The organism is Flavobacterium aerium, from assembly GCF_030766725.1.
Classification (GTDB): domain Bacteria; phylum Bacteroidota; class Bacteroidia; order Flavobacteriales; family Flavobacteriaceae; genus Flavobacterium; species Flavobacterium aerium.
In genome coordinates this window covers 1-57,671 of the sequence record NZ_JARQWR010000014.1, presented here as the reverse complement: position 1 = coordinate 57,671, position 57,671 = coordinate 1, and the positions used below count along the sequence as shown (strand labels likewise).

The window sequence follows — 57,671 nt, the reverse complement described above, 5'->3', positions numbered from 1 at the left end:
ATTATCAATTTGAAGTTCATACTGTGGATAGTTGGCACTAAAGAAGGTAAATAGACCTGTTAACTCTTTACGTTTGCCTAATTCAGCCATAAACTTATCGTTTACTTTCTCTAAATCTTTATAATTATCAGAGTTAGTTTTATCCAATAAACGTAGTGAAAAACCTCCGGCAGCTCCATATCCAGGTACAGCAGGTGGACCAAAGAATTCTATAGTTGCTCCAGGGATATTCTTGGCTTTTACCTCTAATTCCTCAATAATTTCAGTAACAGTATGCTTACGATCGGACCAGTTTTTAAGGTTAATAATACAAGTACCCGCGTTAGATCCACGACCTTCTGTTAGTACTTCATAACCCGCTAAGGCTGAAACAGATTTAATACCTTCTACACGTCCAGCAACTTGCTGTAATTCTCTAGCAATATCATTTGTTCTTTCCAATGTAGAACCTGGAGGAGTTTGAATAATTGCATAAATCATACCCTGATCTTCATTAGGGATAAAACCAGATGGAAGACTACTACTCGTTAACCATATTCCACCACAAAAAGCGATAAGGATACCGAAAGTAACGACTCTACGATTTGCAATTAATTTTAGTAACCCTACATATTTTCCTGTAATTTTTTCAAATACATTATTGAAAACATCAAGTAATCTATTGATAGGTGTTTTCTTTCTTGGTTGGCCATGATTATTTTTTAAAATCATAGCACACAATACTGGAGTAAGGGTAAGAGCAACAATACCTGAAATTACAATAGAAGTAGCCATTGTAATAGAGAATTGTCTATAGAATACACCTACAGGACCAGTCATAAAGGCAACAGGAACGAATACAGCTGTCATCAATAATGTAATTGCTATAATAGCACCACTAATCTCACGAAGTACTTTTTTTACGGCTTTATAAGGAGAGAGATGTTCCTCCTCCATCTTGGCATGGACGGCCTCGACGACGACGATGGCATCATCGACAACGACCCCAATAGCTAATACAAGAGCAAACAAAGTAATTAAGTTGATGGTAAGACCAAAATATTGCATGAAAATAAAAGCTCCAATAAGCGATACTGGAACGGCAATAATTGGAATTAATGTGGAACGTAAATCCCCAAGGAATACGAATACAACCAATGCAACCAATACAAAAGCTTCACCCAATGTATGGATTACTTTGTCTATAGAGGCATCCAAAAAGCTAGAAACGTCATAACTAATCTCATAGTCCATTCCATTCGGGAAAGAACTGGATTTAATTTCTTCCAGTTTCGCTTTTACTTCTTTAATTACATCGCTGGCATTACTTCCATAGGTTTGTTTTAATACAATAGCGGCAGAAGGATGATTGTTTAAGTTGGAATAAATATCATAAAACTCGCTTCCTAATTCTACATCAGCAACATCTTTTAGATGAAGTATTTCCCCATTTGCATTTGCACGAATAATAACATTTTTGTATTGTTTGGTATCATTATATCGTCCTTCATATGTTAATACGTACTCTAATGACTGTGAACGTTTACCAGAACTTTGTCCAATTCTACCCGGAGAACCAATAATACTTTGTTCAGATAATGCTTCCATTACTTCATCTGTAGAAACATTATACGCACGCATTCTATCAGGTTTTAGCCAAATACGCATAGAATACTGTCTACTACCCAAAATTTGTGAACTACCTACACCAGGTAATCGGTTTAGCTCATTTACAATATTTACACTGGCATAGTTGTATAGGAACTTTTCATCTGCATTCTTATTCTTACTGTAAAGATTCACATACATCAACATATTAGGAGCAGTAAAGTTTACTACAATACCTTCACGTTGTACCAATTCAGGTAGTCGGTTTGTGATTTGTTCAATACGGTTTTTTACGTTTACAACGGCCTGATTAGGATCAGTACCCAAATCAAAAACTACTTGTATAGTAGCTTCACCAGCACTGGTTGCATCAGAAGTCATGTATTTCATCCCCGGTACACCATTAATGGATTTTTCCATTGGGATAAGTACAGATTTTACTAATACGTCAGCACTTGCTCCCGGATAAGCTACACTAACAAGTACCCTTGGAGGGGCAATTGATGGGAACTGTGATACGGGTAGCGTATTTATAGCCAGTATTCCCATGAATATAATGACAAGAGATATCACTATAGCCAGGACTGGCCTTTGTATGAATTTATTAAACATTGTCTTATTTTTTTATACTGTGAAAATTATTCTGCAGGTAGTTTTAAATCGGAGATTATAGATTGAGGTTTTTTATAATCATAAGTAATCTTATCATTATCTTTTACCTTGCGAATACCTTCAAGAAGTATTTTGTCATTTTCATTTAAACCTTTGCTCACCACATAAAGATCTTCCATTTCAGTACCAATAGTAATTTCTCTGGAATGTACTTTGTTATCTTTATCTACTACAAAAACATATCGTTTCTCTAAAACTTCATACGTCGCTTTTTGAGGAATGATAATCGCATTGTTTAGGGGAACATTCATTTCGATATTACCGGTTTCACCGTGGCGTAATAATCCATTAGGATTTGGAAATGTTGCTCGGAAAGGGATGTTACCCGTTTCATTGTCAAAGTCAGCTTCAATAGTTTCTACTATACCTGGACTATCAAACAGTTTATTATTAGCCATTAAAAGATTTACTTTGATGTGAGTATTATTTTTTACCTGAGCCTTGTAATCTAAGTATTCTGCTTCAGGAACATTATAATATACCCACATTTGGCTGTTATCAGAAAGATTAGTTAGTAAATCACCTTCATCCACAAGACTCCCTGGTCTTACGTGAAAACGGTCAATTATACCATCAAATGGCGCTCTGATTTGTGTGAATCCAAGGTGGACTTTTGTTAGAGATAATTCAGCATTGGCTTTATCCCATTTGGCTTTTGCCATAGCTAATTCATTAGGAGCTACAACATTTTTATCCGCCAATCTTTTGGTGTTTTTGTATTCAATTTCAGCAAAATTAGACTCAGCTTGAGCTTTTTGCATTTCGGCTTCATATATCTTAGGCATAATTTGAAATAAAAGTTGCCCTTTTTTTACAAATTGACCTTCATCAACATATATTTTATCCAAGTAACCTCTTTCTTGGGTTCTAATTTCTATATGGCGTATGGAATTAATTTGAGACACATAATCTTTAGTGATTAAGGTGTCCATTTTTATTGGATTAGTAACTAGAAACTTAGTTTCGCTTTCTGTTTCTTTTATTTCTTTTTTACAACTGATATTGCACAACAACGCGCACAAGCTCAAGAGCATGAGTATTCTCTTCATAATAATTTTAAAATATGATTTTTGTGATAATCCTTTTGCCAGTTGGTATAAAACAATACAACTGAATCCCGCTTAACGAAATGTGAAGGGGCTATTTATGTAAATAGATAATTAGGCGGATGCCTAAATAGGATTAAATCAAATTCGGAATACCTGAAAGAGGATGAACCACCTTTGTGAGGAGAAATATAGAAAATGCTTACCAATAGGCAAGCGATTTTTGAAGTTGTTAAAGAAATCGGCAGAAACAGGAGTGGAAAATACAGAAGTAAAGTAATGACTACCTGTTAATTTTTTCTTGAAAGTGTTAGATTCACTATCATCACCCTCATCAACAATAGTTCTGCTGTAGTCTTTTTTTAGTTCTTTTTCAGAAGAATCAACCTTGAAACTTGAATTGGATTCAAATTTTAAAATACTGTCAACTTTCTTAGTATGCTCAATATTTTTTAAAAGTGAGAAGTAATCATTATCATGTGTATGCGCTTGCAAATGGGATGATCCACTTACTATAAGCGTTATTAGTGATAGGAAAAATTTGAATAATGATCTTTTCATCGAGGACAAAATTACATAAAGATGATTACAAAGACAAAATTACAGATTAAATATTGTTATAAAATTAACACAACTTTGTGGACTATAAGAAATGCTTTTTAAATTATGATAAACGAGTAGGAATTAGTTTTAGGATATGATACTGTATTTTAAAAGGTAATAATATCTATATCTCAAAGTGAGGAATTGGGTGCAGAATGGGGAAAAAATACCCACTTAAACAGATGTGTTTATTGTCTAAATGCTTGGTTTTCAATGTAAATATGTAAGTGGCATGAGGCTTGCTTATTGGGATGTGCGGATGCCTCTCACTATTTGTTGATGAATTCAATAGGATTAGAAAACAAAAGAAAGAAAGGCAATTTAAGATAGAAAAATAGTATTACAACAAACATGAAAAGCGAAAAAATCACATCAAAACAATTGTATTATTCTGATCAACAATCTTTTATGGATAAGATTGCAGGAAGATTTACAGCGTCTAATATAAATCCATTAGGAACGATAGTATTAATGGGTACATTTCTATTAATGATTGGAGCAGCTTTTTTATTTTATGAATTGCAACCTCAATTTGATCAATTCCATACGGACAGAATAAATTCTACACTAGGTCTTACTTTCCTAATTATAGCAACAACATTATTGTTGTTCAAAGGTGGTTTCTTCTTGTATAATTTATACCTGTATTTCCTATATAAGCCAATTAAATCAGTTACAGACGATTTATTACCTACTTGTACCGTAATTGTACCGGCATATAATGAAGGTAAGCAAGTTTGGGCAACATTAATGAGTTTAGCAGAAAGCGAATACCCAATGGAGAAATTACAACTATTGGCGATTGACGATGGAAGTAAAGATGATACTTGGTATTGGATGCAAAAAGCGAAAGAGAAATTAGGAGATCGTTTGTCTATTTACCAACAACCAGAAAATAAAGGAAAACGACATGCACTTTACCGTGGTTTTAAATTGGGTAGTGGTGAAATTTTCGTAACGGTTGATAGTGATTCTGTTGTAAAAACAGATACATTACGAAATTTAGTAAGTCCTTTTGTTACGAATGAAAAATGTGGTGCTGTAGCAGGAAATATTCAGGTATTGAACAATGATAAGGCTATATTACCTAAAATGTTAAACGTGAGTTTTGTATTGAGTTTTGAATTCATGCGTTCTGCGGAAAGTAGTTTAGGTTCTGTACTTTGTACACCAGGGGCTTTGGCTGCTTATAGAAGTACAGCTGTATTTGCTTGTCTTCCAGAATGGATTAATCAAACCTTTATGGGGGAACTTTCTGATATTGGGGAAGATCGCGCCATGACCAACATGATTTTGAAACAAGGACATCATGTGCTATTTCAAAGAAATGCTTATGCTTATACAAATGTTCCTGAAAAATACAGTGGATTATATAAAATGTTTATTCGATGGGATAGAAGTAATGTCCGTGAAAATATTATGATGTCACAATATGTTTTTAAAGAATTTAGAGAGGAATCTAAAATAGGAACAAGACTTTTGTTTTTGAACCAATCTTTAAAAATCGTGATGACCTATCCATTCACCATATTCATGATATTCTTGGTGCTAACACATCCATTATTATTTGTTAGTTCAACACTTTTTAGTATACTTGTTTTGTCTAGCTTCCCAGTATTATTCTATGCAAAACGATATACATTATCAGAGTCTTTTTGGGCATATTCATATAGTATTTTATATACTTTTGGATTATTCTGGATTACTCCCTATGCAATTGCTACGGCGAGTAGAAAAGGATGGCTTACCCGTGAATTAGTGGAAAATAAATAGTGGTACTTCTAAAGTAGAGGACTTAAAAAGAGTCAAAATGTTGAAAAACATTTTGACTCTTTTTTTATGTATTATAAAATAGGATTAAATAGAGGTGTACGTAGAGTGCTGAGTGGAAATGATAAAATTAATCATTATTATTTAAGTTTTTTTGTTACAAAATCTCAAACGAAACGTCTTATTATAAAACATCTAATAATATTCTATATGAAAAAAATAATATTCATTACTTTTTTAGGATTCCTATTCTTTACAGTAAATGCAGTTGCACAATCCGTTACAGGTAAGATAACAGACCAGCAACAACAGCCTTTGGAATATGTGAACATTCAAATAGGACCTGATTATGGCGTTGTAAGTAACACAGAAGGTGTTTTTACAATTACACTCCCAAGTTCAACCGAAGCTAATAGTGTTATTATATCTTGTATTGGATTTGAAAGCCTGAAAATTCCATTATCTGATTTTAAAAATGGTACGTATGTTCTTAAAGAGCAAGTAACAGTATTAGATGGTGTATATGTGACCAATAAAAAGCTATCTCCTACAGAAATTTTAACGGAGGTTATCAAAAATGCACCCAAAAATTATGCTGCTCAAACAATAAAACAAACTTTTTTTCTACGTACATCATCAGATATGAAACTGATTGATACCGATTTTAAGCTTTTAAAATCTTCATTAGAAACTAAATCTACATTAAAAGAACTGAACAAAGATTTAGAAGACATGGTGAAGAAATTTAAAAACCAACATTCAAAATATTATAAAGAATCCTATGGTTTTTTATACTCACAAAATAAAGAATCAAAATTATTGGTTGAGAAATCTATCGAGCTAAAGAATGAGGAAAAAGATATTTCAAGTGATAAAGTGAATAGTAAAGTAATGGAAGTTATCAAGAAGCATTTAGTGGCAGATGCAACTTATAAAGTAAAATCTGGATTATTTAAACTAGAAGATTCTTTAAAAATAAATAGTCTTAAAAAAGAGGAGAAAAAAGACCTTAAAACGGCTTATTTAAGAAGTAGTATTACTTCTATGAGCAGCTCATTAAACAAATTTTATAGTGATGAAGAATTGGATTTTTTAACCAAATTCAAACGATATAACTATACTTTCGAAGGGTATGCGACATTGAATGATGAGACTATTTATATTATAGATTTTAAGCCTTTAAAAAATGCAGCGAAATATTCTGGTAAAATCTACGTCAATGCTTTAGATTTTGCGGTAGTGAAACTGGAATATGGTATGATAGATGGAAAAACGGAACACAATATAAGTCTCAAATTTTTGTTAGGAGTAAAAATGGTTCAAGACCGTATAAAAGTGGCCGCTAGTTTTAGTAAAAATGGAGCTGGCCAATATGCTGCAAACTTTGTGAAAAAAGAAGAAGGAACTTATCTTTTTGCAAATCGCTCCTTAAAATTCACTAAAAATAAAGTAGATAAAAAAGAAGATACTCAAATGCTTAAAATGGAAGTTTTGGTTGAGCTTGATAGTCATACAACCAGTGAGTTGTTTATTATCGATAAACTTGCAATAAGTGGTGATGAGTTTAATAAAGTTACAGAAAAAGAAAAATACGATATCAATTACATTTCAAAATACGATCCTTCAATCTGGAAGAATTATAACATCCTAGCTCCTGTAGAGGCAATTAAGAATTATAATTAGGAAGCATTAAATCAGCTGATTAATTGCAGGTTCAATTCTCAATACTATATAAAAGAAAAGCATTCCTCAGTAGGAATGCTTTTCTTTTTAAATTCAAAAATACGAGGTGTATTATTTTACAACTGTAGCTTCCAATTCTACTTTTAAGGTTTCAAAAAGGCTCTTTACTTCTAGTAACGTAACAGCTTGCTGAATACCATGTTTGGCAATCCAATCCTGAAGAATAGAAAAGTGAGGCCAAAGCTCTACAGTGGAAGTAGTATAGATATTCAATCGAACAATACCCTTACATTCATATCCCGCTTCATTGATTACTTGTTCTAGATTTTGGATTGCCTGAATTAATTGGGATTCCATATTTTCGTTACTGGAAACGCCGTCAGCATTTATAGCCGTTTGTCCTGAAACATATAAGGTACTCTCTACATTTTTCACCTCTACAGCCTGTACATAGCTGCGCTGATCCTGCCATTGCCAAGGATTAATAACTCTTTTTTCCATTTGTTTTGGTTGTTTTGTTGTAGTCTGTGCAGTAGCAGAGACAACAGTTAATACTGTAATTACTAAAATTTTTACGATACCCTTCATGATTGCAGTTTTAAATCGATACGGCAAAGTTGTGAAGAATAGAAAAATGATTTGTGTGACAAACATCACAATTACAAAACTGATGGATAAGGACTAGGAAGAGAGTCTGCTCAGCGTTTCTCGAGATACACCCAAATAGGCCGCAAGTAAAGTTTTAGGAACTCTTTGGAATAAGGAAGGATAGCGTTTCAGTAATTGTTCGTAACGCTCCTTTGCATTGGAGGTAAGGAAAGATAATATACGTTGTTGTGAGGCGATATGGCCACCATTTGCTTTTATAAGAAAAAAATGTTCCATCTTTTGGAGACCGGCACACAACTTTTTATAATCCTCCAGAGTAATACAGTATACTTCGGTATCTTCCAAACATTGCAAAGACATCGTTGCTTTCGTTTGGGTATGATAGGCTAGAAAATCACTTTCCCACCAATCTTCCATAGCAAAAGCGACAATATGTTCCTTTCCGGATTCATCGTTGTGAACCAATTTTAAAAGACCTGAAATAACAAAATAAGAATAGGAAACATTTTTTCCTTTCTGAATAATAAATTCTCTTTTTTTATACGCTCTTGTACTGAAATGAGAAAGTATAAAATCAAACTCATCATCGGTTAATGGCACAATTTTTTCGATATGTTCCCTTAGTTTTTGCTGCATATAAAGATTGAGAATAGTATAGCATCAAAGATAAGTATTTATTAAAACGCCAATGTTATAATATCCAGTCAAAAACAAAAGTGATTTATTTCGCATTCATTATTCAATTCTTCTAATTCCCTTGAATTCGGTGAAAAATCCCTTTCATTAAAGCTTTACCATCCCTTTTTTGTTTGGGGACTTCTTGTGCTTTCAGTGTTCCATTTTCATCTTTAAAAACGTAGCTAAAAGCGAATTGAGGTTGCTTGGAATCAGTACTCAATAAGCCAAAACGCAAATCATTAAAATAGTAGAGATTGTCCTTTTGAGTAATGATAAACCATCCTTCACTAACTTTTTTCAACGTTTCAAAATCAAGATTACCAGTAAGCTCTTGGGCTAAAACAGTATTTTTTTCATAACGTTCAAATCGGATCGGTTGGCGATCAAATAGTGAGTAATCACCTAAGAGATAAGCGTCCTTAGTAGCAACATTTGCATTCCATAAAATACAATTGAAAACTGTGGGTTTTACAATAAGGTTATCGTAAGATATCTGTTGTTGTTCAAGAGCCTTTGTGAATTGTTGTACGGCATAGAGTTTTAAACCACAGGTTAATAGTAGATACAATGAACTGATATAGATGCCACGCAAAACATATTTTTTCCGTATGGTAAAAGTAGGTTTACACCACGCTAAAATTATGAAAATCAGTAGTGGGATTGTGTATAAAGGATCAATAACAAAAATTGTTTTGAAGGCAATGCGATCGGGTAGAGGCCAAAAAATCTGAGTTCCCCAAGAAGTAAACAAATCTAAAAGCACATGCGTTAACAAAGACCAAAATACCATCAGACTTGCTCGACGGAAATCAATCTTACCCCGCTCTATTTTAGTTATAATCCAACCAAGTATAGGCGAAAGTAGTATGAAAAATAATAGAGAATGACTTAATCCCCGATGAATTGAGATACCTTCTACCGGATTCAGAAACTGACCGACTACAACATCCAAGTCAGGAATAGTTCCTAGAATAGCACCATATAAAAAAGTTTTGCGTTGTAATTTATCACCAGCACACAATTCGGCTGTTGCAATTCCTAGAACAATCTGTGTAAAAGAATCCATGAGGTAATTATTGAACTACAAATTTAACAGAAACTAAGTTGCTTAAGAGAAAGAGTATGAATAATTTTATGGAAATACTACTGAACAAGTTATTCTTTAAATGAGATTCTGAAAGACTCTTTATACGTTTGATCCTTATCCTCTACTAATTTTCGAAGTACGACAACCTCAGAACACATCCATTCATTGGTATAGGTGAAATCTTGAAGGTAGGTAGAAAGTTTTTCGAGTGTTTCATGGGGGATTCTTTTCGCTAAACTGATGTGCGGAGATTTCGATGAAGACTTCATAAAACGCATTAATGGTAGAATTAATTCTGAATTTTCAACATCCAAATATAATGTGACGCTATGGCGATGATCAAAAATTTTCCATCCATTAATCTTTATAGGAAAAGGCTTTTGATAGGCTATTAGTTGAGCAATGGTTTCAGTAAAATTAGAATCATCAGTTAGTTTATCAACAAGAGTAATATGCGCAATAGAGTGTTGATTTTTCTCACCGATGTTTACGACTGTATTTAATTCCCGTTTAATCTTTGCAACATCAGATTTTATCTGTTCAGGTGGAGATATCACGACTAAATAACGGTACAAAGGACCAAAAAGTGAAGTTTGATTATAAATCTGATTTTTCATATTTGGCCCTTAGTTTTTGATTATAAAATACAATTAATCTTAGTTATTAGTTTCCAGTACGAAATTATAAAATTGTTTTTTTTATATTTCATTTTATTTCTAATTTTAGAAAAATACAGTATTAAATAGTAGTAAACTATTTATTTAGAGTCGTTTTTATAACTCCAATATATTAGGGGAAATAAATAATAGCTTTATTAATTGTGTTACTCCATTTGAAGTACATACGGCTCTATTTTAAAACCTGCTTTTAGTACTGTTTCTATAACTTCTTGCTCAGTAATCCCTTCGGACTTTATGGTAAGTACTTTGTTTTTGTTTGTGGTATCGACTTCCCAATGGTATACACCATCAGCATCATTAAGAAAAGGAGTTACTTTATTGACACAAGAACTACAATTAATATTTGTCCTAAATTGTAGGTTTTGATGGTTGTTTTTCATCTGTATATAATTTTTATTAGTTAATTAATAAGGCAAAATTGAATAAAAGGTAGGGCTCTTTTTTTGCGTTATTTTCGATTTGATTTGTAAGATTTACAGATTCCCATGATAGTGCTGTTAGCCAGTATTATCATGGGAAAACCAGGAATTCTATCCCAATCTATTATTTAATAGTTTTAATAGAAAAAGCAGCTATGATGGCAGCAATTGCACAAACAATAGCGGCTGAGAAAAATGCGGTTTGAAAACCAGTGTTCAAGGCAATAACATCAGTTGCTCCGGTCATTTTAACAGCATTGGTTTTTGCGGCAGAAATGGCTACTACAATAGCCAGACCCAAAGCCGAACCCACTTGGTAGCTTGTATTGACTAATCCAGAAGCAAGCCCCATTTCTTCAGGTTTTGCACCCGACATCGAGGCAATAGTCCCCGGAATATAAGCTAATGACATACCGATTGCTCCCAATAAAGAGGCAGGAAGTACATTGAGTAGGAATGTTCCATCGGCAGGAATAGTACTAAAAAGTATAAGCGAACCAGTAAGTGCAATTAATCCTGCAATCAAATTTGCTTTAAAACCAAATTTAGCAACCAATTTACCCGTGACACCAACCATCAAAAACATAATTGCAATTGTCATTGGGAGTAGGGCAAGTCCACTATTAAAGGCAGAATAATGTAAGGTTTGTTGCAAATAAAGATTCAAGAAAAACCATAAGGGTATCCAAGCAGCAGCCATTAAAGCCATCACAAGATTACCTGCTGAAAGATTAGGAACTTTGAAAATAGTTAGAGGTACCAATGGTTCTTTTTTCTGTTTTTGAATAATAAAGAAGACAATGAACAATAGTAAAGAAAGACTTAGTAATCCAATGGTCTGTAATGATTTCCATCCGGCACCTTCTGCCGATACAATGGCATATACTGCTAGTACTAAAGCGACAGTTGCTGAAATCGCACCTGAAATATCTACTTTACCTTTTTGGGTACTACCTTTAAATAGTAAGCTTCGGCTATAAAACAACACCGCTAAGCCTATGGGAATGTTAATCAGAAATACCCAATGCCAAGAAAGCCATTCGGTAATGGCCCCACCTAGAAAAACTCCTGCAGAACCACCTGCCGCGGCAGAAGCACCCCAGAATCCCAATGCTTTATTGAGTTCTTTTGGATCAGTAAACTTAGATAGTACTAAAGTAAGTGCTGCAGGAGCGATAAGTGCAGAACCAAGACCTTGTAATGCCCTTCCAGTATTGAGTGCTGCTTCTGACCAGGCCACACCTGCCAAAAGTGATGCGACAGAAAGAATGGCAAACCCCCACATAAAAATCTTACGGGGACCGAATAAATCAGACAAACGTCCACCAAGTAGCAAAAAGCCACCTAGTAAGATAACGTAGGCATTAAAAATCCATTGCAGACCACTTTGCGAATAACCAAGATCTGCCTTTATTGCTGGTAAGGCTACCCCAATAATTGAGGTATCCATAATTACGACAAACTGTGCCGTACAGAGTAAGAAAAGTGCTGACCAACGTTTACTGTATGGAGCTGGTTTGTCTATTGATGGTTTACTATTTGTATTCATATTTTTTATTTAATTGTTTGATGAGTAATTAGAGTGTTAACAAGCCAAGGGCATGTTGTAATTCTACATGAAGTATTCGCAGATTATAAACAGCATTGAGGTAGTGGATTGAGGCTTGTGTAAGAGCCAATTCAGCATCTGTCAGTTCTAGCCTTGAACTTAAACTGTTTTTGAAACGGTCATCAATCATTCGATGGTTTAATTCGGCAGATTTTACTGTTGTTTCCTGTATACCCAATTGTGTAATGGCTTCTTTCCATTTGCTTATAATGGTGGCCAATTCGGTTTTGACTTCATCTTTTAAATCATTCAATCGGATCTCTTCCTGTAGAGTTTTAATCTTTGCCTGATTAATCTGAGATCGGGTACGGTTACCATTAAAAATAGGTACAGTAAGTTGTAGTCCTAAGAAAGAGGTTCTGGGCCATACATATTGGTTCAATTCCATATTATCTTCTTGTGCTTGCACTTGATATTGTCCGATTAATGCCAGTTGTGGCAATAATTCTGCTTGAATAGCATTTAATTTTTTTTGCTGGAGATCAATAGTCAACTTTTGAATATTCAGATCTTTTCTGTTCTTTTCAGCAATCTGTATTGCTTCATCAACTTGGTAAAACTCATTCTGGTCTGTTTGTATGGTAAGATCAAGATTGTCGGTGAGTTCAATTTCTCCTGAATCTTCCAATCCAATAAGTCTTTTTAGTTCAATGCTAGTAACAGTTATATTGTTTTTTAAATAGGAAACGGAGGATTTTAAATTTGCTACAGCAATAAAACTCCTTAGTGTATCAGATTTTAATCCTCTCCCTTGTGCCAATAGCGAACGGGAGTCTTGTAATGCTTTGATATTCCGTTGAAGACTTTGCTCGAGTAAATCAAGCTGACTGTTCATCATCAATATATCAAGGTAGCGGGTAGAAACTAGAAGCGCTACCCGGCTTTTCAAGTCAGCAGTTTTCTCTTTTACAATGGTTTCATTGATTGTTGAAACTTTAGTAAGTTGATAAGTAGTAGGTGCAAGAATGGGCTGATATAAGGATAGAAATGCATTATAAACATTCTTTCCACCTACAGTGATATCCTGTACTGGCTTATCGGTACCTGCAAATGAGCCTGGGAGAAATATGACTTGTCTGTCAAAGTAACGGGAATATCCTGCATTTGCTGAAATGCTAGGCAACAAGCGCCCATTTGTTTCTCTGGTCATTTCTTTTGCATGGATTTCTTCCAAAACCTGTACCTGCAATGCCTTGTTTCCTTGCTTTGCCATTTCTAATGCATCTGTGAGCGCTAGTGTCCTTTTCTGGGCTAACAACGGTGTACTGCTGCTGATAAACAGCAGTACTATAACTATATATAAGAGATTTGTTTTCATTTGGTTTTCTTTGAGATTTAAAATCATAATTCTGCAATAAATCTATTGATGTCTTCTACATCTTCTTCCACAATAACTTTTTCACCTTTTTTGCTGGACAGATAAGAATATACTGCTGGAATGATAAATAAGGTCAGTATTCCAGAAAAGACCAGTCCTCCAACAATCACAATCCCTAATGACTGGCGGCTATTTACCGTTAGTGCAATGGGCAATGCTCCAAATATCATTGCTAACGAAGTCATTAAAATAGGGCGGAAGCGTTGCTCAGCGGCTTGTATAGCAGCATCTCGTTTTGAAAGTCCAGTGTTTTTTAAATGGTTGGCAAATTCAACAATCAGAATACCGTTTTTGGTAATCAATCCGATCAGTGTAATAATTCCAATTTGGCTGAACACGTTTAAACTTTGACCAAACCACGACAAGCTGAGGATCGCTCCTGTTATGGCCATTGGTACTGTAAGCATAATGGTGAGTGGGTCACGCAAGTTTCCAAACTGAGCCGCTAAAATCATGTAAATAAGCAGTAATGCAAGGATAAGGGTAAAGGTGATATTTCCTTGACTTTCTGTATAATCTCTTGACTGTCCTGCCAGAGAACTCTTGAAAGTCTCTCCCAATACTTCTGCCTTTATATTTTCGATTTCCTGTATTCCTTCTGCAAGGCTTACTCCTGGAGCCATTGCTGCTGAAACGGTAGCAGAAGTGTATTGATCGTATCTATAAATAGCAGCCGGACTTACAGATTCTTCTGTTGTGATTAGGTTGTTCAATGGAATCATTTTTCCAGTTGCCGAACGAACATACATAGCACTTAAATCACTTTTATCATTTCTATATTCACGATCTAATTGCCCAATTACTTCATATTGGCGATCGTTTCGCAAGAAATATCCGTATCGCTGACCTGAGAAAGAGAGTTGTAATGTGTGCGCTACTTCTTCCATAGATACGCCCATCAAGGCCGCTTTCTGACGGTCGATATTTATTTTTACTTCGGGTTTATTAATCTTAAGATCAGCATCAATAAACATCAGTTTTTTGCTTTGGCGTGCCGCGGCCAAGAATTTTGGAAGCACCGCCGTCAAGCTATCAAGATTTTGAGATTGCAATACAAATTGGATAGGCATCCCTCCACCATAACGGCTACCAATAGTTGGGGGCAAGTAAGGAAATAAAAGAAATCCTCTAAATTGCCCTGAAGCAGCTCCATATTGATTGTATAAGTCTTGAACACTGTACTTTCTGTGTTTAGGATCCTTGAGATATATACTTTGTACTGCTACATTTACGGGTGCTGGAGCAGGAATAAAGGAAATAGCAACCATAGAATAAGTTTGATACAGTCCATCGGTAGAGTCATTCACATATTTACCTACTTCGGTCATGTGTTTTTTCATGTAGTCAAAAGAAACACCTTCGGGAGCAACGGCAATCAAGTTCATATTAGAACGGTCTTCTATTGGCGCTAATTCAGAAGGAAGCCCTTTGCCTACAAAATAAATGAGTGCGGTTGTACCTAATAAAAATACCCAAGCTAACCATCGGGCTTTCATAAATGTGATGAGCAAACGAGCATATCCGTTATTTAAGCGAACGAAAAAGGGTTCGGTTGCACGGTAAAACCAACTTGGTTTTACTTTTTTCTTTAGAAAATAAGCACTCAACATCGGAGTAAGGGTCAATGCGACAAAAGCTGATATCATTACAGAACCCGATACTACAATGGCGAATTCTTTGAAAAGCTGACCGCTAATTCCACCCATGAAAACAATTGGAAGAAAAACGGCTGCCAAGGTGATGGTAGTGGAAATGACAGCAAAATAAATTTCTTTAGATCCTTTGAATGCCGCTTGTATGGGCGTCATTCCCTCTTCAATTTTTTTATAAATATTTTCAAGTACAACAATGGCATCATCCACTACTAATCCTATAGCAAGTACCAATCCTAAAAGAGTTAATATATTGATGGAAAAACCAGCTACATACATAATGAAAAATGCAGAAAGTATAGATACCGGAATAGCCAATACTGGAATGATGGTAGATCGCCAATCTCGAAGAAATAGAAAAATAATTAATACGACCAGTCCGAAAGCGATGAATAAGGTTTCTTCTACCTCTTTGATTGATTCTCGTACAGAACTGGTATAGTCGAAACCGATAATTAACCGGTATTCAGACGGTACTTCCTTACGCAATTGATCTAATCGCTTGTAAAATTCATCCACTACTTCAATGGCGTTGGCACCACGCTGTATCTGAATGGCCACACCGACACCAATGCGGTTGAGGTTTCCAGTTTCGTTAATGATAGCAGTTCGTTCATTTACTTCTCCTAATTCTGCGGAACCTATATCTTTCAGGCGAATTACTGTATTGTCCACTTGTTTGATGAGCATTTCCTCAAAATCTTTTACCGATGTAAGGCGACCCATTGTACGGATGCTTAGCTCACTGTTGCTTCCTTCTAGTCTACCAGCAGGTAAATCAATATTTTCCCGTACTAAAGCTTTGCGAATATCTGCAGGAGTTAACTGATAGGCGGCAAGTTTTGCAGGATCAAATCGAAGACGCATAGCATATTTATGTTCACCTACAATGGCTACATTACTAATTCCTGGTATAGATTGTATTTTGTCTTTGATGGTGGTAGAGGCAAGGTGACTTACTTCTTTTATGTCTTTGGTATCGCTTTCCACTTCAAGGAATGCGACCAAGTTATCAGGCGAAGATGCCTTTTGTACAATGGGTGGATCTACATCGGTAGGGAGTTGTTTGCGAGATTTAGCCACTTTGTCTCGGACATCATTTAACGCGTCCTCAATGTCTACTTCACGGTTAAATTCTATCGAAATAACACTGACCTGCTCCCTAGATTCGGAAGAAATGGTGCGTATTCCGTTCGCTTCCGAAATAGATTCTTCCATAGGTCTGGTAAGCTTGGATGCAATTACATCCGGACTTGCACCGGGATAGAAAGTAATTACCGAAATCACAGGCGGTTCTGTTAATGGAAACTCGCGAACACCTAATTGTTTCCATCCTATTATTCCTAAAATAATAAGTAGGAGGGAAAAGACCCCGGCTAAAACCGGTTTTTTTATACTTAATGATGATATACTCATAATGCTAAGATTTGAAATGAATTATTTGGACACAACGGCTTTTACAGGAGTGCCATCGCCTATACGCAATAGGTTTGAGATAATAATGCTATCGTTGGTTGTAATACCCGATGTGATGATTGCATCCGTTTCTGTTCTGTTGCTTATAGTTACAGCGATGGGTTTTGCTAGACCATTTTTTATTACAAAAACAGCATAGCCTTTTTCGCCAGGTACTAAAGCTTCCGTCGGCACCATGATACCTTTTGCATCCTTATTGTTAGCACGGAAATAAACTTTGGCCGATAGACCAGCACGAAATTGTCCTTCAGCATTGTTTGTTATGGCTTGTACCTGTAAGCTCCTACCTTGAGTATCAAGACCTGGCTCGGTAGCATTGATGGTTGCCGAATATTCTTGGTCCGACAATTGGGAAGTGAATCGGACTTTATTCCCAGTTTGTATTAGTGGTAAGTATTTTTCGGAAACAGAGAAATTAATTTTAATACTGCTTTGATCCTGTAGCATTACAAGCTCTGCCCCTGGGGATACATAAGCACCTAAATGTACTTTTGAAATCCCAATTTTTCCTGAAAATGGAGCTCGGATTACAGTTTTGCTGAGGTCTACTTGTAGTAATTCTTTTTGCGCTACTAAAGATTGGAAACGCATAACTGCTTCGTCATGTTCCTGTGGTCTTACCGTTTCCGTTTTTAGGAGATTACCCAATCTGTCTTTATTCAGTCGAGCGAGTTCTAATTCAGCACCAATCTGTTTTAATCGAGATCTAATATCAGCGTCATTTAATGTATAAAGCACTGCTCCCTGACTAACGTAACTACCATCTTTAAAGGCTACTTGTGTAATTTTTTGAGGGAGTTCACTCACAATGGAAACTTCACGATAAGAAAGCATGGTTCCCACTACGGTTTCCTCTTGGTTGAGCTGCTTTTCCTGCGCGATAATAATGTCCACTGTCAATTTGCTAGCCTCTGCGCTCACTGGCGCTGTTTTTTCTGTTTTGTTTTCACAAGCAATCAATAAGATGCTCAACAAGGGAATTAAGATTCCTAATTTTTGTGTAGAATATTTGTATAACATGGTCTTAATGTTTAATTATGCAACAATTGATTAAATTTTACTGTACAAAATTAGAGACAGATGCTACCGTGTTTTCTACACAATTACAGGTAAGAGTTGTGGAATTTACTCCCTCTTATTTTTTGTTTTAAATGGATTTTGAGGATAAATGGGAATAGAATAGATATAAAAAAGCGAAACCCTGTTGATTTGAACAAACAGGGTTTCGCTACATTATTTTGCAATCTGACTAAGAGAAATGTATTGGAATTTTCAGGAATGGTTATTTGTTTGAGATTTCTTTATAATAGCCATTTTGCCAAGTCTTATTCGCTTATAGTAGGAGGAAGTAAATCCCGTATATTTTTTTAATTGATTGGACAGGTGAGCTGGGCTACTATATCCTAAATTTAAAGTGATTTCCGACATTGATTGGTCTGTGTAAACTAAGAGTTCTATTATTTTTTCTATTTTTCTGGAAATGATAAATTTCTCTAGAGTATATCCCTCAGAAGATGAAAATAGAGCACTTAATGAATCATAATCTTTGTGTAATTCATTACTGATGAGTGTCGAAAATTTGACAGGCTCACCAGTATTGAGTTGTTCTTGAATACCTTTCTCAACAGCATTTTTAATCAGATCGATGGTTTTTTGATTTTTGCTGTATAACAGATCGAATCCGTTTTTTTTTAGCATTGCTCGGATGGCATGTTCTTCAATTGTTTTACCCGTTATTTTCAGCGTTACTTCGCCTAAACGTATTTCGGAAATTTCAAGACCGAGTTTTGGAAATTCTTCGGAGAGAACATAAATACATCGGTGGCATACCATTCCTTTGATTAATAATGTTATGGTTTTTTCCATCGCATCCAACGGTTTATGTATAAAGCGACATTACTTTCTTTGGCTTGATTGTGTACATGGTATGTATTGGGAATACGGATTGTTAGATTTTTCATTTTGTTTGTTTTTCTATTATTTTTTCCATTTTAAACGCAAACTATTGCTCACTACACTCACACTACTCAAAGCCATTGCAGCACCGGCTATCATTGGGTTCAATAAGAATCCATTAATCGGATAAAGTATACCCGCAGCCAGAGGAATCCCAATAAGGTTATAGATAAATGCCCAGAATAAGTTTTGCTTGATGGTTGCTACAGTTTGTTTAGACAAGCGTATGGCTTGTGGTATTTTAGTCAAATCAGATGAAATAATGGTCATTTTGGCTACGTCCATTGCAATATCACTTCCTTTGCCCATTGCAATACTCACATCTGCTGTTGCTAACGCTGTACTGTCGTTAATACCATCACCAACCATGGCTACTGTTTTACCTTGTTGTTGTAATTCTTTTATAAAATCGGCTTTGTGTTGTGGTAATACTTCAGCCTTGTAATGTTTAATTCCGGTTTGTTCAGCGATAGCTTTTGCGGTAGCTTCGTTATCACCAGTCAACATATACAACTCAATACCCATATCTTGCATTTGCTTGATTGCTTCAACAGAGGTGTCTTTGATTTTATCGGAAATTGCAATCACCGAAAGGGCTTCCTTAGTGTTGGAAAACCAAATTACAGTTTTAGATTGATTGCCCCATTCCTCAGCTTGATTCAATAATGAATTGGCAATAGTGATATTATTCTCAGCTAACAATTTTTTGTTTCCTACAAAATAAGTTTCGTCTTTATAGATTGCTTTTGCACCCTTACCCGTGATACTCTCAAAATCAGATAAAAGTACGTTTGGTGCCACTTCAAAATTTTTCACTACGGCTTCGGCTAAAGGATGCTCTGATTGTTTTTCGATGCTGATTAAGATATCCTTTGTCACATCTTCATCATGTAACCATTTAATGCCTGTTACTTGTGGTCTACCTTCTGTAATAGTTCCAGTTTTATCCAAGACAATAGCCGTTACCTTTCTAGCAAGTTCTAAACTTTCAGCATCTTTGATTAATATACCATTTTCCGCCCCTTTACCTACACCGACCATAATTGCTGTTGGCGTAGCAAGACCCAAAGCACAAGGACAAGCAATAACTAATACAGTAACGGCAGCCAATAAGGCTTGTGCTATAGCATTATCTCCTCCTAAGAAGAACCAAGTAAGGAAGGTAAGAATAGCAATGCCAATCACTATTGGAACAAAAATACCCGCAATTTTATCTACCAATTTCTGAACTGGCGCTTTACTTCCCTGGGCATCCTGCACCATTTTGATAATCTGAGCAAGCATAGTTTCTTTACCAACTTTAACCGCTTCAAATTGAAAACTTCCTTTTTGGTTTATGGTCCCCGCAAACACTTTTTCATTCTCTTTTTTCAATACTGGAACGGGTTCACCGCTCAGCATACTTTCATCGACATAAGAATTACCAGAAGTAACCATTCCATCTACAGCAATTTTTTCACCTGGTTTGACTAAGATAATAGCCCCAGCATGTACGTCTTCAATAGCGACTTGTTTTTCTGTTCCGTCAGGTTGAATCACCATTACGGTTTTAGGCTGTAAACCCATTAATTTTTTAATCGCGGATGAGGTATTTCCCTTTGCTTTTTCTTCTAATAATTTACCAAGGAGAATAAATGCAATAACTACAGCCGCCGCTTCAAAATAAACGTGGGCATGTAATCCGCGTTGGTGCCAGAAATCCATGAATAGCATATTGAATACACTAAATACGTAAGCAATTCCAGTACTCAATGCCACCAAGGTATCCATATTAGCAGAACCATGTTTTGTTTGTTTCCAGGCATTGATGAAGAAGTCTTTACCTAACCAAAGTACTACTGGTGTAGAAAAGAACCACATGATTTCATTCCCATATGGCATATCCATAAAGAACATTCCTATCGTTACTACAGGTAACGACAGTATTACCGCCCAGATGGTCTTGTTTTTTAATTTTTTGAATTTCTCAGCGTGGATGGCTTCTAGAGATTCTTGTTGCTTGGTTTCGTCTACAATAAGCAAGTCATACCCAACAGCTTGAACAGCTTTTTGTAGTTTAGACGCATTGGTGAGATTGGGTAAATATTCAACTGTTAGATTTCCAGTTGCAAAGTTTACAGAAGCATCAACTACTCCTAATTCATAGGTGACGATACTTTCAGCACTTCCTGCACAAGAGGCACAGGTCATGCCCAAAACCGGGAAGGTGTTTTTCACAGTTGGAACGCCATATCCTAAGTCTTTCACAGCTTTCACAGCTTGACCAACGGTTTCGTTGTTCTTAACAGTAATAGCTGCTCTACGATTGTTTAGTTCTACTTTGTGGGTTTCAATGCCTTTCACTTGTGCCAATCCTTTTTCTACGATTAATGCACAGTGCTCACTTTCTACATCTTCTAATGGGATGTAAATTGTTTCCTTAGTATTGTTATTTGTTGCCATATTTCACTTGTTCTATTTACAGGCAAAGTTGGCAAGAATATCTATAAATCGTATTGTGGAATTATGGATTTGATTTGTAATATTTACTTACACCTTATCCAATGGCTTTCTCTTATCTTCACGAATCTGTTTGAAATGACTCGGAGTTAATCCTGTTACTTTTTTAAACTGATTACTTAGATAGGCAACACTAGAATAGTTTAAACGAATAGCAATTTCACTTAATGATAGTTCATCATAGACTAAAAGCTCTTTTATCTTTTCAACTTTTTGGGCAATAAAATATTTTTCAATTGTGGTACCTTCTACTTCAGAAAACAGATTAGAAAGATAGTTGTAATCATGGTTGAGTTTTTCGCTCAATATACTTGACAGATTATTTTTCGCATCATTATCTTGATGATGTACCAAATCGATGATGATGTTTTTTATCTTTTCAATGATTCGACCCTTTTTATCATCAATGACCTCAAAACCCAAAGGAACCAACGTACTTTCTAACGAGTTTCTTTCGTCAGAGGTTAGTTCTTTTGCAAGAATAACTTCTCCTAACTTAATATTTGTAAAGTCTAAACCAAGCTTTTCTAGTTCATTTTGAACTACCATTATGCAACGATTACAGACCATGTTTTTAACGAATAATGTACTCATAATCTTTGTTTGATAAGATTTTATTATAGATAGAATCGACAAACTTACCATTAATATTCAAGGCAAGAATATATTTTAATACACTAAATTTAAGTTTAACAAATAGTAAATTCTTAAATCAAGTGAGTATTTTGGTTACAAATTTAAAATAATTATTCTTGGTCTATTCAAGTATAGCTGCCCCACTTTTTATTCTTCATTATTTCTACTTGGACAAGAAAATAAAGAACGACGGACCATGTGTTCATTAACCGTCGATCCTGATTCTGGGTTAATCTGAGATGGTCGGGTTAGTCAATTCTCAGGCACCGTGTCCAGTTCGAACCATTGAACTGCATGACATCCTTGGGCCCGATGGACCACATGATCCCATCGGCCGCGCTCAGGTGATAACAGGTCAGCGGAACGTCGTCGCCGAAATCGACGGGCTTGAGCTTGCCGTCTACGAGTTGATAGACGAAATTAGTGGAGGACACATACAATTTTCCATCGAAAAATTCCATGCCCCAAAGATCTTCTGTGGTGCTTTCATGCTTGATTACTTCCCATTGATTATCACGTCCACGAAGCAAGGTTCCGAGCTGACCACAGGCATAAGCAAAACCATCTGGTGCACAGCGAACTTTATAGAGTGCTAGATTTGTTGGACTATTCTGCTGAGAGAAAAGAGAACCATCATACTTCCATATTTCACCTTCCCAACCAACAGTATAAATTTCCTGTTCGTTGAATCCATCAATAGATTCGAAGCTGGTGTCGGTAATTGGAGTGTCACCAACTTGAGCACTCTGGTCTATACATCTCCATTGATCTGCATCCTCACGGACATAGGCTTGCCGACAGGTTCCTACTGCATAGGCTCGACCTTTAGCAATACCGCGAATTTCACGAAGAGGACCGCGCTTCTTTGGATCGATTCCTGAGTTTGCGATAGGCGCCTCTTCCTTTACTACGCCACCACCACTAGCTCGTATCGATCCATTGGTACCCAACGCTAGGTAGCGTTCGACCGGCACGTGGCAGACCGTTCCGGAACAGGCAAGCCATGGCACTGTGCCAGCCCACCAAGTTCCACGATCCAGCGTGTACATTATCGAATCGATATAACCTTCGCTGATAGCAGCATCATGCGTTGCAATCAAATAGCAAAGGTCTGAGTAGCGAACAACCCCAGTAGTAATACTGAGTCCGTTGAATCTTGGATCTCTAGTGTCGTCCATGTTGATTTTCAGATTTAATTAAATTAACGATTGTGTTATTTCTCAGTAGGGTATATTTAAGTTTCATGTTTTATTGATTTTGAATTAAAAATTGTCGTCTAAAAATACATAAATATTATTCATACACACAATTTCAACTTCAATTATTAGCATAATTTTTAGCCAATACTATACTTGAATATACCAATTTGAGTTTCTGTAATGATCCAATAAAAACTTAAATAAATTTTCTAAAGGAGGTATATTCATCAAGAATATTTACTAGTTATACGCAAAGTTTGTTAGATCGATTACCTGTTCAATTCTTTGATATATCAGTAAATGTTATAAATAAAATAAGGAATAGGAGTATACAATACAGCTGAATGATGCTGAAATTTGTAACACAAAACAAGAAATAGTTGAAACTGATATGTCTTCTACTCAAACGATCCAATATAAAGCAGGAATGCTGATGATTCCGGATATATCTGGTTTTACAGATTTTGTGATCAATACCAATATGTTTATTGGGAAATACATTACTGAAAGCCTCCTAAAATCAATAGTAGAAAGTAACAATCTTTCACTCGAAGTTTCCGAGATTGAAGGAGACGCTGTATTGTTTTACAAATATGATCAAATCCCCTCTTTTGACGATGTAATAGTTCAAATAGTAGTGATGTATAACAACTTCAAAAAAGAAGTCTCCAGACTATCTGTGGAGTTGGCTATGGAAATTCCTTTATCATTGAAAATTATTGTACACTATGGTCTTTTTACTCAATATAAAATTGGTCGATTTGAAAAACTGTATGGAGCACCAGTAGTGGAGGCACACAAAATGCTCAAAAACCATATAGCAAAATTTCCTCCGTATGCTTTATTCTCAGATGCATTTTTAAAAGCCAATTTTGAACAGCCTGCTACATCAACTCTCGAATATGATAATTGTGACAACTGTATGTATCTATCGGAAATTGGCTATATACATTATCTGTAATCAGTAAATCTCACAAATCAAACAAGGAATAGTATAAACAATTTTCGGCAGAATCTATGGAAATTTGCAGTATACAATAACATTAAAAATAACAATAAAAATGGAAAAGAAAGATATTCAATTCAAAACAAACCTTAACTGTAGTGCTTGCGTAGGTAAAGTAAAATCTGATTTAGACAATACCGAAGGTATTGGTGAATGGAGTGTAGACACGGACAATAGCGACAAAATCCTTACAGTTCAAGCTGAAGGAATTACAGAGGACGAAATAGTAGCAATCATCAAGAGAAAAGGCTTTAAAGCGGAACTCTTGCAATAATGAAATACGATGAATAAATTAAAAATTTTATTACTCGGAGGAACAGCATCTATGGCAATGTTATCTGCGTGTAATAATTCAGAAAATAAGCAAAAACCATCCGATATGAGTATACATCAACATGCTAAGGAAGAAAGTACATATGCCTGCCCAATGCATCCTGAAGTAACAGGAAAAAAAGGGGAGAAGTGTTCAAAATGTGGAATGGAATTGAAACCGTTAGCTTCTGAGAAAGATAGAAATTTTGAGGTCAAGCTAACGAGTAATCCTGAAGTAATTCAGGCAGGTACGCCTGTAAAACTTTCCATTGCAATTACTGAAGAGGGTAAAAGTGTAACAATGGATGTAGTACACGAAATGAAGATGCATCTATTGGTTATGAATGAAGAATTAACCTGGTTTGATCATATTCACCCAGAGGAACAAACGGATGGCACGTATAACATTTCCGAAACATTTCCAGGTGGAGGCAAATACCTTCTATTCACCGATTATAAACCACTAGGTGCTTCGGGTAATGTTAAAATGCAGGTAGTAGAGGTAAAAGGAGCTCCTTTGAATGTACCTAAAATAACCACGGAAAAACTCATCTCTAAAGTAGATAATTACACAGTTACACTAACTAATGGTAATGACTTAAAGACGGGTGGAGGACAGGTTTTAACGTTTACAGTGGAGAAAGACGGGAAGAAACTTGAAGAGAAAGATATTCAATCCTATCTTGGAGCCAATGCGCATATTGTAATGGTAGCTAAGGAAACAAAGGATTTTCTTCATATTCATCCAATGTCAGACCCAGATTTCCCGATCTATGCGGAAACTCAGGTTAAAAAAGCAGGTCTGTATAGAATGTGGGTACAGTTTAAAATAAACGATAAAGTTCATACCGCAGATTTCACTGTCAATGTAGTAGAAGGTACTGAATCTGCAAGCGAGAACCCACATCATCATAATCATTAAGAATAAAGTAGCATCAAAATTTTACTGGATAGGTATGAAAAATGATTTTGGTTCAAAAACAAAGGCTATAAATAAACTTTATAGCCTTTGTTTGTTTACTTCCCCGATACAATAAATAACGTTCCTTTATTGATAAGGGTTTATAAGTGATAAGGTGTACAAAAGATGTACTATATTTAATAGATTAACTATTATTATGGATAGTAAAAGAAATTATAAGTTTTTAAATTTTAGAATAACTTCTTCAAAATCCTCTTTGATAAACTCCCAATACTTTCCTTTAAAACAAATTGGGTTAAAATCTTCATCAGCTTGTTCAAAGGATGTGAAGTTTTGAATTATTAAATCTCTGTCATGAGTATAAGGATATCTTTGCTCATGTAAATTTAACATTTGGCTGATATTGTATGATTGAAGCAAATCATGTAGATCCCAAAAGTCTTTTTTTCTTCCTCCTCGTTGGACAACATCTATTTTCATGGCAATAATTTCTTCAATAGTTGCCATTCTAACGCCATCTATTTCGATATAAGGCTGAATATAGCTATCAGTGTAATACAAGTCTAATTTAATGGTGTTTTCTTTGTCTTCTCCAATAAAATAAGACTTTCCCATTGCTGGAATTGTATTTAAATAATCTACATATTTAAAATTGTTTTTTAGATAGTTCTCAATGCTTTCAAAATCTAATGTTCCGTAGTCTACGTCGCTAAACAAATCAATATCAATCGATTCTCTATGACCTATTTGTAAACTCAATGCTGTACCTCCTACAAGTCTAAAGTCATTAAAAATTTCAGATTGCATTAATTGTAATAAACTATTTTTCAATAAATCATTTACAGTAGAGTAGTATAACATTATGCGTTTTCTTTATTGGTGTAAATAGTATAAGGTTTACGAATACTTTTTGCAAGTGTATCTTTAACTATGGCACTTTTATAGAAGTGTTTAATTTCTTCTTTTTCGATATCGTTACCACGTTCAAATATTCGTCTAATTACCGCTTCTCTTTGTTTTTGCCAATCTATTTTAGAAATATCAGTATCCCAAAATAATGATTTTCTCAAAAGAGTTAAATTAGGCGTGCTTTGTTTTGCTTTGCTCTTTTCTTCTTTAATATCAAAATACGTTTGTAGTAAAGCAAGAGAGCCTTCTTCTAAGTTTAGTTTCTCCTCAATTTTCAATGCTAAAGCAGTATTAAGCCTTCTTTTGCCTTTTGTTATAGTGTTTAAGGTTTGTGGATGTTCTCCAATAGAAAGGGCAAAAGGGCGTTGTGAAATCGCTTTTTTGTTAAGTAAGCGTTCCAATATTATCCCTGGGTGAATGCCTTTATATTTTTCTATTAAAATATCCATAGTACAAATATAAACAATTTTGTTTATATTAAAATGTAATTTGCTACATAGTAATTAATCACCGCAAAAAATGCGGTGATTAAGCTGTTTATTCACCGCATTTACCAAATTTTAAACGATATATTACAATTCTGAACACCGAATTGTACTTAACTGAAAGGAAAAAAGTATTTTAAAAGCAGTATGAATATAGTAATCAATCTGTATTTAAATTCAAATTCTTAAATTTCAATTATGTTAATGGTTAAACAGGACATATTAACTGAGAAAAATGACTATTCCAAAACTATTCAAATAAGTAATTATGAACAGAAATCTAGTAGATAAAGACAGTTTAGTTAATGAATTAGCTAAAATGAAAATTAGTATGATTAGATTGTTTATTGTATGCTTTACTATTCTTGCATTATTGATACTTGGTTTGTATTTTATATAAATAGATCCAAGGTTGAAGTTTTAATATGTTACTTCAAATTATTAAATTCAAATAAAGTAAAATCAGTTAAATAAATTACAGATTTTGTAATAAAATATAGAAATTGAAACATGAAGAAGACAAAAAAGAATCTATATAAAATGATTAAACAAACTTTAAATGTTAAAATATAATTAATGTTTTCAATATTAATTTCAACTGAGGACAAATGAAAATTTAATAATGAGGTAAAAAAGGAACTTGCAATAACAAAAAAAATACAAAAAATTGCAACAATAATTGAATATGACAATGTGAAAGAGAAATTCTTTAGATAATTAAATGTTCTATTATTTAGTGTATTGGTTTCAGTCCTAATTCTTAAGTCTTTATTGTTTTCTCCTTCTTTTTTTTCAATAGTTTCTAACTTATTTAATTTATCAGGAATTTTTAGTAGTACACTATACATCAATCCTGAGAATAAAGATAAAAGCATTGCTAATATTTTTGAATCTTCAATAAATTTTTCGCTTTTATAATAAACAAGGAAAATACTTATGGTTAATATTATAAGATAAACAAAAATCAATTCTGGGTAATTGACTTTGTTTTTTTCGTCGATACAAATACTTTTTGTAGCATTAACATAAATATTCCATACTTTCTTTATCATTGTCTAGCTATTTTAGTGTATTCACCTTCAATTAACTCAGTTAATAAATCATCACAAAATGTTTTTAAATTTACGAAATTCGGCGTACCGTTTGTGTCAAAAGGAATTTTGCCATTTAAATAAATTCGTGGCATTACATCATTTGTATCCAATTCAAAAGTTGAAGTTTTTTTAGAAGATAAATTTTGCAAGGAAATTTTTCTTTTTTTGACATTTGATAAAGGAGAATTATTAAATGATAAACTGGACAGAACTGTGTTTAAAAGAGATGCTCTTTCAGGAGAAATAGCATTATCTCCTACAGGTTTAATGCTAATTTCAATTTTATACTTTTCACATAAATTTGAAAATTCAGTATTTGTAGTCATAGAAGATGCAAGTACACTATTAATGTAGCTCAACTCAACTATTTTACTATTGTTTTTAAATTCATCTCTAATACTATTGGGTAAAATTGGAAAAAGTAATGGTTTATTATATTTTCCTGAAATTTTAAATAAATCAGTTATATGCTGTATAAACTCGCCCCTAATACTTGTACCTCCATAAATTTGAAAGAATATATAAGCTACATTACTATTTAATGGAAAATGTAAATAGAAAAAATATTTATCATTTATTACATTTCCATTTAAATCCTCTTCCTCTTCTCTGTTAGCAATAGGAGATTTTGTCTTGCCAGACCCTTTTGGACCACCTTTTAATACCCCCCAAATAATTTCATTTGTTGAATCAAATCCGTACTGAGTAGTATCGGTACTTAATGTGAAAGCTTTACCTCTTATTTCTGTATAACCTAAGTCAATATGATTTATAAATAATTGATAAAATTTTTTAAAAAGGTTGTTATCTGAATTTATACCAGGAATGTTTAATAATAAATCTTCAAAAAGATTATTTTCATAACCAGCTACAGGTTTTAAAGCTATTGTAAATACTTCTAATTTAACACTTTCGGGATTGTTCATTTATTTTGATTAAAATTTTTAATGTTCGTGTTTAAGTTATTGAAAAAGTTCTCTTTATCAATTAATATTAATTTTAGACAATATAATATCAAACATAGGTCTGAAAATTTCAAAGTGTTCATTTCCTAATAAAGGAATAATTTCCTGAGCAAATACCATTTTAGCAGAGTCACTTATTTCAATTATTTTTGATCCACCCGAACCATTTTTAATATTGAAATTTGCAGACGTAGCTTCAGAATAAAATAAATGTTCCATTTCTACTTTAGATTCATGTTTAAAAGTAGTATTTGTAGCTCTATCATCGATAACTTGATTAATTATTTCTTCAATTTCTGGAACAGGAACTAAAAAAGCATAACTATTTTTGTTTTCAATTTTTTTACATTTTCCTTTAAATGGATCTTGTTCTAATAGTTCACCTTCAGTTGTTAAGGAGTTCCAATGATTATATGCTTCATCAAAATCAAATAATCCAAAAATAGGCTTACCATTCATTTCTGCTTGAAATTTATCACTTGTAAGTATTTTTCGTAAGTATTCACATCCAAAACCAAAACTAATATCAAAAGGTATTTCTACATCATACAGTTTACTCCAGGCTTCGTATAAAACTATTGGATCTGAAAAACCCTCTGTAAACAAGATTGCTTTGTTTTGACTATGCGTATGCATAATACTTAAAATTTGTTTTTCATAGTTCACTTTAAAAAGCTGACTTGATAACTGATTTACTGCAAAGTTCTTTCCTACTTTATGACATTTTAAATTGCTATCGTGAATCCTGAAAAGATTTACTTTTTTTTTTTGATCTCCAACTAATGTTACAGCACTATGACTACTCATTAAAACGTGATTAGTTTTAGCAGATTCACTACTTATATCATAAACTTGATTTAAAAATTTATGTTGCCATTCTGGATGTAAAAAAGAGTCAGGTTCGTCTAACAGTGTAATACAATTTTTATTTTTAAATAGTTCAGTTAACGCATAAATAAAAATAGACTGAAACTGACCATCACTAAATTGGTCAATATTGATTTTTTTTCCAGAAGTCAACGTAATATTGATTTTTATATCGTTTAAATAACCAATGGTTTTCAAATTATCAAATGCAATAAATAACTCTAAAGGTGTATATTCTAAAAATGCTTCTTGGAATTTGCTAAAAGACTTGTACAGAATATATTCATCTTCATTAATTTTACCTTCTGTTCTCGTTCCTGTAAAATCAAACGGATTTATTTCCCAAATTTTATTAAGTAGAGTTTTAAAATATCCTTCTGGTGACCAAAATCTTTTAGTGTTTATAGATGTGTCAAACTCATTAAACTCAAATTTACTACTATCTTTTGCGTATTCAGGTCTTTTAAAATCTATTCTTATCTCATTATCTACAGATAAAATTCCTAATTTTTCTTTAATGAAATTTTTAGCTTTGTTAGTTTCTCCTTGTAATAAAAGAACACTAAGTAATAAAGATTTATATTGTTCATCTATCCCTGTAAAACGTCTAGTAACTTCAGCTAGTAAATTTTGATTTTTTCTATTATTATCTAAAAGCTTTTTATGATTTTGATTTGAAGATTTTAATAGATTACCAATTGTTTTATTATGACCTGAATAGTATACTAAAATATTCTCTGGAAGTTTTGATTTATCAGGAGTGATTTCTTGTCCTTCTTTATTTAACCACATAACATCTCTCCATTCTAAAAATATCAGTACTGTATCAATTTCATACGATATTTTATAAGTAAATGAAATTGGATAATCTATTTCAGATAAATGTTTAAATATTTCTAATATAGCTTCAAAAAAATTAGATTTTCCTGTACCATTTTGACCTACAAATACTTCTAAAAAAGCATCCCCTTCAAAATCTAAAGAAAACTCTTTTAGGTTTTTATATTCACTAATATAAATATGTTTTAATCTCATTCTTTAATTCCTTTTTTTACATCAAAAACCTCCCGCAAAACACTTTTCATTAACTGCTCGTTGAGTTCTTGACTTTGTTGTATTTCTTGTTCTAAACCATCACACAAACTCATTAAATTATTTACTTTTTCTACTATGGCTTTTTGTTCTTCTAGTGGTGGAAGAGGTAAAACAGTGTTTTTAATTTTGCCAACATTCAAATTTGGTTGCGCTCCTCCTTCTGCAAGAAGCCTTATTTCTTCATAAATTTTTCTGAAGAAATATTTTATATATTCTTTAAATTCAATTGATGTATCATAAAAAACCATTGCAGCAATTGCTTGATTAGTCGCTCCAGGAATAACTATTTCACTTATTTGTCCTCTTGTTTTACCTTGACCATACATTGCAATTATCAATGTTCCTTTTGGAAAAACTTTACAATTTGTTTCTAGAAGTGCTTTTTCAGTAATTAATTTTTCAGCTTCTTTCGCAAATAAATCATTTGTTGCAGAACTTGTATACCAAGGAATTGTTCCTCCATAATAGGAAGTATTAGATGTTGCAGGTGTTGAACCCGTTCCTACATTCACTAAATCTTGAAGCCTACACCAAACCCAACCCAAAGGCAATTCATAAGGAATCTCCTCTTTGGTTATCGCAGGTAATGGACTTTCTTTTTTTATTTTTTTGTCTTTTATAACTTGAGCTTTCTCTTTTTGAATGCATTTTAAAAGTTCCTTGGCATTTTCTGTTTTAGGATTGTTTTTTCGCCAATCGACAGTTAGTTTTCCTTGAACGGCTAATTGCAAAATGGTTTCTCGTAGTTTTTTGACCGTGCTTTTTTCGGTAAAAAAAGTTTTAAAATGCTGTTGCAAATAATCCCACTCAGTTTTAGCATTATTTGATGTTAATTGGTGCAATGCAGATGCTACATATTGTTCTTTTAATGCAATGCGTTCTTTAGTTAATTGCTCTAATTGTTCTACTTCTTTAAAAAGGGTTTCAACTACTCTTACAATTTCTTTTTGTTCTTCAAGTGTTGGGAGAGGAATTGGAATTTCAGTAAAACTATTTATTGATATCCCTCCAATGATTCCTGTCATTTTACTTTGAAAAACCTCAAAGAAAATGGGTGTTTTATAAATTGATAATATATATAATGATTCAATATCACCATATTGTTCTAAAGCGTATAATTTATTACCAAAGCAAATGTCTTCTGTTGTAATACCGCATTTTTTACCTGCACTTCCACCTTCAGAACAAATTAATGCTGTGTTTTTATGTGCTATTTTAAACTTAGATTCATTAAACGGTATTTTAACCCCATTATCGTAATTTAATACTTCAAAACCATAATTGATGTCTTTAGTGCCTAAATATGGATAGCCTTCATCAAGACCTTCATATTTTGCAGCTTTTACAGTTTTATTGATACTATCTCCATTAAATATATTACCGATTTCGATAATTCTTACCCATTCCCAATTGTTAGGTATATCTATATATTTTTCATCCTTTCCAATCTTCTGGATTGACTTTCCTTTTTTAATTAACTTATCTTTAATTAATTGATTTTTCTCTTTTTTAATTTTTTTTATTAATTCAGAAGCAGGCTCAATATTTGGATTTTCAGTTCTCCAATTAGCTGTTAACTTTCCTTGTATGGCTAATTGCAAAATCAATCCTTTAATTTCTTGCGCATTTTTAGGATGTAGCGTAAGGGTTTCAAAATGTTGTAATAGTTGCATCTTATTGTAAAGCTTGGGTTAATACGTTTACAATTTCATCTTGTATACTCGTGATTTTCTTTTCGGTCGCTTTAAATTTTTCTAATAGTACTTCTGGGCTGGCTAATGTATCGGCTTCTTGGTGTGGGTTTTTTATATCTAAGTTGTAGTTGCGGTTTTTAATCTCTGCTAAAGAAACTTTCCAAGCATATTGGTTTTCTTCACGTTTGTTCCACCACGATTTTTCTAAATCAAATTCTTTAATATGAATAGGTTTGGTTTTGTTGTAACTCACCACACCTTCAGGATAAGGGTGCTCATAATACCAAATATCTTTGGTTGCTGTTCCTTTGTCAAAAAATAGCATATTGGTTTTTATACTTGTGTAAGGGTTAAAAACGCCATTCGGTAAACGCACAATCGTATGAAGGTTGCATTTTTCTAAAAGTTCTTCTTTAATTCGGGTTTTTACGCCTTCGCCAAACAAAGTACCGTCGGGCAATACTACTGCACAGCGTCCGTTGTTTTTTAATAGTTTTATTATTAAAGCCAAAAATAAATCGGCAGTTTCTTTGGTTCTAAACTTAGCAGGAAAGTTGGTTTCGGTTCCGTCTTCTTCCACACCACCAAAAGGAGGATTGGTTAAAATAATATCGAGTTTATCATTTGTTCCCCAATCCGCATAGGGTTTGCTCAATAAATTATCTCTTCGTACCACAGGCAAGTCAAAACCGTGAAGCATCAAGTTAGTAGTACACAACAAATGCGGTAATGGTTTTTTTTCTATTCCTCTAATCGATTTTTGCACAACGTCTCTATCTTTTGGATTGTTAATTTGATCTTTCAAATGGTCAATAGTACAGGTCAAAAATCCACCTGTTCCGCAAGCGGGATCTAAAATACTTTCACCCAATTGTGGGTTAACCATATCGACCATAAATTGAGTAACCGCTCTAGGTGTATAATATTCTCCCGAAGAACCCGCAGATTGCAATTCTTTTAAAATCGTTTCGTAAATATCATTGAACAAATGACGCTCTGTTGTACTGTTAAAATCAATTTGATTGATCACATTAATGACCTGACGGAAAAGTGTTCCGTTTTTCATATAATTGTAGGTGTCATCAAACACCGAACGTATAATATGCGCTTGTGGACTTATGGTTATATCTAATTCTTTAAGAACAGGAAATAACTCATTGTCTATAAATTCCATTAAAAGAGTACCAGTTAATCCTTCATCATCAGCTGCCCAATTTTGCCATTTTAAATTCTCTGGAATTGGAGAAACATAGTTGTCTATAGTTATTGACCATTCTTCTTCTTTGTCGGCAAATATTTTCATAAAAAGCATCCATACCATTTGAGAGATTCGTTGTGCATCTCCATCTACTCCCGTGTCTTTACGCATGATGTCGCGTATGCTTTTTATGTTTTTGGTAATATTACTCATTAAATTTGAAATGTTTTTTTGTGATTTTTAATACTATTCAATGTTTGCTTCGACAATCTCATCTTTAGGATCAGAATATTCGCCAACTTTTACTTTTTCTATAATTTTAGGTAAAATTGTTTTTGCTCTTTCTGTAATAAAAGCATTAAAGTCATTATTCTTAACAGCTTCCAAAGCTTCATTAGAAATGAAATGGCTTTCTAAATCCAAGTCTATCTTTTGATTTTTAATAACATAATTAGCTATGTATAGTGAAGGTAATTTATTTGATATTTCTTTATTTAATCTTCCTGAAATGAGTGCAAAATTAAGTAATGAATTTATTCCTGTTACTGTAGTTCCAAATTTATCTTTTAAAGAATAAGGGAAAAAATGATGATTTTCTTTTCCATTAGATTTTGCAATATTAGTTTTATCGAGCATTACAGGTGTACTATTATCAAAGTCTTTAGGGTTTTCAAGTGCCATCAAGCAAATAACACCATTTTTAATAACAGACTTTGTCTGCATATTTACTTTCGCTAACTCTTTTAAAGTAAGAGAAACTCCAAAAACATTTTCTTCAAGAATATTACGTGAAAGATTAGCAATCCAATCTGCATCATCCTTCATTTTGGTTAAACTCGAACTCGAAAAACGAGCCGAGAAAGTTGCTGTCCAAAACCAGTTTTCTATAAAATTAAAATGCTCTGGATCAATACTTTTCTTTTTAGATTTAAAATAATAATATTGTAATATAGGTAGAAAGGAATTATAAGGTAAATAACTAATAAAACGTACACCGAAGATTTTTATAAAATCAAGACTCAATCTTATACATTCTGTAGTCTTATCCCAATATTCATCACAAATTTCAGCCGTTAAATGTAACTGATTTTTGTTTTTACAATCTCCGAAAGCGTTTAATGATAGTGATTGAATAAAAACTTCATTTTCAACACCTCCAAAAGCTTTTACATTTGGTTCCTCATTGAATTTTATAATTTTTTCACGTAGGTCAAAAGACGGAGACCAAGCGCTTGCATGCACTAGATCAAACAAAGACAACCTTTTTCCTCCTTGATTGATTCTTTCGAAAATTGTTACAACTTCATCCAATTCCATCTTTAAAGTCTTTATGATACTTATAGGGTAATCTGAAAAAATTTGTTGACAATTAGACCAGTTTTCATGCAAACTAGTTCCTTTTTCATTGTCAAAAAGAACATATTGTGTTAATACTTTACCATATTCCTGTGTATTGAAGAGTTTCCATGCAGGGATATTATGATTCTCATTTTTTAATCTGGGTATGTGAAATATCTTTTTTTCAAGATTATAACAAATAGTTGAATAGTCCGTATCGTTAATCGTCTTTCCTCTTAAAGCAACATATAAAGAAGTAATACGTTGTTGACCATCTAAAATAAAACTGAAATAATTAGATTCAGGATTCTCTGGAAGATTTAGCTCTTTAATTTCTCTACAAAATTTTTTATAATCTTTACTTGCTTCCCAAATAAAGAAAGAACCAATGGGATATTGGCTTTGAATGCTATTTAAGAGTTGTACAATCTTACTTCTTTCCCAAACGTAACCTCTTTGAAATCTTGGAATTTTCATATTTCCGTTTTCCAATTGATTGAAAACTTTTTGAAGATTCCAGTTGTTTATAATCTCTATTCTTTGTTCCATTCTAGGCTATATTGTATATTTCGTTTTCTAATTCTTTAATTGCTAAATCAAAGTCTTTATTTTTTCCAAAAGCTCTCACTAACTCTACTGGCGAACCCATTTCATTTAAAGGTTTTACTTTAAGAATTGAACCTTGTTCTATTGAAGTAATTCCTTCTTGTTCGTATTTATCTAAAAGACTATTTAATACTTTTTGAGCCGTTTCGCTATATTTTGCAAAATAGTTACGCTTTCGTACATTATTAGCTCTTTCTTTTCGTGTTAATGTAGGTTGGTCAAAGGCAATATGACAAATTAAATCAAAATCATCTAAATCTTGGCCTGCTTCTTCTCGAAGGGCTTCTAATAAAACCCCATGATCTGCCAATTCTTTAATTAATTCACCTTTCTTTTCGGCATCATTCCATTTTTGAATAAAATCATCTAAGGAACTAAATTCTTTTTCTAAGTTTTTTTTAGAATAATCTTTTAATGATTCTGTTATTAACTTTCCATCTTTTCCATAGTATTGAACACGTTCATTAACTACAGAAACAGTTACATCATTAACATAAAATTTTGTCACTTCTTCTAGTTCACCGTCAATACCAATATCTGGTGGAGTAGGGTTTTCTATCTCTGGGTTTTCAGGGTCATAATCTCTCGGAGATGTTTGATCATCTGGATTTGGAGGAATAACTGGATCGTCTGGACCAGGTTCATATATTTGAACTGGATCACCATCAAAATCAGGTCTTGCAAAAATATTAGTTGCTTTTCTAAAATCTATTATAGTAAAAAAAACTTTTCCTTCTGCTTCTCTAATTCGTGTTCCGCGACCAATAATTTGTTTAAATTCAGTAACAGATTGAATGTTCGATTCCAAAACTATGTACTTAACCATCTTGGTGTCTATTCCTGCGGTCAACATTTTTGAAGTAGTTGCTATAACAGGAAAAAGTTCTTCTACATCGGTAAAATTATCTAACTCTTGTTTTCCAACTTCATCATCTCCAGTTATCTTAACGCAATAGTTCCAATGTTTGGCAACTAAGTCAGCATTTTCATTTATTAGTGCTTGGCGCATCCTATTAGCATGGTCTATGTCTGTACAAAAAACAATAGTTTTTGCAAATCTGTCGGTAGCTTTTAGATATTCAGTGATTTTTTCAGCAACAATTTGGGTTCGTCCATCAATAACTAATGATCTATCATAATCCTTTAAATTGTAAATACGGTCTTTTATTTCATTTCCATATTTATCAAGTTTTCCTACTGTTGGTCTCCATCCTTCATCAACATTTGTTGTTATTCTAACTGCTTTATAAGGGGCTAAAAAACCATCATCAATTCCTTGCTTTAAAGAGTAAGTGTAAACAGGTTCTCCAAAATATTCTATGTTAGAAACATCCTTTGTTTCTTTGGGTGTAGCAGTTAGTCCTACTTGCGTAGCGGACGAGAAATAATCTAAAACTTCTCTCCAAGCGGAAGCTTCAGAAGCGCTCCCACGATGGCACTCATCAATAATAACTAAATCAAAAAAATCTCTACTAAATTCTTTATAAGCATTTTTTTCTTCATCTGTACTTGTTAGACCTTGATATAGAGCAAAATATATTTGATAAGATTTATCGATTTTTCTATTTTTAATAATATGCATAATGTCATTACCAAAGGGAGAAAAGTCACCATTTTTAGTTTGTGTTAATAATGCATTTCTATCCGCAAGAAATAAGATGCGCTTTTTAATTCCTGTTTTCCACAAACGCCAAATAATATTAAAAGCTGTATAGGTTTTTCCTGTTCCCGTTGCCATCACCAATAAAATTCTGTTTTGTTTTTTCGCAACAGCTTCAAGTGTTCTATTAACTGCATTTTGCTGATAATAACGAGGGTGCATTCCACTATCATCTAAATAATACTCTTTTTCGACAATGTCTTTTGCCTTAGGTTCTTCAAGATTATTATGTTTCAAGTACTTTAACCATAACGTTTCGGGAGAAGGAAAATCATCTAAAGAAATTTCACTTTCTATAGAAATTGCGGAGTTAGTTTTATCATGAAAAACAAAAGAATCACCATTCGAAGTAAAAACAAAAGGGAGTTGTAAAATATCGGCATATTCTAAAGCTTGTTGCATTCCCGAACCAACAGCTTTTTTATTATCCTTGGCTTCAATAATTGCTATTGGAATGTTGTTTTTATAATAAAGAATATAATCAGCTCTTTTGCTTCTTCCTCTTGTATATAACTTTCCTTGTACAATAATGCGTCCATCAGTAAATGAAACTTCTTCTCGAACTTGCTTTTTCATATTCCATCCTGCTTTTTCAATTGCAAGGTTTATGTACTTAGAGCAGATATCCCTTTCTGATAAATCTTTTTTATTCATTTTTTTAGCTATGTAAAAAATATACCTCGCTAATATATAGAAAAAATTGAGCTTTTGAATGAGATAAACCTCAAAGAAGTCCATTTATTTTTCTTTTAGTTTCTTTTGGTTTCCTTTAGTGGTTTGTAACAGTTTTCAAATGATCATCATAAATATTTAATTATTTTTAAATCAGTGTTTTGAGAGCTGTTTGATAGCTTAACTCAATATATTTGCTTTTCAAAATAAAAAGTACAACTCTTTTGAAATCATTTTTTCTTAAAAATTATTTAACACTGTTTTTTATACCATGATTGGACGAACCTTGTTCTACTTTGATTTATTCCAATTTTTATACTGTTTTGCGACTTTCGGATTTTTATTAAAAATAATTCTACATTTTCAAGATTGTTTCTTAAAGTAATTTTTTCGTTGCGTAACAATTCAAAATCTGACTTTAATACTGAATTTTTTATAGCAATGTAAACCGAAAATCCTGATACTAGAAACAGAAAAATATTTAAGAAAATTAGATAGAATAATCTTTTGGAACTTATACTTTTATGTACTTTCAATAATTCTACGTTATTCTTTTAAAGCCATTAAAATCATTTTGTAAATTCCCTCTATATGCTTCTTCTAACATAAGTAATTCGGAAATATTCACTTTGACAATTATATTCTCAATTCTCTTCGATAATAGTATTTGCGTTTGACTGTTTTGGTTTACAGACTTTTCTAAAACAGCTACTTGCTGCAATAGAATTTCTCTATTATTTCTAAAACATCACTTCTATTTTTATTGTAATAATCGCAAAAATCAGAATACCTGCATGGTATATTGTGACTAATGTCAAATCCATTTCCTATTACGAATAATTTCATTTTTTTATTTTTGTAGATTCTTACTGAATGAGGTATAATATATTAATGGCTCCAAGAACACCTAATTTAACAAGCTTTATGCTATAAGTTGATATTTCTTTAAGATAAAGTATAATAAAATATTAGGTATAATATACCTAGCTAATATATGTGTAAATTAGAGTGTTAAAATAGGAAAATCCGTAAAATGGGTTAATTTATGTTTCTTTAATATTTATATTGTTTACTATATATTAAAATTAGAATTTTTAAGAGTAATTCAATTTTATAACCAGCTATGCGAAGAGTTCTAATGAACAAAAAATTAGATTAAGAATTGGGATGCTGTGCGAATGTTTATTTAATTCATAATCAAAACAATATGTAACAAAAAACAGATAATGACATCTGTTTTTTGTTATTTCACTATAAGAGTTTTATTAGTGTATCTAATAAAAATTTAGGAAAGAAAAATTACTTCCCGATGCAAAAATTAGCAAAAATATTCCCGAGTAGTTCATCGTTAGTGACTTGACCAGTAATTTCACCAAAATGGTATAAAGCCTGACGAATATCAATGGCCATTAAATCACTAGGAAGATGCGTTTCAAGGCCGTAGTTTACTTTTTGGATTTCGGCTAAGGCTTTGATTAAAGAATCATAGTGACGGGTATTGGTTACAATAGTTTCGTTATTACGAAGCGCACCCGTATTCACGAAATTCAGTAATTTGGTTTTTAAATCCTCTACACCGTTATTTTCTTTAGCAGAAAGCAGCATTAAATCAGGAATAGCCGATTGTAAGCTTTCGATTTGAATAGGAGATAAGCGATCCGATTTATTCCCTAGAATCACTAATGGTTTCAAAGGGAATTGGTTTCTGATTTTCTGAATTTCTACGTTCAGCACTTCCACACCCAGTGTTTCAACAGATGAAGCATCAAAGAGGTAAATTACCACTTGTGCCTGTGCCATTTTTTCGAAGGTTTTCTTGATACCGATGCTTTCTACAATATCCTCAGTTTCACGAATTCCTGCGGTATCAATAAAACGGAAACCAATTCCACCAATGACCAATTCGTCTTCAATGGTATCACGTGTAGTTCCTGCAATTTCAGAAACGATAGCGCGCTCTTCATTCAGCAAAGCATTGAGTAAGGTCGATTTACCAACGTTGGGCTCTCCAACGATAGCCACTGGAATTCCATTCTTAATCACATTTCCTACAGCAAATGAATCAATCAGACGCTTTAATACAAACTCGATACGACTTAATAAGGCGTAAAATTGGCTACGATCGGCAAATTCTACATCTTCCTCTGCAAAGTCCAATTCTAGCTCGATTAACGAAGCGAAATTCAGTAATTCTTCACGCAATTGGGCAATCTCATTAGAGAAACCACCACGCATTTGTTGCATAGCAATTTGATGAGAAGCCTCGTTGTCACTTGAAATCAAATCGGCTACAGCTTCTGCTTGTGATAAATCCAGTTTGCCATTCAAGAAAGCACGGAGTGTAAATTCTCCTGCATCGGCCATACGACAACCTTTGCGCAACAGTAATTGAATAATCTGTTGTTGGATATAAGTCGAACCATGGCAGGAAATCTCAACGGTATTCTCTCCTGTATAGGAGTGAGGACCTTTGAAAATTGACAAAAGGACCTCGTCAAGAATACGGGGTTCATCGACAATATGTCCCAAATGTATGGTATGCGATTTTTGTAGTGTAATATCTTTTCCTTTCACGGACTGAAATACAGAAGCTCCTATAGTGATGGCATCAGCGCCAGAAATACGGATTACAGCAATAGCTCCTGCACCAGATGGTGTGGCTAATGCGACTATAGAATCTTGTGGTATCATCGTGAATATTTTTTTACAAAAGTACTCACAAAGTTACAGAGTTGCAAGGCATCTTTCGGATTGTGCAAAGTGGTATAATAACGTACAGGAAGGAAAGAGAAAGTAGAGTAGTAATGCAGATAAAAAATCATTTCTTATCAATAAATTAAGAAAATCCTAGCGAAAAGTTTGTAACTTTACTTGAACCAACATTTAAAAATCTCCCATTATGAAGAAGATTCTTTTTCCTACCGATTTCTCAGAGGTATCCAATAATGCATTTATTTATGCCTTGAAATTAGCAGACAATTTGAATGCTGAAGTGTTGGTTTTACACGTCTATAACCTACCGTATATGCAATCCGATTTGCAGAACGACGGTATTCCATTGAATATGATGGAAGTATACGACAGTATTCAATTACAGAATTTTGAAAACCTGAAAGATCAGATTCCGATATTACGAGATATAGCCACCCAATATGATTTGACCCACGTCAAAATGAGCCATGTGCTCAAGCAAGGAGAGTTGATTTGGAATATCAACGAATTGGTCAAAGAAGAAGGAGTAGAGTACATTGTAATGGGAACCAAAGGAGCTTCAGGGCTCAAAGAAACTTTTTTAGGTTCTACAACGGCATCCGTTATTGCGGAAGCTAATGTTTTTGTATTGGGTGTACCCGATACTGCAGAATACAAGCCTATTAAAAATATAGTATTTACGACCCGTTTCCGTGAAAAGGATATCAAAGCGATGAAAAAGCTGATTCAATTAGCAAAAACCTTTGACGCTAAAATTCATTGTTTGTATGTGAAAACATCCAAATCCGATGTGAAAGAGGAAACGATAGAAGATTGGAAAATGCTATTCAGTCATGAAAATGTCAAATTCCATATTGTAGAACACGACAATGTAAAAGACACTATTTTGATTTTTACAGAAGTGAAAAATATTGACTTGCTTGCGATGCTTACCGAGAACCGAGGGTTCTTTGAGGAATTATTCCATCAGAGTTTAACGCAAAAAGTATCGTACCATGTCAAAATTCCAATACTTGCCATACATGAGAATAAATTATAATAGTCATTCTGTACTAGAATAGACTGTCCTTAAAGTAACGGCAAAGCTTCGGTTTTGTCGTTATGCAAGGCACTTGTTTTGTACACGAGATATTGCCTATATTTGTTTTCAACGAAAAAATGGATTCATGCAGCCTTATCACGATCGCGTACAATTATATACTTCCGAATTAGAACAAATCAACAAAAAATATAATACAATTAGTCTCCTGCGCTTGTGTAGCGTTTTGGGAAGTTTGGTAGGTATATTTTATGCAATAAAAACAGGTGAAAACATTTTCATTGGCATAGCCATAATATTGGCAGCTCTGTTTATTGTATTGATGCGTATGCATACAAAACTATCTTGGCAGAAAAAGCTGAAACAAGCCTTAATCAAAGTAAACAAGGATGAAATAAGTTATTTGAGTGGGAAATCCATTCCGTTTGATAATGGAGCAGAATGCAATGATTTTCAACACCCTTATGCATACGATTTGGATGTATTTGGTGAAAATTCACTTTTTCAGAATTTAAATCGTACCCAAACTTATATAGGAAAACAAACCTTAGCAAAATTGCTGCTGACTTTATTGCCTAATGAGGAGATTTTGCGCAATCAGGAAGCAGTAAAAGAGCTTGCCGAAAAAATAGATTGGCGTCAGGATAGTATGGCTTCCGCCAAAGTAAACAAGGATAGTAAAGAACTGTATGAAACGGTAATGAACTGGAGTACCAAACCTAGCGAACCAGTTTCCAAAGTCGTTCAGGTACTTTCGTATATCATGCCTGTAGGCGTATTGGGTTCTATCGTAGCCTATCAGTTCATCAATGCCATATGGTTAGTAGATGTGATTACGATAGGTTTTGTATTCAATTTACTATTGCTAGGCAGTCAAACCAAAAAAATAAAAAACGAAATCCATAAAGCGGATAGTGTACATCAGATTATTCATCAATACAGTTTGATTGTACAGAAAATAGAACAAGAAACATTTGTTGCACCTAAATTGAAAGAATTACAACAAAAACTAGGCTATAAAAACCAAAAGGCAAGTACTCAAATTACAAAATTAGCCGAGTTGTTTTCTCGCATGGATTCCATGGCAAATGTTATAACAACAGTCCTATTCAATGGATTATTTCTGTTTCATGTACATACTTTACGTGCCTTGATTCAATGGAAAAAAGACCATGCAGCTAATATTAAACAATGGTTGGACGTTATTGGAGAAATGGAAGCATTACACAGTTTAGGGAACCTATCGCATAATAATCCCGATTTTTGTTATCCTACATTGAATACAAATTATGAAATTGTATTTAAAGATCTAACACATCCTTTGTTGAATGCCCAAAAGAGAATTGGGAATGATGTAACATTCCAACCGCAATCCTTTATGATTTTGACAGGTTCAAATATGTCGGGGAAAAGTACATTTTTGAGAAGCTTGGGTGTAAATATGGTATTAACTGGAATAGGGTCACCCGTTTGTGCAACCGAAGCTACAGTACATCCATTACCCGTATTGGTATCGATGCGATTGTCGGATTCATTATCAGATAGCGAATCGTACTTTTTTGCGGAAATCAAGCGATTAAAGCAAATTATGGATGAGTTGGCCCACCAACGTGCTTTTGTGTTGTTGGATGAGATACTACGTGGTACCAATTCGGATGATAAACGCAGTGGTACTATTGCTGTAGTGAAAAAGATGATCGACAAGCAGGCTATTGGTGCGATTGCAACACATGATATTGAGGTCTGTCTTACAACGAACGAATACCCTGCTGTATTGATCAATAAATGTTTTGAGGTGGAAATTATCAACAACGACTTGTTCTTCGATTACAAGCTTCGAGATGGCATCTGCAAGAACAAGAGTGCTACATTTCTAATGCAGAAAATGGGAGTAATCTAATTTCTGTATTGAAAAGCTTATTGTGCCGTCCAGCTTTCTATTTTCCAAGCACCATTTTCAGAAACCACAATATACGTTAGTTTTGAAGCTTCAGAATTTGGCAATGTCAAGGTAATGTGAGTAGTGCCATTTTTTGTTGTGACTTTCGCTTTACCCAATGCTTTGATATAATCACTGATTGGGTCAGGATCTTGGTTTAAAAAATAAATATCGGCATCTCTGTTATAAAGTTCGGGATCTTTTTTCCAACTATCATATTCTTTCTTTAAGTTTTCCAAATAGGTAGTAGAGAATATTCCCATGGCTTTTAGTTCACTAAGATTCCTCGCTAAACATTTGTCATCAATTATTGCCTTATCACCACCATCATCCGAAATACATTCATATTCAGCATAAAGACGAATGTCTTCTTTTTTGATGAGTTGGAATAATTTACTGATAGGGTCTTTTGCTTCACTAGATTGAGAAAAAGCAACAGTAGTAGTGCCTAGAGATAAAACTAAAAAGAGTAAGCCTAATTTTTTATGTATTAAATGCATATAAATAGTGTTGGAATTATACATTGTAAATATATCTTTTTATTTGAAATTATGATTTGAACAAAGCTGTAATTTTAGAGTTGATTGTGTGATTATTTTGCGTGAAGGATCGCGGTGAAAAGAAGGTATGGTTCTGAAAAAGTAAAAAGCCGTATTCCTGTGAGGGATTACGGCTTTTCGATATAAAAAATGGTTGGGTAAATAGCGTACGGATACAATAGATTGGATCGGGCTTAATCAATAAGCGATCATCACCAATACTAAGGGCTTATTAATTATTAAGCATTACTGGCATAACCAGCATAGTAACTGTTTCTCCTTCTTCTAATCCGTCTACAGGCATAAGGATACCCGCACGGTTAGGCAATGACATTTCCAATTGGATTACATCTGATTGAAGGTTGGTCAACATTTCCGTTAAGAAACGAGAGTTGAAACCTATTTGCATATCGTCTCCTTGATAATCACAAGTCAAACGTTCTTCTGCTTTGTTTGAGTAATCAATATCTTCAGCAGAAATGTTTAACTCAGCACCAGCAATTTTCAAACGAATTTGGTGTGTGGTTTTATTAGAGAAAATAGCAACACGACGTACTGAGCTTTGGAACTGAGAACGGTCGATCATTAATTTATTTGGATTTTCTTTTGGAATTACTGCTTCATAATTTGGGTATTTACCATCAATTAATCGACAAGTTAAAATGTAATTATCAAAAGAGAATGTAGCATTCGAATCGTTGTATTCAATTTTTACTTCTGCATCAGAAGAACTTAAAATACCTTTTAAAATGTTTAAAGGTTTTTTAGGCATAATAAAATCAGCGACCTGAGAAGCTTTCACATCAGTACGAGCATATTTTACTAATTTATGAGCATCTGTAGCCACAAAGATTAATCCTTCTGGTGAGAACTGGAAGAATACTCCTGACATTACAGGGCGTAAATCATCGTTACCCGCAGCAAAGATTGTTTTGCTTATTGCAGTTGCTAATACATCAGCCGGAACAACTGTAGTCGACGGATCTTCTAAAGTTACAGATTTTGGGAATTCTTCTCCTGGAGCATATGCCAAAGCATATTTACCAGAGTTAGAACTGATTTCTATGGTATTGTTTTCCTCAACAGTGAATGTTAAAGGTTGCTCAGGGAATGTTTTTAAAGTTTCCAACAAAAGTTTTGCAGGAACAGCAACACTACCTTGGCTTGTAGAATCTATTTCTAAAGTGGCTGACATCGTTGTCTCTAAATCTGAGGCAGAAACGGTAAGCGCATTGTGGTCCAATTCAAATAAAAAATTATCTAAAATAGGTAAAGTGTTACTACTGTTAATCACACTACCTAGAACTTGCAATTGTTTTAATAAATACGAACTCGATACTATAAACTTCATCTTCGGTTATTTTTTTAAATCGGCGTAAAATTCAACATAAATTTTACATCACACAAATATATCGTAAACTTATAAATTTTTAAAAGAAATTTATTAACATTAATGACCAAATTGTCTTTTTCTTAAATAGGTAAACAACACACCAAAGATTAATAATATAAGAATTGGTAATCCGATAGTTATAAATTGGGTGGTTGTGTACTCTTTGTATACTTTTTCTTTATCCAATAATGGAAGGTCTACTTCTTTGCTTCGAATGTTGATAAGTCCGTTGTCATCAAGTAGATAATTGATTGAATTCAACAGAAATTCTTTATTTGCATACAATTTATTAGTCCATTTATCATAGCCTAATTCCAAAGGCATATTGTTTTTGTCGAATTGGTTCTTGATAATATCTCCATCTGAAATTACAATCATTTTATTTTTTACACCCGTAGCTATAAATTCGGGATCCTTGAAGGGCAATACTCTGTTTTGATACACAGAATTGAAAGATCCTTCTAATAAAACAGCTACTGGAATGTTTCCTGTATTTTGGAACTCTTCTGGAGTAGGACGTTCAGTTACCATTTTCAAATTCACTTCTACAGGTGTTCCTACCGATTTAGAATATGGAGAAGACGTTAATAGAACGGTTTTTCTAATCGAATTTTTAAGTGTATCGATTGGATTTGCAAATTCAAAACGCAATCCGTCCAAATTACTAACAATCGGATGTTTGGCCGATGGGAATATAAAAGGTGAATAGAACCATGGATATTCTTTGTATTGGGTTTGACTCCCTTGTTGACCACTAGCTAGTGAGATAGGAATAGCCATTAAGTCTTTAATTAAAGCGGGATTGATTCGGATTCCATATTTAAAGAACATGTCATTTAAATTCAAATCACGAGGATAGGCCAGTGTACTGCCAGTTTCATTGTATAAACTATCCATTTCTATCGCAGCAGCATCGACTAACCACAGTGTTTTACCACCGTTTAGAATGTACTGATCCAGCACCATTTTTTCTTCATCGGTGAATTTTTCAGTCGGTTTGGCAATAATAGCCAAATCATATTCTTTCAGTTGTTTTAAAGTTCGAACAGGATCCTTGGCAACGGAATCCAATGTGAAAGGCGCAATAAAATAATTATCACGAACATCTTTTAAGATATCGCCTAAGTATTGGTCTTGTAATTCGCCGTTTCCTTTAATTACAGCAACTTTTTTGTCTTTCTCTTTGGTGATTTTATTGAATGCATCTGCAAAAACATATTCTAAATGCTGTACAGAACTTACTACTTTTTCTTCTGTAGAAGCGCCCATCATGTTTTTCAATAATGGAATTTTGACGCTTTTATCGTTGTAGGTTGCAATAGCCCAAGGAAAAACAATTTCCTGAGATTGTTTCCCTTTATCATCCAATGTAATATTGATTGCCGTTAATCCACGTTGATGGAACGACTCTAAGATTGCTTCACGTTCGGAATCATTCTCCAATGGATTGACAAATTGGAAAATAATATTTTTATTATAAGCTTTAAATTCTTCTAGAATCTGACGGGTTTCGGTTTGCAGACGTTTAAATTCTGGTGGAAATGCACCTTCTAAGAAAACATCGATATAAATAGGCTCTTCTGCCTTTTTAATGATGTTTAAAGAAGTTTCAGATAAAGTGTAGCGCTTGTCCTGCGTTAAGTCAAAACGCTTGAAAAATTGGCTTCCCAATACATTTATAGCGACAACTCCAACACATAATAGTGCCAGACTTTTAAGACCGTTTTTTTTAAGAGTTGTTGCCATTACCACTTCAATGATTTTAATTTATATACAGTGAACGATAGGAAGAGAAAAGTGATACTTACAAAATAAATAATATCACGAGTATCCAACACACCACGACTCATACTTTTAAAATGACTGTCCATTCCTAAAGAAGCTACCATTGGTTCTGAAGTACCTTGTGCGATTCCTTCAAATCCATAATAGAATAAAAAGCAAAGGAATACGGCTATAATAAAGGCTACAATCTGATTGTCCGAAAGAGTAGAAGTGAAGATACCAATTGCTGTATACCCTGCAATTAAAAATAATAATCCGAAATAAGATCCAATTGTGCTTCCCATGTCAATATTTCCCATTGGCATTCCCAAGCTAGAAATTACATTCACGTAAATAAAAGTTGGTAGGATCGCAATTACAATAAGTAATAATGCTCCTAGAAATTTGCCATTTACAATCTGCCAAATGCTTAAAGGTTTGGTCAACAATAATTCCAACGTTCCTTGTTTCTTTTCATCCGAAAAACTACGCATGGTAACAGCCGGAATTAAGAATAATAAAATCCATGGAGATAATGTAAAGAAAGGACTTAAATCGGCAAAACCACTTTTTAGGATATTGAAGTCACCTTCAAAAACCCATAAGAATAATCCGTTTAACAATAGGAAAATGGCAATCACCAAATATCCAATGGGTGACCCGAAAAAAGATTTTATTTCCCTTAATAATATGGCTTTCATATAGAATAAGACTAGTTGTTAATGTTCTGTTTTTAACGATGATGAATTAAGCAATAGACACTAATTTGTCTACACTCCAAGCTTCAGGTTTATCATTAAAAAGTTTTTTTGTAAAAGCCCAAACTTCTTTGAATAATTCAGATTGACGATACGCTTCTAATGCTTCTGGATTCTCCCAATAACTGTAAGTGAAAAAGCGCGTTGGCTCATCCTTATCTTGGTATAATTCTAAAAACTGATTTCCGGCAAAGCCTCTGATTTGCGCTTTATGCAAATGAAAATTTTCTAAAAAAGCAGGAATATGCTCAGCGTGGAAGCTCATTTTTACAATTCTAACAAACATAATGCTGTACTATTTTTGGTATTTGGTTTGGAGATGCGAATATCTATTTTTTTTTCCAATATTTTTAGTTTAAACGCAATCTTTGTTTGGTATTTTATTATGATTCTATTCGCTAACCTTAAAAAGATTAAAAATGAATGTAGTATTATTTAAAATTAATCGTAATCAAATCTCGATAATACAAACCAAGTAGGCTAGAAGCACTACCAATATAAGGCGGATTGCTCTTGAAAATAGCAATTTCCAGAAAACCAGCTTCGTTAAAAATAGCTAATTTTTCTCCTTCATAATTTTTTAATGGATACTTGGTAGAAATAGCGATAGAAGAATAATTAGGCAATATCGTTTTTAAACGATACCCTTTAAATACTACTTCATATTCCCGACCTTTACTAACTTCCAGGAATAATTTTTTAGAAATATTACTCACTACGTTTCCAAAATGATCGATGTAGGTAATGTAGCCTTTTAATGAATTTCCAGCATCATTGGCAACAGCCTGTAATTCCGTTACTTCTTTGATTTGAGTAATCTCTTTGCCTATTACATTCAGTGATCCACCTTTGGCAATATGACAAGCTACGGTTACAAATACATCCATATCTGTCGAGCCCGAAGGCAATCGATCATGGATATTAATCGTTACGATTTTTTGAGGAATAATTTTCGATGTCAGCATGCTCAATATACCATTGTCCGCACAAATGAAGTACTGATCGTTCCATTGCATAGCTAAATGCTGTGTTTCATTGTTCAACTCAGCATCTACGCCAATTAAATGAACAGTTCCTTTAGGGAAACTGGCATAAGAAGCACTAATTATATAGGCTGTTTCAGTTGTATTAAATAAACCTATTTCGTGTGAAATATCAACGATTGAGGCAGTTGGAAATTCAGATAATATTTTCCCTTTCAAAGCACCCACAAAGTGGTCTTTTAATCCAAAATCGGTAGTAAGGGTAATTATTGACATAAAATTGTTTATAAGTATTGGACCCACTTACTTCAAAAATTTAGTAAGTTTGTTTTGCAAAGCTAATAATTATAAAGCTAATATTTTTTAATTAAATCTGACTGCTTTTGAACGAAAGAACTATTGAGCTCATAGACATCACACCAAAAGATTTTTGGGGTGCTCAAGACACTCATCTTGAGATAATAAAACAAATGTATCCAAAATTGAAAATTGTTGCCCGTGGCACTATTTTGAAAGCGTATGGGGAGAGCGAAGTTCTGGATGAATTCGAAAAGAGATTTCAACGGCTTATGTTGCATTTTTCTCGTTATAATAATATCGATGAGAATGTAATTGAACGTGTCATCCAAGGCGATTCTCATGATGATCAAAAAGCTGATTCACACGATAAAATTTTGGTACATGGTGTAGGAGGTAAGCTGATTAAGGCTATGACTCCAAACCAGCAATTATTGGTCGATACAATGTCAAAAAACGATATGGTTTTTGCCGTCGGTCCTGCGGGAACGGGAAAAACCTATACGGGTGTGGCACTGGCCGTAAAAGCTTTGAAGGAAAAACAAGTCAAGCGTATTATTTTAACGCGTCCAGCAGTTGAAGCCGGCGAAAATCTAGGTTTCCTACCGGGTGATATGAAGGAAAAACTAGATCCGTATATGCAGCCATTATATGACGCTTTGCGCGATATGCTACCCCATGAAAAATTAGAGGATTATTTATTAAAAGGAATCATTCAAATTGCTCCATTAGCTTTCATGCGTGGTCGAACCTTGGATAATGCCTTTGTAATTCTGGATGAGGCACAGAATACAACACACTCACAAATGAAAATGTTTTTAACTCGTATGGGAAAAAACGCAAAATTCATGATTACAGGAGATCCTGGACAAGTAGATTTACCGCGCAGAACAATTTCAGGATTAAAAGAAGCTTTGCTAGTCTTGAAAGATATTGATGGCGTTGGGATTATTTATCTGGATGATAAAGACATTGTTAGACACCGATTGGTTAAGAAAATCATTGATGCTTATAAGCAAATTGAGAACCACGATTAATTTGGTTTTTGTACATAAAAAAGGAAAAGGGAATAAATTGATTTATTCCCTTTTTTAATTAAATTTGCGCCCATAAACAACAACACTAAAAGGTTACACAAAAAGTTTTTTGTATAACGCAATTTTAAAACAACAATGAGCAACACACTAACTACAACCCATTTCAATTTTCCAAATCAAAAATCGGTTTACCGAGGTAAAGTAAGAGAAGTTTACAATATCAATGATGATATTTTAGTCATGGTAGCTACAGATCGACTTTCGGCATTTGATGTCGTTTTGCCTAAAGGAATTCCTTACAAAGGGCAAATCCTAAATCAGATTGCAACAAAATTCATGCATTTAACGGCAGATATTGTTCCAAACTGGTTAATTGCAACACCAGACCCAAGTGTAGCTGTTGGACATTTGTGTACACCATTCAAAGTAGAAATGGTAATCCGAGGATATTTATCAGGTCATGCAGCCCGTGAATATGCTTTAGGGAAAAGAATACTATGCGGTGTTGAAATGCCAGAAGGATTAAAAGAAAACGATAAATTTCCAGAACCAATTATTACGCCATCAACTAAAGCAGATAATGGAGAACACGATGAGGATATTTCACGTGAAGATATTTTGAAAAAAGAAATTGTATCAGAAGAAGATTATATCGTCCTAGAAAAATATACTAGAGCCTTATTTCAAAGAGGTACTGAAATTGCAGCAAGTCGCGGTTTAATTTTAGTAGATACTAAATATGAGTTCGGGAAAACAAAAGAAGGAAAGATTGTTTTAATTGATGAAATTCATACACCAGATTCTTCACGTTACTTCTATGCTGATGGATACCAAGATAGACAAGATAAAAATGAAGCTCAAAAACAATTGTCAAAAGAATTTGTAAGACAATGGTTAATTGCAAATGGTTTTCAAGGAAAAGAAGGACAACAGATTCCAGAAATGACAGATGAATATATTACAACCGTTTCCGATCGTTATATTGAACTATATGAAAACATATTAGGAGAAAAATTTGTGAAAGCAGATTTATCGAATCTAGAAGAGCGTATTGAAAAAAATGTATTAGCTTTTTTAAATAAATAAGAAGAAGTAATTTTTCAATAAGAATATAAAACCTCCTTGCGATAGCAAGGAGGTTTTTTTATTACAATTAGATAACAATTATACAATAAAAATAAGCGCCTATTTATCGGTTGTATTCCTAATTTTGGGTGTCTAAATTTGTAAAGTAAATCATAGAATTTACAGTCTATAAATAGTTTTTTTGGCCTAGTTTTTATGGAAAGAACTACTTCAGATAAGTGTTTTGTAATTTATTTCGAATAATTAATGAAGTAAATGTTTTTGTGTGTTTTTAATGTAACTTTTTTGTTAACAGCGATTTATATTTAATTGAATATGTTAAAAAAATCACAAAATAAAAAAAGACTGTAACAAATGAATTGCATCGACGTCTATTAAGTATCATCAAACAATTAAAATCAATCAATCATGAAAAAAACGATCATTTATTTAGGTTTAGCTTTAGTAGCATTTAGTAATGTTGCAGTAGCTTCAAATGTGAACTCATCTACAACATTTGAAAAAGTATCAACTTATGTATCAGCTACACCACTTTGTGTAGCAATTAGTAAAGGAGATATGGAAGTTGTGAAAAAATTTGTAGAATACGGTGCAGACGTTAATGAGAAATCAAATGGATTAACACCATTAATGATTGCAGTACGTTACAACAATGTAGAAATGATAAAATACCTTATTGATAAAGGAGCTAATGTTAAAGCAAAAGACGATAAAGGTTTAACAGCTTTAAGACATGCAGAAAAATATAATGCTAAAGATGCTGCGGCTTACTTGAAAGAATTATCATAATAACTACATTATGAATTAGAATGAAAAAAGCTGTCGATTGACAGCTTTTTTTGTTTTTATAGAAATAGATTATTTGAAATAAGAAAACGTTTCTTCGTTTTCGATTTTTAATAATGTTTCGTAAATCAATTGAATCACATTTTCAACATCCTCGCGGTGTACCATTTCCACTGTAGTATGCATATAACGTAAAGGTAACGAAATTAAAGCCGAAGCTACACCACCATTACTGTAAGCAAATGCATCCGTGTCAGTTCCTGTAATTCTGGAAGAAGCTAAACGTTGGAACGGAATTTTATTTGTTTCAGCTGTATTGATAATCAATTCTCTTAAATTATTTTGTACTGCCGGAGCATATGTTATAACTGGACCTTTACCAATTTGTGTTTCTCCTTCAATTCTTTTCTCAATCATTGGAGTTGTAGTATCATGACATACATCAGTTACAATAGCGACATTTGGTTTAATCGTTTTTGTAATCATTTCTGCACCACGCAAACCTACTTCTTCTTGGACAGAGTTTGTAATGTATAAACCAAAAGGTAATTTTTTCTTGTTCTCATGTAATAAACGTGCAACTTCAGCAATCATAAAACCTCCCATACGATTATCAATTGCACGACAAACAAATTTATTTCCATTTAAGATGGTAAATTCATCAGGATATGTAATAACACAACCTACATGTACACCTAATTTTTCTACTTCATCTTTTGTCTCGCAACCAATATCAATAAATAAATTATCAATTTTTGGATTTTCTTCTTTGCTGCGATTACGAGTATGAATAGCTGGCCATCCAAAGACTCCTTTTACAATGCCATTTTTTGTATGAATATTAACTCGTTTGGATGGAGCAATCTGATGATCTGAGCCTCCATTACGAATAACATAGATTAAACCATTATCTGTAATATAATTTACATACCATGAAATTTCATCAGCATGCCCTTCTATCACAACTTTATATTTTGCTTCAGGATTAATAACGCCTACAGCCGTTCCATAGGTATCTGTAATAAAAGTATCAACGTAAGGTTTCAAATACTCCATCCATAATTTCTGTCCTGCCGCTTCATAACCCGTTGGCGAAGCATTATTTAAATATTGTTCTAAGAAATCGAGAGATGATTCTTTTAAAATAGATTTTGTACTCATAGCGTAGTTTTTTTTGCTAAAATATAAATTTGCAAGAATAATTGGATAGGGAATCAAAACTATCTTTCATAAAAGAAATATTTTAGTTAAATGTGAGGGAAATTAATAGTTTTTTTGAATTTTGAGTCTTAAAATATTGCTTTTCATAGGGAATATAATATATCTTTAGTTTAAAATTTTACAAACATATATTTTTATGAAGAAAGTAATACTGTCTATTGTTTTTCTTTCATTTGGACTAATGACACAAGCTCAAAAAAAGAAAAGTTCGAATGCGGAAATCCCAAAATATATTACTGCTGTGGAAGGAGTAAAGGAATATGCATTAAATAATGGTTTAAAAGTGCTATTAATACCAGATGCAAGTCAAAGCAATATGATTGTTAATATCGTATATCATGTTGGGTCAAGACATGAAGGCTATGGAGAAAGCGGAATGGCGCACCTTTTAGAGCATATGTTATTTAAAAGCACAAAAAACTTAGGTGACATTAAGAAAATGCTTTCCGATAAAGGAGGAAATGCAAATGGAACTACTTGGTTAGACCGTACAAACTATTATGAAATATTTCCTTCATCAGATGAAAATCTAAGATGGAGTTTGGAAATGGAAGCCGATAGAATGATTCATTCAACAATATTACAGTCCGATTTAGATAAAGAATTTTCTGTAGTGCGCAATGAATTTGAAATTGGTGAAAATAGTCCAGAAAGTGTGTTGATGGAAAGAATTGTTTCTACAGCCTACTTATGGCACAATTACGGACACAGTACTATTGGTTCAAAAGAAGATATTGAACGTGTTAAAGCAGATAGACTTCGTGTATTTTATGAGAAATATTACCAACCAGACAATGCTACTTTAGTTATTGGAGGAAAATTTGAGGAAAAGAAAGCCTTAGAATATATTGGAAAGTATTTTTCTAAAATTCCAAAACCAAAAAGAATATTAGAAAAAACATATACAGTAGAACCTGCGCAAGATGGAGAACGTTTCGTAGAATTGAAACGTAGTGGTGATCTACAAATCATAGGAGCAGCATATCATACAGCATCGTATGCCGATAAAGACTATCCTGTAATTGATGCATTATCAGAAATCTTAACATCAGATCCATCAGGATACCTTTACAAAGCATTGGTAGAAACACAAAAAGCGTCAGGATTGTATGCTTATCAACCCCAAGTTCGAGATGCAAGTTATATCTATTTTAATGTGAATGTACCAAAAGATAAAAATTTGGACGAAGCAAAAAAGATATTCTTAAGTGAATTAGATAAAATAGGTACTCGTAAATATACAGATCAAGATGTATTAAGAGCAAAATCTAAAATCTTAAAATCAATTGATGCAACAAAAAATAATACAATTGGATTATCAATAGCATTGACAGAGATTATTGGATCCGGTGATTATCGTTTGTTTTTCTTGTATAGAGATGCAATTGAAAAACTAAGCCTTGAAGATATCAATAGAGTAGCGAAGAAATATTTTATGCCAAACAATAGAACACTTGGTGTATTTATTCCAGAAAAAGATCAAGAGCGTGTAAAATCAGCTGAAATTTCAGATGCAGAAATTGCTAAATTAACGCAAGATTATAAAGGGAAGAAAGAGGAAGTTGAAACAGCTACTTTTGAAGCAAGCATTCCAAACATCAAGAAAAACCTAACAGAGAACACACTTGGGAATGGATTTAAATTTGCAATACTTAAAAAACCAGTCAAAGGAAAAAAAGTTATTGCATCATTTAGATTTCCAGTAGCCAATTTATCAGCTTTATCGGGTAAGTCAGATATTGCGACTATGATGGCTGCAATGTTGAAAGCAGGAACAAAAACAATGACGAAAGAACAAATTCAGGATAAATTAGATCAAATGAAGACTAATATCAATTTTGGATTTAGTGGACAATCATTATATGTGAATGTTACAACGTACCAAGAATACCTACAGCCAACATTTGATTTGTTAAAACAATTACTAACGGATTCAACTTTCCCGGAAAATGAATTAACGAAAGCAATTACGGAACAAAAAACAACAATTGAATCGAGTAAAAATGATCCGCAAAGTGTGGTGTTTACTCAGGTAGTTAGAAAAACAACAGATTATCCAAAAGACCATATCTTTTATACAGCTTCACCTGATGAAGCATTAGCTTCTTTGAATACAATCAAAAGAAAACAATTGGTTGATTTTTATCAAAGTTATTTAGGAGCAAATAATGGAATTGGAACGGTTATTGGAGATTTAAATGTGACGGATATTAATTTGGTAATCTCAAATACTTTTGGAAATTGGACTTCAAAAACCAAATATGAAAAAGTAATGCCAAGATTCTATGCCAGTACAAAAATTAATGAAAAAGTAATAACACCAGATAAAGAGAATGCAGCGGTTTGTGGAATAGCTACTTTCAAAATGAAAAGTGATGATCCAGATTATCCTGCCTTCATGATGGCAAATGAAATGTTAGGGAGTGGTGGATTTATGACTTCCAGAATTCCTACACGTTTAAGAGAGAAAGAAGGGATTAGTTATGGTGCGGGATCTTACTTAACGGTAGCTAGAGATAATGATGTATCTAGATTAGGGTTGTATGCATTTTTTAATCCAACTATGGTAGATAAAGTGAATGAGTCAATCCAAGATGAATTAAATAAAGCTTTAACAAATGGTTTTACTGCTGAGGAATTAAAAACTTCAACAGGAAGTTGGCAAAGTGGAAGAAACACAGCATTAGGTTATGATGGTTTTCTGACCAGTTTTATCAATAACTCATTATATGATGGAACACCGCTTGAAGAATTTGATACTTTGGAAGCAAAAGTAAAAGCATTAAATGTACAACAGGTAAATGCAGCGTTTAGAAAATATATTAGTTTAGATAAATTCAGCTTTATATATGCAGGAGATTTTAATAAAAAATAATCCCATATCATAATGATAAAAGAAAGCGCCTAATTGATTTTAGGCGTTTTTGTTTTAATAGAGGGTATACCTATATATAAGGACAACTAAAAATAATGATAGTCTTTTTATAAGGTTACTATATAATGTATAATTTTGGCATATTAAATACAAATCATCAAATGAGTCGACTCAAGACCTTTCTGCTTTTTTTTATAATTTCAATTGTTGCGAATGCGCAAGAAGTGAAAAAGATTCCATCTGAAATTCCTGATACGATTATGGAGCAGGATACCGCTGTACTATTAAATGAAGTAGTAGTGACTAATACGAAGATGACGCCAGAAGAACAAGAAAGAGTCAAATTTTTGATTTTACAAAGAAGAGTATTTAAAACTTATCCTTTTGCCAAAGCAGCAGCTGAACGATTAACGGAGTTGAATAAGAATTTGGTACAAATGACTTCAGGTCGTGATAAAAGAAGATATATTAAAATAGTGGAGAAGTATATCACAGATGAATTTGAGCCACAACTAAAAAAGCTATCCCGTAAGGACGGTCAGATATTAGTAAAGCTTATGTCACGCCAAACAGGAATCTCAACCTTTGATTTGATAAAAGATTTGAAAAGTGGTTGGAAAGCATTCTGGTCTAATAATACAGCAAGGCTGTTTGATATTAATTTGAAAACAGAATATAATCCTTATGAGGTTTATGAAGATTACCAGATAGAGGGGATTTTACTTACGGCTTATAACAATGCCCGTTTGGTAAAACAAGATCCAGCTAAAAAAATTGACTATACTCGGCTTTCAAATACTTGGAAGGCACATAAAGAAACACCAAAAGAAGAGTAAAACATATCCTTTACTATATATATATAGGTAGAATGATTCATTCTGTATATATAATAGGATTGTTTATAGACCAGGTCTAATACTATATAATAGGAGTGTAATAGTATAGGTATATGGGTTTTTCGGGTGATATGGTTAGTATTCCCATGTTTTCAATTGTAAGGAGAATATTTGTTTGTATTTAAACTAATGTAAACCAGTTTGTTATAAAAAAGTTTAAAAATAACTTTAAAAAAGTATTGTTTAAGTCTAAAAAGGTTGTAGTTTTGCACCCGCAACAGCGCACAAGTTCATCAGAAATACAGCAGTCAGATTGGGATTTAGCTTTTAGAAAAAAGATAAAA

General features: G+C 33.4%; 45 protein-coding genes (1 of these 45 running past the window's edge). 12 read left to right on the top strand and 33 right to left on the bottom strand.

The features are described from left to right. The 3 genes from P6733_RS16895 to P6733_RS16885 all read right to left on the bottom strand — a co-directional run. Window positions 1–2,199: the 5' portion of an efflux RND transporter permease subunit gene (locus tag P6733_RS16895; protein ID WP_306354135.1), read on the bottom strand. 978 nt of this gene lie to the left of the window's left edge; the window shows 2,199 of its 3,177 coding nt (coding positions 1–2,199); the start codon lies at window positions 2,197–2,199; its stop codon lies beyond the left edge, outside the window. 26 nt (window positions 2,200–2,225) lie between these two features. After that, complete coding sequence (locus tag P6733_RS16890; protein WP_306354134.1) at window positions 2,226–3,308, bottom strand: efflux RND transporter periplasmic adaptor subunit; 1,083 nt, start codon at window positions 3,306–3,308, stop codon at window positions 2,226–2,228. 138 nt (window positions 3,309–3,446) lie between these two features. Continuing rightward, window positions 3,447–3,866: a hypothetical protein gene (locus tag P6733_RS16885; protein WP_306354133.1), complete on the bottom strand. Its 420-nt coding sequence runs from the start codon at window positions 3,864–3,866 to the stop codon at window positions 3,447–3,449. Between the two features lie 450 nt (window positions 3,867–4,316). On the opposite strand from P6733_RS16885, the gene P6733_RS16880 reads away from it, so the two are divergent. Together P6733_RS16880 and P6733_RS16875 are read left to right on the top strand one after the other, a co-directional pair. Continuing rightward, window positions 4,317–5,681, top strand: coding sequence for a glycosyltransferase family 2 protein (locus P6733_RS16880; RefSeq protein WP_372339313.1), 1,365 nt, complete (start codon window positions 4,317–4,319; stop codon window positions 5,679–5,681). A gap of 207 nt (window positions 5,682–5,888) precedes the next feature. After that, window positions 5,889–7,361: a carboxypeptidase-like regulatory domain-containing protein gene (locus P6733_RS16875; protein WP_306354131.1), complete on the top strand. Its 1,473-nt coding sequence runs from the start codon at window positions 5,889–5,891 to the stop codon at window positions 7,359–7,361. 111 nt (window positions 7,362–7,472) lie between these two features. On the opposite strand, the gene P6733_RS16870 is transcribed toward P6733_RS16875, so the two are convergent. The 13 genes from P6733_RS16870 to P6733_RS16810 all read right to left on the bottom strand — a co-directional run bounded on the left by P6733_RS16870 (window position 7,473) and on the right by P6733_RS16810 (window position 23,218). Next, entirely contained in the window at window positions 7,473–7,862 is a 390-nt protein-coding gene (locus P6733_RS16870) for a RidA family protein (RefSeq protein ID WP_306354185.1), read from the bottom strand. 180 nt (window positions 7,863–8,042) lie between these two features. Then, entirely contained in the window at window positions 8,043–8,606 is a 564-nt protein-coding gene (locus tag P6733_RS16865) for a Crp/Fnr family transcriptional regulator (RefSeq protein ID WP_306354130.1), read from the bottom strand. A gap of 112 nt (window positions 8,607–8,718) precedes the next feature. After that, complete coding sequence (locus P6733_RS16860) at window positions 8,719–9,714, bottom strand: metal-dependent hydrolase (RefSeq protein ID WP_306354129.1); 996 nt, start codon at window positions 9,712–9,714, stop codon at window positions 8,719–8,721. Between the two features lie 89 nt (window positions 9,715–9,803). Further along, window positions 9,804–10,352, bottom strand: coding sequence for a 2'-5' RNA ligase family protein (locus tag P6733_RS16855; protein WP_306354128.1), 549 nt, complete (start codon window positions 10,350–10,352; stop codon window positions 9,804–9,806). Between the two features lie 206 nt (window positions 10,353–10,558). Next, window positions 10,559–10,795: a heavy-metal-associated domain-containing protein gene (locus tag P6733_RS16850; RefSeq protein ID WP_306354127.1), complete on the bottom strand. Its 237-nt coding sequence runs from the start codon at window positions 10,793–10,795 to the stop codon at window positions 10,559–10,561. Window positions 10,796–10,958: 163 nt separating this feature from the next. Further along, window positions 10,959–12,383 carry an MFS transporter gene (locus P6733_RS16845; RefSeq protein WP_306354126.1) on the bottom strand — a complete coding sequence of 475 codons (1,425 nt, stop codon included), beginning with the start codon at window positions 12,381–12,383 and terminating at the stop codon, window positions 10,959–10,961. Window positions 12,384–12,411: 28 nt separating this feature from the next. Next, the gene (locus tag P6733_RS16840) at window positions 12,412–13,761 is read right to left on the bottom strand and encodes a TolC family protein (RefSeq protein ID WP_306354125.1); all 1,350 of its coding nucleotides are present in this window, start codon (window positions 13,759–13,761) and stop codon (window positions 12,412–12,414) included. A 23-nt stretch (window positions 13,762–13,784) separates the two neighbouring features. Beyond that, the gene (locus P6733_RS16835; RefSeq protein WP_306354124.1) at window positions 13,785–16,889 is read right to left on the bottom strand and encodes an efflux RND transporter permease subunit; all 3,105 of its coding nucleotides are present in this window, start codon (window positions 16,887–16,889) and stop codon (window positions 13,785–13,787) included. 21 nt (window positions 16,890–16,910) lie between these two features. Continuing rightward, window positions 16,911–17,969 carry an efflux RND transporter periplasmic adaptor subunit gene (locus tag P6733_RS16830; protein WP_306354123.1) on the bottom strand — a complete coding sequence of 353 codons (1,059 nt, stop codon included), beginning with the start codon at window positions 17,967–17,969 and terminating at the stop codon, window positions 16,911–16,913. A gap of 252 nt (window positions 17,970–18,221) precedes the next feature. After that, window positions 18,222–18,815 carry a helix-turn-helix domain-containing protein gene (locus P6733_RS16825; RefSeq protein ID WP_306354122.1) on the bottom strand — a complete coding sequence of 198 codons (594 nt, stop codon included), beginning with the start codon at window positions 18,813–18,815 and terminating at the stop codon, window positions 18,222–18,224. Window positions 18,816–18,926: 111 nt separating this feature from the next. Further along, window positions 18,927–21,347: a heavy metal translocating P-type ATPase gene (locus P6733_RS16820; RefSeq protein ID WP_306354121.1), complete on the bottom strand. Its 2,421-nt coding sequence runs from the start codon at window positions 21,345–21,347 to the stop codon at window positions 18,927–18,929. Between the two features lie 87 nt (window positions 21,348–21,434). Further along, window positions 21,435–21,998: a helix-turn-helix domain-containing protein gene (locus P6733_RS16815; protein ID WP_306354120.1), complete on the bottom strand. Its 564-nt coding sequence runs from the start codon at window positions 21,996–21,998 to the stop codon at window positions 21,435–21,437. Window positions 21,999–22,288: 290 nt separating this feature from the next. Continuing rightward, window positions 22,289–23,218, bottom strand: coding sequence for a beta propeller repeat protein (locus P6733_RS16810; protein ID WP_306354119.1), 930 nt, complete (start codon window positions 23,216–23,218; stop codon window positions 22,289–22,291). A 412-nt stretch (window positions 23,219–23,630) separates the two neighbouring features. Between P6733_RS16810 and P6733_RS16805 the strand changes: the two genes are divergently transcribed. From P6733_RS16805 to P6733_RS16795, 3 genes are all read left to right on the top strand, one after another. After that, entirely contained in the window at window positions 23,631–24,200 is a 570-nt protein-coding gene (locus P6733_RS16805) for a DUF2652 domain-containing protein (protein ID WP_306354118.1), read from the top strand. A gap of 100 nt (window positions 24,201–24,300) precedes the next feature. Continuing rightward, complete coding sequence (locus tag P6733_RS16800) at window positions 24,301–24,519, top strand: heavy-metal-associated domain-containing protein (protein WP_306354117.1); 219 nt, start codon at window positions 24,301–24,303, stop codon at window positions 24,517–24,519. Between the two features lie 9 nt (window positions 24,520–24,528). After that, window positions 24,529–25,479 (top strand): heavy metal-binding domain-containing protein, encoded by a 951-nt coding sequence (locus tag P6733_RS16795; protein ID WP_306354116.1) that lies wholly within the window; start codon window positions 24,529–24,531, stop codon window positions 25,477–25,479. A 213-nt stretch (window positions 25,480–25,692) separates the two neighbouring features. Here the strand turns inward: P6733_RS16795 and P6733_RS16790 are convergent, their stop codons facing one another. The 10 genes from P6733_RS16790 to mnmE form a co-directional block, all read right to left on the bottom strand. Further along, on the bottom strand, window positions 25,693–26,340 hold the full coding sequence (locus P6733_RS16790) for a nucleotidyl transferase AbiEii/AbiGii toxin family protein (protein WP_306354115.1): 648 nt from the start codon (window positions 26,338–26,340) through the stop codon (window positions 25,693–25,695). Further along, window positions 26,340–26,837: a helix-turn-helix transcriptional regulator gene (locus P6733_RS16785; RefSeq protein ID WP_306354114.1), complete on the bottom strand. Its 498-nt coding sequence runs from the start codon at window positions 26,835–26,837 to the stop codon at window positions 26,340–26,342. Before P6733_RS16785 ends, P6733_RS16790 begins: the two co-directional genes overlap by 1 nt. 1,084 nt (window positions 26,838–27,921) lie before the next feature. Further along, the gene (locus P6733_RS16780; RefSeq protein ID WP_306354113.1) at window positions 27,922–28,893 is read right to left on the bottom strand and encodes a hypothetical protein; all 972 of its coding nucleotides are present in this window, start codon (window positions 28,891–28,893) and stop codon (window positions 27,922–27,924) included. Between the two features lie 57 nt (window positions 28,894–28,950). Beyond that, a complete protein-coding gene (locus P6733_RS16775) occupies window positions 28,951–30,834 on the bottom strand; it encodes an AAA family ATPase (RefSeq protein WP_306354112.1) in 1,884 nt (627 codons plus the stop codon). Further along, on the bottom strand, window positions 30,831–32,567 hold the full coding sequence (locus tag P6733_RS16770) for a restriction endonuclease subunit S (RefSeq protein WP_306354111.1): 1,737 nt from the start codon (window positions 32,565–32,567) through the stop codon (window positions 30,831–30,833). Before P6733_RS16770 ends, P6733_RS16775 begins: the two co-directional genes overlap by 4 nt. Before the next feature lies 1 nt (window position 32,568). Continuing rightward, entirely contained in the window at window positions 32,569–33,999 is a 1,431-nt protein-coding gene (locus tag P6733_RS16765) for an N-6 DNA methylase (protein WP_306354110.1), read from the bottom strand. A 33-nt stretch (window positions 34,000–34,032) separates the two neighbouring features. Then, a complete protein-coding gene (locus tag P6733_RS16760) occupies window positions 34,033–35,673 on the bottom strand; it encodes a DUF262 domain-containing protein (RefSeq protein WP_306354109.1) in 1,641 nt (546 codons plus the stop codon). Window position 35,674: 1 nt separating this feature from the next. Beyond that, window positions 35,675–38,044, bottom strand: a complete 2,370-nt coding sequence (gene hsdR / locus P6733_RS16755) for an EcoAI/FtnUII family type I restriction enzme subunit R (RefSeq protein ID WP_306354108.1) — start codon at window positions 38,042–38,044, stop codon at window positions 35,675–35,677. A 726-nt stretch (window positions 38,045–38,770) separates the two neighbouring features. Beyond that, complete coding sequence (locus P6733_RS18005) at window positions 38,771–38,908, bottom strand: AbiH family protein (protein WP_372339312.1); 138 nt, start codon at window positions 38,906–38,908, stop codon at window positions 38,771–38,773. Between the two features lie 453 nt (window positions 38,909–39,361). Further along, window positions 39,362–40,753 carry a tRNA uridine-5-carboxymethylaminomethyl(34) synthesis GTPase MnmE gene (mnmE, locus tag P6733_RS16750; protein ID WP_306354107.1) on the bottom strand — a complete coding sequence of 464 codons (1,392 nt, stop codon included), beginning with the start codon at window positions 40,751–40,753 and terminating at the stop codon, window positions 39,362–39,364. A 208-nt stretch (window positions 40,754–40,961) separates the two neighbouring features. On the opposite strand from mnmE, the gene P6733_RS16745 reads away from it, so the two are divergent. Further along, complete coding sequence (locus P6733_RS16745) at window positions 40,962–41,813, top strand: universal stress protein (protein ID WP_306354106.1); 852 nt, start codon at window positions 40,962–40,964, stop codon at window positions 41,811–41,813. Window positions 41,814–41,940: 127 nt separating this feature from the next. After that, window positions 41,941–43,713: a MutS-related protein gene (locus P6733_RS16740; protein ID WP_306354105.1), complete on the top strand. Its 1,773-nt coding sequence runs from the start codon at window positions 41,941–41,943 to the stop codon at window positions 43,711–43,713. Between the two features lie 17 nt (window positions 43,714–43,730). Here the strand turns inward: P6733_RS16740 and P6733_RS16735 are convergent, their stop codons facing one another. From P6733_RS16735 to P6733_RS16710, 6 genes are all read right to left on the bottom strand, one after another. Next, entirely contained in the window at window positions 43,731–44,252 is a 522-nt protein-coding gene (locus P6733_RS16735; protein ID WP_306354104.1) for a YqhG/Tai3 family protein, read from the bottom strand. A 271-nt stretch (window positions 44,253–44,523) separates the two neighbouring features. Continuing rightward, window positions 44,524–45,642, bottom strand: coding sequence for a DNA polymerase III subunit beta (dnaN, locus tag P6733_RS16730; RefSeq protein WP_306354103.1), 1,119 nt, complete (start codon window positions 45,640–45,642; stop codon window positions 44,524–44,526). Between the two features lie 99 nt (window positions 45,643–45,741). Further along, the gene (gene gldG / locus P6733_RS16725; protein WP_306354102.1) at window positions 45,742–47,430 is read right to left on the bottom strand and encodes a gliding motility-associated ABC transporter substrate-binding protein GldG; all 1,689 of its coding nucleotides are present in this window, start codon (window positions 47,428–47,430) and stop codon (window positions 45,742–45,744) included. Further along, a complete protein-coding gene (gldF, locus tag P6733_RS16720; RefSeq protein ID WP_306354101.1) occupies window positions 47,430–48,149 on the bottom strand; it encodes a gliding motility-associated ABC transporter permease subunit GldF in 720 nt (239 codons plus the stop codon). Before gldF ends, gldG begins: the two co-directional genes overlap by 1 nt. A 46-nt stretch (window positions 48,150–48,195) precedes the next feature. Continuing rightward, window positions 48,196–48,492 (bottom strand): putative quinol monooxygenase, encoded by a 297-nt coding sequence (locus P6733_RS16715; protein ID WP_306354100.1) that lies wholly within the window; start codon window positions 48,490–48,492, stop codon window positions 48,196–48,198. A 145-nt stretch (window positions 48,493–48,637) separates the two neighbouring features. Beyond that, entirely contained in the window at window positions 48,638–49,465 is an 828-nt protein-coding gene (locus P6733_RS16710) for an SAM hydrolase/SAM-dependent halogenase family protein (RefSeq protein ID WP_306354099.1), read from the bottom strand. 107 nt (window positions 49,466–49,572) lie between these two features. Between P6733_RS16710 and P6733_RS16705 the strand changes: the two genes are divergently transcribed. The 3 genes from P6733_RS16705 to P6733_RS16695 all read left to right on the top strand — a co-directional run bounded on the left by P6733_RS16705 (window position 49,573) and on the right by P6733_RS16695 (window position 52,398). Further along, a complete protein-coding gene (locus tag P6733_RS16705; protein ID WP_306354098.1) occupies window positions 49,573–50,523 on the top strand; it encodes a PhoH family protein in 951 nt (316 codons plus the stop codon). A 135-nt stretch (window positions 50,524–50,658) separates the two neighbouring features. Beyond that, window positions 50,659–51,609: a phosphoribosylaminoimidazolesuccinocarboxamide synthase gene (locus tag P6733_RS16700; protein ID WP_306354097.1), complete on the top strand. Its 951-nt coding sequence runs from the start codon at window positions 50,659–50,661 to the stop codon at window positions 51,607–51,609. Window positions 51,610–52,017: 408 nt separating this feature from the next. Continuing rightward, window positions 52,018–52,398, top strand: coding sequence for an ankyrin repeat domain-containing protein (locus P6733_RS16695; protein WP_306354096.1), 381 nt, complete (start codon window positions 52,018–52,020; stop codon window positions 52,396–52,398). Window positions 52,399–52,467: 69 nt separating this feature from the next. Here P6733_RS16695 and P6733_RS16690 read toward each other — a convergent pair whose 3' ends face one another. After that, window positions 52,468–53,556, bottom strand: a complete 1,089-nt coding sequence (locus tag P6733_RS16690; protein ID WP_306354095.1) for a M42 family metallopeptidase — start codon at window positions 53,554–53,556, stop codon at window positions 52,468–52,470. A 196-nt stretch (window positions 53,557–53,752) separates the two neighbouring features. On the opposite strand from P6733_RS16690, the gene P6733_RS16685 reads away from it, so the two are divergent. Together P6733_RS16685 and P6733_RS16680 are read left to right on the top strand one after the other, a co-directional pair. Next, window positions 53,753–56,491, top strand: coding sequence for a M16 family metallopeptidase (locus P6733_RS16685; RefSeq protein WP_306354094.1), 2,739 nt, complete (start codon window positions 53,753–53,755; stop codon window positions 56,489–56,491). Between the two features lie 161 nt (window positions 56,492–56,652). Continuing rightward, window positions 56,653–57,327 (top strand): DUF4294 domain-containing protein, encoded by a 675-nt coding sequence (locus tag P6733_RS16680; RefSeq protein ID WP_306354093.1) that lies wholly within the window; start codon window positions 56,653–56,655, stop codon window positions 57,325–57,327. The last annotated feature ends 344 nt before the right edge of the window (window positions 57,328–57,671 follow it).

What these genes read in the sequence shown, in the direction of transcription:
- P6733_RS16890 (WP_306354134.1), bottom strand. Translation starts at nt 3,308, where the DNA reads ATGAAGAGAATACTCATGCTCTTGAGCTTGTGCGCGTTGTTGTGCAAT.
- P6733_RS16885 (WP_306354133.1), bottom strand. Translation starts at nt 3,866, where the DNA reads ATGAAAAGATCATTATTCAAATTTTTCCTATCACTAATAACGCTTATA.
- P6733_RS16880 (WP_372339313.1), top strand. Translation starts at nt 4,317, where the DNA reads ATGGATAAGATTGCAGGAAGATTTACAGCGTCTAATATAAATCCATTA.
- P6733_RS16875 (WP_306354131.1), top strand. Translation starts at nt 5,889, where the DNA reads ATGAAAAAAATAATATTCATTACTTTTTTAGGATTCCTATTCTTTACA.
- P6733_RS16870 (WP_306354185.1), bottom strand. Translation starts at nt 7,862, where the DNA reads ATGGAAAAAAGAGTTATTAATCCTTGGCAATGGCAGGATCAGCGCAGC.
- P6733_RS16865 (WP_306354130.1), bottom strand. Translation starts at nt 8,606, where the DNA reads ATGCAGCAAAAACTAAGGGAACATATCGAAAAAATTGTGCCATTAACC.
- P6733_RS16860 (WP_306354129.1), bottom strand. Translation starts at nt 9,714, where the DNA reads ATGGATTCTTTTACACAGATTGTTCTAGGAATTGCAACAGCCGAATTG.
- P6733_RS16855 (WP_306354128.1), bottom strand. Translation starts at nt 10,352, where the DNA reads ATGAAAAATCAGATTTATAATCAAACTTCACTTTTTGGTCCTTTGTAC.
- P6733_RS16850 (WP_306354127.1), bottom strand. Translation starts at nt 10,795, where the DNA reads ATGAAAAACAACCATCAAAACCTACAATTTAGGACAAATATTAATTGT.
- P6733_RS16845 (WP_306354126.1), bottom strand. Translation starts at nt 12,383, where the DNA reads ATGAATACAAATAGTAAACCATCAATAGACAAACCAGCTCCATACAGT.
- P6733_RS16840 (WP_306354125.1), bottom strand. Translation starts at nt 13,761, where the DNA reads ATGAAAACAAATCTCTTATATATAGTTATAGTACTGCTGTTTATCAGC.
- P6733_RS16835 (WP_306354124.1), bottom strand. Translation starts at nt 16,889, where the DNA reads ATGAGTATATCATCATTAAGTATAAAAAAACCGGTTTTAGCCGGGGTC.
- P6733_RS16830 (WP_306354123.1), bottom strand. Translation starts at nt 17,969, where the DNA reads ATGTTATACAAATATTCTACACAAAAATTAGGAATCTTAATTCCCTTG.
- P6733_RS16825 (WP_306354122.1), bottom strand. Translation starts at nt 18,815, where the DNA reads ATGGAAAAAACCATAACATTATTAATCAAAGGAATGGTATGCCACCGA.
- P6733_RS16820 (WP_306354121.1), bottom strand. Translation starts at nt 21,347, where the DNA reads ATGGCAACAAATAACAATACTAAGGAAACAATTTACATCCCATTAGAA.
- P6733_RS16815 (WP_306354120.1), bottom strand. Translation starts at nt 21,998, where the DNA reads ATGAGTACATTATTCGTTAAAAACATGGTCTGTAATCGTTGCATAATG.
- P6733_RS16810 (WP_306354119.1), bottom strand. Translation starts at nt 23,218, where the DNA reads ATGGACGACACTAGAGATCCAAGATTCAACGGACTCAGTATTACTACT.
- P6733_RS16805 (WP_306354118.1), top strand. Translation starts at nt 23,631, where the DNA reads ATGTCTTCTACTCAAACGATCCAATATAAAGCAGGAATGCTGATGATT.
- P6733_RS16800 (WP_306354117.1), top strand. Translation starts at nt 24,301, where the DNA reads ATGGAAAAGAAAGATATTCAATTCAAAACAAACCTTAACTGTAGTGCT.
- P6733_RS16795 (WP_306354116.1), top strand. Translation starts at nt 24,529, where the DNA reads ATGAATAAATTAAAAATTTTATTACTCGGAGGAACAGCATCTATGGCA.
- P6733_RS16790 (WP_306354115.1), bottom strand. Translation starts at nt 26,340, where the DNA reads ATGTTATACTACTCTACTGTAAATGATTTATTGAAAAATAGTTTATTA.
- P6733_RS16785 (WP_306354114.1), bottom strand. Translation starts at nt 26,837, where the DNA reads ATGGATATTTTAATAGAAAAATATAAAGGCATTCACCCAGGGATAATA.
- P6733_RS16780 (WP_306354113.1), bottom strand. Translation starts at nt 28,893, where the DNA reads ATGAACAATCCCGAAAGTGTTAAATTAGAAGTATTTACAATAGCTTTA.
- P6733_RS16775 (WP_306354112.1), bottom strand. Translation starts at nt 30,834, where the DNA reads ATGAGATTAAAACATATTTATATTAGTGAATATAAAAACCTAAAAGAG.
- P6733_RS16770 (WP_306354111.1), bottom strand. Translation starts at nt 32,567, where the DNA reads ATGCAACTATTACAACATTTTGAAACCCTTACGCTACATCCTAAAAAT.
- P6733_RS16765 (WP_306354110.1), bottom strand. Translation starts at nt 33,999, where the DNA reads ATGAGTAATATTACCAAAAACATAAAAAGCATACGCGACATCATGCGT.
- P6733_RS16760 (WP_306354109.1), bottom strand. Translation starts at nt 35,673, where the DNA reads ATGGAACAAAGAATAGAGATTATAAACAACTGGAATCTTCAAAAAGTT.
- hsdR (WP_306354108.1), bottom strand. Translation starts at nt 38,044, where the DNA reads ATGAATAAAAAAGATTTATCAGAAAGGGATATCTGCTCTAAGTACATA.
- P6733_RS18005 (WP_372339312.1), bottom strand. Translation starts at nt 38,908, where the DNA reads ATGAAATTATTCGTAATAGGAAATGGATTTGACATTAGTCACAATATA.
- mnmE (WP_306354107.1), bottom strand. Translation starts at nt 40,753, where the DNA reads ATGATACCACAAGATTCTATAGTCGCATTAGCCACACCATCTGGTGCA.
- P6733_RS16745 (WP_306354106.1), top strand. Translation starts at nt 40,962, where the DNA reads ATGAAGAAGATTCTTTTTCCTACCGATTTCTCAGAGGTATCCAATAAT.
- P6733_RS16740 (WP_306354105.1), top strand. Translation starts at nt 41,941, where the DNA reads ATGCAGCCTTATCACGATCGCGTACAATTATATACTTCCGAATTAGAA.
- P6733_RS16735 (WP_306354104.1), bottom strand. Translation starts at nt 44,252, where the DNA reads ATGCATTTAATACATAAAAAATTAGGCTTACTCTTTTTAGTTTTATCT.
- dnaN (WP_306354103.1), bottom strand. Translation starts at nt 45,642, where the DNA reads ATGAAGTTTATAGTATCGAGTTCGTATTTATTAAAACAATTGCAAGTT.
- gldG (WP_306354102.1), bottom strand. Translation starts at nt 47,430, where the DNA reads ATGGCAACAACTCTTAAAAAAAACGGTCTTAAAAGTCTGGCACTATTA.
- gldF (WP_306354101.1), bottom strand. Translation starts at nt 48,149, where the DNA reads ATGAAAGCCATATTATTAAGGGAAATAAAATCTTTTTTCGGGTCACCC.
- P6733_RS16715 (WP_306354100.1), bottom strand. Translation starts at nt 48,492, where the DNA reads ATGTTTGTTAGAATTGTAAAAATGAGCTTCCACGCTGAGCATATTCCT.
- P6733_RS16710 (WP_306354099.1), bottom strand. Translation starts at nt 49,465, where the DNA reads ATGTCAATAATTACCCTTACTACCGATTTTGGATTAAAAGACCACTTT.
- P6733_RS16700 (WP_306354097.1), top strand. Translation starts at nt 50,659, where the DNA reads ATGAGCAACACACTAACTACAACCCATTTCAATTTTCCAAATCAAAAA.
- P6733_RS16695 (WP_306354096.1), top strand. Translation starts at nt 52,018, where the DNA reads ATGAAAAAAACGATCATTTATTTAGGTTTAGCTTTAGTAGCATTTAGT.
- P6733_RS16690 (WP_306354095.1), bottom strand. Translation starts at nt 53,556, where the DNA reads ATGAGTACAAAATCTATTTTAAAAGAATCATCTCTCGATTTCTTAGAA.
- P6733_RS16685 (WP_306354094.1), top strand. Translation starts at nt 53,753, where the DNA reads ATGAAGAAAGTAATACTGTCTATTGTTTTTCTTTCATTTGGACTAATG.
- P6733_RS16680 (WP_306354093.1), top strand. Translation starts at nt 56,653, where the DNA reads ATGAGTCGACTCAAGACCTTTCTGCTTTTTTTTATAATTTCAATTGTT.